The organism is Candidatus Cloacimonas sp. (genome assembly GCA_035403355.1).
GTDB lineage: Bacteria > Cloacimonadota > Cloacimonadia > Cloacimonadales > Cloacimonadaceae > Cloacimonas.
In genome coordinates this window covers 1-57,671 of the sequence record DAONFA010000003.1, presented here as the reverse complement: position 1 = coordinate 57,671, position 57,671 = coordinate 1, and the positions used below count along the sequence as shown (strand labels likewise).

The window sequence follows — 57,671 nt, the reverse complement described above, 5'->3', positions numbered from 1 at the left end:
TGAAAACTGTCAATGATTTTATAACAATAGGGGGTAATTATATACCTCAATAGAAGATAATATACAAATTCAGGGAAGAGGGATAAAAAAATAGTTGACGGTATTGCTGGTTACCCAAAAAGGGGTATAAGGAGAAATATGTTGCCAAAGCGAAAGATTATTGTTGCTATAGATGGACCTGCTGCTTCCGGAAAAAGCACAACAGCCAGAGAACTGGCTAAAAAATTGGGCTATGTGTATATTGATACAGGAGCAATGTATCGGGCTTGTGCATTACAGGCAAAAAGGGAAGGCATTTCTATGAAGGATAATTTTGCTCTGGCAGCAATGATGGAACGCATCAAAATACAAATAATATCTGCAGCGGAAGGCAACATTATTCTTCTAAATGAAGAAGATGTTAGCCAACAAATTCGCACTCCTGATATATCTGCTGCCGCTTCCGCTATTTCTGCAATTCCCTGTGTTAGATATAAAATGGTGGATTTGCAACGCAAGCTTGGTAAAGAGGGAGGAGTTGTTTTAGAAGGAAGAGATATAGGCACTTTTGTTTTTCCGCAAGCAGAAGCAAAATTTTATCTGATAGCAGCTGAGGAAATTAGAGCTGAACGCAGGTATAAAGAGCTCTTGGCAAAAGGCATAACAACTGATTTTAAGGCAGTGTTACAGGATTTACAAGCTCGCGATGCTGCAGATGCCAACAGGGCTCTTGCTCCCTTAAAACCTGCGGAAGATGCTATTTTAATAGATACAAGCAAGTTAACTATTGAAGAACAAGTGCAAAAACTTTATGAAATAACCTGCGGAATTATTGACAGGTTAGGAAATGATAATGCAGATAGTAAACCCGAGGATAATAAAGTAGAGATTCGTTTAGCTCCTTTTTCCGGTTTCTGTTTTGGCGTGCGAAGGGCAATTCAATTGGCGCAGAGCGCAAAAATATCCGATAAACCGGTTTATACTTTAGGCGAATTGATTCATAATCCCGGTATCATTAAAGACCTGGAAAAACAGGGTATTCACACAGTTTATAACGCTTCCGAGATAAAAAACAGCACGGTTATAATTCGTTCGCACGGAATAACGCAAGAAGAATATAAAGAACTGCAAGAAAACAATAACGAAATTATAGATGCTACCTGTCCTTATGTAAATAGAACCCACACAATAATGCAAAAAATGGCTGACGAGGGTTATCCGGTTTTGATTTTGGGGGATAAACAACATCCGGAAGTGAAAGGAATGATATCTTTTGGGAATACTAAATTATATATCATCAATGAAGATGAACCTCTTCCGGAAATAGAGCCAAAGCGTTTGGCGATAATGGCGCAGACCACGCAAAGGATAGAAAAGTTTAGGGAATTGGTATGTAAATTGCTCCCAAAGGTTGATGAGCTAAGAGTTTTTAATACTATCTGTTTAGCTACAACACAAAGGCAAAAAGCTACAGAAGAACTGTCTCAAGCCAGTGAAGTAATGTTTGTTATCGGGGGATTGAATAGTTCCAATACGCGTGCCTTGGCAAAGCTAAGTTCTTTGTATTGTCCTACCTATCATATTGAGGACGAAAAGCAGCTGGCGGAGATAGATATTTCGTCCTATAAAAAAATTGGTATAACTGCCGGAGCATCTACTCCGGAAGAGATGATAATTGAAGTTTATAATGTATTATTAAAAAAAAGCGGGGATTTTAACACTGTAAGTGCAATTGAAGAAATCCCTATGTTTAAGGAGGAATCATGTTAATACATGATCAAAACACAGTCCAGCCAGAAAGCAAAGAAACGGAAAATACGAACCCCGAAGTGGAAACTGTTTTGAGCGTTGGTGATGACCAAATGTCAAAATCTACAATTGAGGATGAGACCAAAGAAGAAGAGCCCTCAATTGCCATTCCCGAAGAAATGTTAAGTGAGAAGTCCGAGACGGAAGTTTCGGAACAAAAGGAACCTGCAGAACAAGCTCCGGAGGAAAAAACTACAAAGCCCGTGAAGGAACTTACTCAGGAAGAGAAAGAACACGAAGCAATGCTTTCTATGTATGAAGAATCGTTTTCCAGTTTTAAGAAAGGCGAAATTATTGAGGGCACGGTGGTGGACATTTCCGATAAAGATGTTCGCATAGACATCGGGTTTAAATCTGAAGGTGTGATACCAATTTCCGAATTTGCTTACACCGGAGTTCCGGAATTGAATTCTGTGATTAAGGTGTTTATCAATGAGATTGAAAATGGCGAAGGCAAATTGCTGCTTTCCAAAAAGAAAGCTGATTATCAGATTAATATTGAACGCATCAAAAAGGCATATACGGATAAAAGTTCATTAAGCGGAATTATCCGGAGGCGTGTGAAAGGTGGAATGATTGTAGATATTTTAGGAATAGAGGCATTTTTACCTGGTTCGCAGATGTCCTTAAAACCAATTCCCAATCTGGATCAATTTATCGGGAAGGAATTATTATTCAAAGTAGTGACTATTGATGAAGAACATCGCAATATAATTCTATCCCGCCGTTTGGTTTTGGAAGAAGAAGCAGAACAGAAAAGGCAGGAATTATTAAGAAAAATTCAGATAGATTCTGAATTGGACGGAGAAGTAAAAAATATTACTCAATATGGTGCTTTTATAGATTTAGGTGGGATTGACGGTCTCTTGCATCTAACGGATATGAGTTGGGGGAAACTAAATCATCCTTCTGAAATGCTCCAAATTGGCGATAAAGTAAAAGTGAAAGTGATAAATTTTGATCCTGAATCCAATAGAATTTCCCTCGGGATGAAACAATTGGTTCCTCATCCCTGGGAAAATATAGAAATCAAGTATCCGGAAGGCAGCAGAATAACCGGTAAAGTTGTAAATATAAAACCCTTTGGTGCTTTTGTAGAATTGGAACCCGGAGTGGAAGGTTTAGTGCATATTTCCGAAATGAGCTGGACGAAAAAGATTACCGATGCTCATAATTTCCTGAAAATCGGTGATACCATCAATGCCATTGTTCTGGATATAGATAAAGAAAATAAACGCATCTCCTTAGGTATGAAACAGATGGAACCCAATCCCTGGCTTACGATTGAAGACCGCTATCCGATTGGAACTGTTCTTAAACGCAGAATAAAAAGCTTAACTAACTTTGGTGCCTTTGTAGAAATTGAAGAAGGAATAGACGGTTTGATTCACATCTCTGATATGAGCTGGACAAAACGCATCTATCATCCGCGGGAAGTGTTTAAAAGAAATCAGGAAGTGGAAGCAATTGTTCTTGTTATAGATAGAGCACAGCATAGAGTTGCCTTAGGGGTAAAACAGCTGGTTCCGGATCCTTGGGAGACATTGGATCAATTTCTACCGGTAAATACTGAAGTAAAAGGGAAAGTAAGTAAATTGATACCCAAAGGTATATTAGTAGATATACCTGTAAATGATGAAATTGTTGAAGGTTTTGTGCCTGTATCTCATTTGGCGATTCCCAAGCTGGAACATAGCGAAGATGCTTTTCATAACGGTGAAGAATTACCCTTAAAAGTGATAGAACTGGATATGGAAAACCGGCGTTTAATCCTTTCCGTTAAAGCTTTCTTCTTTTCTCGCGATCCTAAACTGCAGGAAGAATATATCGCTCTGCATGAACAATATATACGGGAAAAAGTTACTCGTCAATTAAAGAAAAGACAGGAAAAAGAACCTCGCGAAAAGAAAATAAACGCTAAGAAAGAACAGGAGAAAACAGCTATTCCTGAAGAACAGGAAATAACTTCTGAAATTGTGGAATCTAAACCTGAAACCGATACCGAGACAATCACCATAACAGTTAACGAAGAATTTACTCCGGCACCGGAAAAGATGGAAACGGAAGAAAGGCAAATTAATCCTGAACCACAGCAAGAACCGGAAAATAGCGAAAATATTATTCCTGAAACAACAGTATCTGATGCCTCTGAAGCTCCTATGACAGAAGAAATTCAGCAAGAAGAACTTCCCGAAACAGAAGAAACAATTGTGATGCCTGAAGAAACCGTTGAACCGGAAAATACAGAGGAAGAAAAGCTGGACAAGGAAACACCGGAACAAACGGAAACATTGGAAATTCCTGTTGAGACAGCAGAAGAAACGGAAGAAACAGAAGTAACAATGCCTGTTACTGAAGAACCAACCCCTGAAACAAAAGAGACGGTTTCCCAAGCAGAAGAGATACAAACCGAAGCGGAAGAAACAACCCCTGAAAGTGAAGAAGAAGACAAAACCAAAGAATAAGTAAAAATAATATTACTTTAGCAGAAAAAGGGATACCGGATGAAGAAATTGGCAGCTTTGCTAATCTCTATGTTACTCATATCTGTTGTTTTGAGTGCAGAAGTGATAACTACCGGCAACGGAAAAAACTCCGTTACTATTGTTAATGATAATGCAGATGAAACTATCCTGCAATTCCAGATAGGTGAATTTGAGAAAAACAGGGTTTTTATTGAAGGTGAGGATTGGTTTCAAATCCTTTTACCTAAAGAAGGGATAACTCAAGAAAAGGGTTATCCCGAACTCCCTGTTTTTAACCGAAGTATCATCATTCCGGAACAGGCATTGATGGCGATGGAGGTCTTTGACATTGAGTATAAGGACTTCCAAATTAAAGTAGCTCCTTCCAAGGGAGTGATAACTCGTAATATAGAGCCAACTTCCGTTCCTTACATTTTTAAAGATATATATCGTGAAAATTCATTCTATCCTCAAACAATTGCGGATTTATCAGAACCATATATTTTAAGAGATTTTCGGGGAATAACTGTTTTAACTAATCCCTTTGCCTACAATCCGGTAACGGGAACTTTAAGAGTTTACACAGCATTTAAAGTGAGAATTTATCCTGAAGGCATTGATACCGTAAACACTTTAAACCGTTCGCGCGCCTCTCTTTCCCGCAGTTTTTATTCTCTGTATGAAAATCAGTTTTTGAACTGGAATTCCTATCGCTATACTCCTGTAGATGATTCCTACGGTAAATTACTGGTTATCTGCCATACGAATTTTCTTTCTCAGATAGCTCCTTATATTAATTGGAAAAGGCAGAAAGGGATAGATACAGAGTTAGTTGAATTCAGCACTATCGGCACAACTGCCAATCAGCTTAAAACCTATATTCAAAATCGCTACAATGCAGATAATTCACTTACTTTTGTGCAACTTGTAGGAGATGCTCCTCAAATTCCAACTCTATCTTATTCTGGAGGAGGAAGTGATCCCGGTTTTTCTCTTGTAGCCGGTAGCGATAATTATCCGGATATCTTTATTGGCAGGTTTTCAGCACAAACAGCTGCAGAAGTTACAGCTCAGGTAAATAAGACCATTCTCTATGAAAGAGATTTAAATACCTCTGCTACCTGGCTTTCCAAAGCAATGGGAATTGCCTCTGCTGAAGGAAGTGGAGGTCAGGGTGATAATCAAGAAAGCGATATCACTCATACGAATCTGATTCGGACTGATCTTCTAAATTATGGCTATACCAGTGTTGATCAAATTTATGATCCGGGTGCTTCAGCTTCCACAGTAACTACCAATGTAAATAACGGGCGTGGTTTTATCAATTATGTAGGTCACGGTGCTGATACTTATTGGGTAACTACTAATTTTAACAATACTAATGCTTTAGCCCTTACTAATGGCAATAAAGTTCCTTTCATAATGGATGTTGCCTGTGTTAACGGTAATTTTGTAAGCCAGACCTGTTTTGCAGAGGCATGGATGAGAAATGCCAATGGAGGTGCTGTTGGCATTTATGCCAGTTCCATAAATCAATCCTGGGCTTCTCCTATGCGAGCTCAAGATGAAGTTACCGACTTACTAATTGCTGAAACCCATACTACTTTAGGTGGTTTGTATTATAACGGTTCTTGCAAAATGATGGATGTTTATAGTTCTGATGGGGTAAATATGTTCAGGACATGGCATATTTTCGGAGACGCCTCTTTGCAAATTCGTTCTAAGACACCAATAGCTATGGCAGTTAGCTATCCTTCTACTATAGGAATTGGAACAAATAGTGTTTCTGTCTCTACAGGAGTGGCAGGTGCTTTGGTAGCATTAACTTATAATAATACTATTTACGGCAAAGCATTTACCAACAGCAATGGCATAGCAACGGTAAATATTACAAATCCCCCAACTGGAGAAATGGCTTATACATTAACGGTTACAGCTTTTAATAGAGTAACTTATACAGGAACATTGTCCCAAATAAATACTGCTACACCATCCCAACCTCGTTTTGTAGCAGAATGGGAACCTGCCAAAGGTTCAATAATTCGTTATCCTGTAGGTTTGCCTTATACAATGATAGCTGATTTATCTAATAATGGTCTTTTGTATGTGGTTGTATCCAGTTCCTCACAGGCAACTTGCAATTCAGCATTTTCTACTAATGGCATTAATATGGCTAATGTGCGTTATATAATTACGAATAATGATTCTTATTGGATTAGAGATTACGGTCCCTGGACAATTATGGACGGAGATAATAATCTTCAACTGATAGATTTTACCTATAATCGTCAGCGACCCAATGATGATCTTGTTCCTACAGCGGTAGCTAATTTTCTGGGTGTAACTTTGTATAAGATGAATATTACTCATACCGGTGGTAATATAATGACCGATGGACAGGGAAAGGCAATAAGTACTAATCTGGTTTTAACAGAAAATGCTTCTCTCAGTCAAGATGCTATAAATACAATGTTTAGTAACTATCTGGGAGTTTCTGATTATCAATTGTATCCTGATCCCAATAATAATTATATAAATCATATTGACTGCTGGGCAAAACTATTGGATGTAGATAAAGTTATTATTCGCAGTGTGCCGACAAACCATTCTCAATATAGTGCTATTGAAGCAGTTGTAGCTCAATGGCAAACAAAACTTTCCAGCTATGGCACTCCCTATAAAATTTACAGAGTTTCCACTCCTAATGATGAGCCCTATACGAATTCCTTTATTTTTAATAAACATATTTATGTCCCTCAAATGGGTGCAGCCAGCGATGCTGCAGCTCTTCTTGCTTATCAAAATGCAATGCCTGGTTATACTGTAACAGGTTATTCATACAGCGATTTTGAATCCACCGATGCCATTCACTGCAGAGTTAATACTATTTTTGACAATCAGATGATTTCCGTTAAGCACCTTCCTCCAGTTCCTTCTTCGGTTTTACAAACTCTTACTTTTAATGTGAATATCGCCCATACTAATGCTCTGAACCAAAGTGGAACATACATTTCCTGGAAAACAGGAAAAAACGGAATTTGGCAAAACAGCTCCCTGAGCTTACAAAGCAACGGAAATTGGTTAACTAACCTGACGGCTCCAGTTATTGGAGACACTCTTTTTTATTGGATATCGGCAACGGATGTTAGCAATCGCAATGTAACCTTACCTCTTTGTGCCTCGCAAGACCCTTTTATGCTTGTTGGAGCTTATGTTCCTTCTCTCAGTGAACCGCAAGTGCAATTACAAATTCAAGGTTCAGATGTTAGAATATCCTGGAATGTTGTTCCTTACGCCAATAACTATGTTATTTATGCTGCGGACACACCTCAAGGTTCTTTTCTGCCTGTTGGTTCAACTTCTGAAACTTATTGGGAGACCTCTTTAATTGCGGAGAAGAAGTTCTTTAAGATTATAGCTCAGCGCGTTGTAAGATAAAATCGTTTGTCTCAGAATTGTCTTAACCGAATGTTTGGAAAAACAGTGAGGGCAATTTCTATTTATTTTCCAGCAACTGCATTATTTTTTCCGCTACATTGTCTCCGAAGAGAGCGGGATGAGTTTCCGGTGGCTTAAAATCATTTATTGCCAAAGGAAAATGCCCGGAATTTACAGGTAGCAGAAGATTCCATCCGGTTTGCACTGTTTCCAGCCATTCTGTTTCGGGACGAAGAGTTACGCAGGGCTTTGCTAAAATATATGCTTCTTTCTGAATTCCCCCTGAATCGGTAAAAATCATTTGTGAGCGTTGCATTAAAAGTAAAAAATCAAGATATGCCTGCGGTTCAATAAAGCGGATGTTTTTAAATTGGTTATGCTGCATATTGTTTAGAATATTCAAAGTGCGGGGGTGCACAGGGAAAATTATTAAGCGTTGCAACGAATCCAATCCTGCAAGAATATAATATAAATTATCAGGATCATCAACATTATAAGGTCTGTGCAGAGTTAGCAGACAGTAGTTTTTATCCTCCAGCTGCAAATATGATAAGATATTGGATTCTGCTTTTGCTTTCCTGATTCCGAAGGAAAGGGAATCCACCATAATATCTCCTACCAGAAATGTTTTTTTTTTCAGACCTTCTTTATCGGCATTTTGTAAAGCTGTTTCTGTAGGAGCTAATAAAATATCGCTTAGATGATCAGCTACGATTCTATTTATTTCTTCGGGCATACTTTTATTGAAACTGCGTAATCCTGCTTCTATATGAGCAGTTTTTATTCCCAGTTTAGCAGCTGCCAAAGCTCCTGCCAGAGTTGTATTGGTATCACCATAAACAATAGCAAGCTCCGGTTTTTCTTTCCTTAAAACTGGCTCTAAAGCACTTAATATATTGGCGGTTTGGATGCCTTGACTGCCTGAACCGACATTCAGATTATAATCCGGAGCAGGAATCTCCAAATCCTGGAAAAAGACCTCATTCATTTGCTGGTCATAATGCTGTCCGCTGTGAATAATTATTTCCTGATGGCGTTTTCTAACTTCCCGGGATAGAGGAGCCAATTTTATAAACTGAGGTCTGGCTCCCACAATTTGCGCTATTTTCATTTTAAATATCCTTATCTATGCTTAGCTATTATAGCTTTAGGTCTGAAATGAAGTAATCAGTATAGATTCCTGCTTCTGGAATAACAGGTTATCTGTAAACACTAATCTTCTTCAGTGCCTTAATAATTCAAAGGTTATTACTGTCAAGCAGGAAAGGACTTTGCCTTAGCACAGCTAATACCGTTAAGTGCAATGAACAATAAAGTAAAATAATCCTTTGCCGAAAAAGAAAACTGCTTAACTTGTTAATAAGTTGCTAAAACTAAGTGGATTTATACTTGTTTAGGTAGGATAAAGGAATAAAATTTGCAAGCTATAATGTTATAATACAGAAAGAAACTACAAATAGAAGGAGCAATAAAAGTGAAGAAGTTATTAGTGATTGCAATGTTGTTATTCGTTGCCTGTTTAAGCCAAGGGCAAACACAGAACAGCAAACCTAAGGAAGAAAGCAGAAATACAGGTTTGGGTTTTCATTTCGGAACTATCTCCGGAAATGGCTTCAGTTATCGTAAATATTATGATAAGGGTGGCTTACAAGTTACTTTAGGGGGATTAACTTCCGGCTCTAAAGAAATTGATAACTCTGTTTATGGCAATTATAATGGTGCTTCTACTATCACTATTACTGAAAATGGACGAAAAACAAAGATAAATTCAGCAATCAATTATGTGCGGACTTTAGATACAAATCAGGTAGGCAGGTTCTATATTGTTGCCGGTGGCTCATTGCTCAGTTCTTTTATCAGGCAATATGAAATTGATTATCAAATGGTAAAGGGAGATCATTATACAATTATACAAGACCAACCGGAAAGAAAAAAATGGGATAGTGAATATACCTATTATGTTGGTTTCGGTTTAGGTTTTGATTTTGATATGGGGCAGAATTTTCATTGTACGGTGGAATTGCCTCTCACGATTGACGAGGATAGTGAAATTAGAATGTATATTCCTCAAGCAGGAATTTACTACTTTTTTAAATAATAGCATTTTCAGAGAGAAAATCCTTTTGTTATCCTGCGAAAGCAGGAAGCCAAAGATAAAATAACAGTAAAAAAAGAACATATCATAAATGAGGAAGCCCGAAAGTTACTTTCGGGCTTCTTCTAATTATTTGTAATCCTTATGTTTACCGTATCTTGTAAACACTTAGTCGGCTTTTTTTTATTCGCCGATAATTTTCACCAAAACGCGTTTATCACGCATACCGTCAAATTCACCATAGAATATCTGTTCCCAGGTTCCGAAATCCAATTCACCGTTGGTTACTGCAACAACAACCTCTCTACCCATAATTTGTCTTTTCAAATGAGCATCAGCATTATCTTCAAAACCGTTATGGCGATATTGCGAATAAGGTTTTTCGGGAGCCAGTTTTTCCAACCAGGTCTCAAAATCGCTATGGAGGCCTTTTTCATCATCATTAATAAACACGGAAGATGTTATGTGCATAGAATTTACCAGGCACAAGCCATCTTTTATTCCGCTTTCCCGCAAAACATTTCTCACTTGGGGAGTGATGTTTATAAAGTCCCTGCGTTTAGATGTTGTGAAATGCAGTTCCCGACGATAACTTTTCATGGACAAAGGGGCTGAGAATCAAAATAGGTGGTCATCTCGGTCGGGCTATCAAAAATCAAATCTGCTCCGGCATCCTGAAGGTCTTTTTTATTGCCATATCCCCAAGCAGCGCCAATTGCAATCATTCCAGCGTTTTTTGCGGTTTTAATATCCACAGGGCTATCTCCAACCAAGGCAACATATTGGGGCTTTACAATTAAGCGTTTGGCAAGTTCTAAAGCAACGGTTGGATCCGGTTTTTTGGGTTTATCAGCTTCTTCACCGCTATAAACGCCAAAGGGGTTTTTAGTATGGCGAATCATTGCACCCCGGAAGAAATGGCGAATCATTTTTTTCGTAAAATAATGCGGTTTGTTGGAGAGGATTGCCAGTTTCATTTTGCGGGCTACTGCCAGTTGAATTAAATAGAGAACACCGGGGAAAATATTGGTATTCAGATACCATTGCAGATCATAGTTATCCCAATATTTTTTAGCGACCTTATCAATGATTTCGGGAGTTCTTTTATCTTCCGGTAAAGCCCTTTTTACCAGTTCCGTTTGGCCATCGCCGATAAAGGATTTATATTCCTCTACAGGATGTTCAGGATAGCCAAAGCTTTTTAAGGCAGCATTCATCGCACCTGCGATATCAACTATGCTGTCAATCAATGTGCCATCAAGATCAAAGATGATGGCTTTAATTTGAGGTTTAGCAGTCATTTTACACTTCCTTTTCTTTTATTTTGTTCGTTTAACATTGGTTTTCACTTTTCAGTTCCCCGGCATTCGCAATAAAAATGTGCGGGTAGGGAATAGTGATATGTTCGTGTTCAAATTTATCCTTGAGATTAATCATCAAAGAGTTCTTCAAAGCTAAATAATCCTCTTTGTTTACCCAGACCCCATATAGAATTTTGATGCCCGATTCGTCAAACTTCTCAATAGAGAAAAGTGGAGCTGGTTCTTTCAATGCCAGGGGCTCATTGGCAATGATATCCATAAAGACAGTTTTCACTTTTTCCAGATTATCATTATAGCTTACCGATACATAAATATCCAGTCGTCTAATCGGATAGCGGGTAATATTGATAACTTCCGTCTTAATCATTGTTTCATTGGGAACTCTAATGTAACGGTTGTCGGGCGTTTTAAGCTTGATGGATAGCAGGTCTATGGATTCAATTGTTCCAATATTGGAACTTACCTGAACCACATCTCCTATCTGAAATGGCTTTTCAGAAATGAGAAAAATACCGCTGATTATATTGGAAAAACTGGTTTGGGAAGCAAAACCGATAGCTACGCCAAAAATTCCAGCTGCACCTAAAATTGCAGATAAACGAAAGCCGAATTCGTTTAGCAAAGTGATCAGTAGAATTAAGATAGCTACATAATAGACCGAACGGACAACCAACTGTTCACTTTGAGGCGATAAACGGTCTTTTACTATCCGTTTGGCTATAGACCTTATCAAACGAATAAGAGGAATTCCTATCACCAGAATAAGAATAACCCGAATTATCAAGCTTATCTTTTCCGGTGTTATGAAATCTCCCGTCAGCTTTTCCAAGCTAATAGTCAAGAGCATTTTTCTTCCTTCTCTTAATATAATCGGTGTCTCTAAACAAGATAATCATTTTTATGATTTATCCAAATATAATTTTTCTCTGAAACACATATCTTTAGTTAACTCTTTTGGGTTCAAGTTTCCTGAATAGGATAATCGGCTAATTACTTCCATCTATAATTAAATAACCACCTAATCTATATACCTGTAAAAATTCAGGACTAATAAACCGTTGAAGATTAGTTTTAGCAGATTACCTTCTGCAGCTTACGGTTAATTATTCAAACTGAACCTTAGGAGCTTTTGCAGCGCCTTCTTCTGCCTGGAAAAACTGGAATGGCTTTACGCTGATGATACCGGCAATGAGATTATTCGGGAAAGTAACAATCAGCTGATTGAATTTCTTGGCTTCCTCATTATAGCGCATTCTTTCAGTTCTGATTCTGTTTTCAATACCTTCCAGCTGGGCTTGAAAGGTAAGAAAATTTTGATTGGCTTTCAATTCCGGATAGCGTTCCACCACAACCATCAAACGCGAAAGGGCATCACTTAATCCTGCCTGACTTTGCTGAAATGCCTGAAATGCCTGGGGATTGGTTAATGCTTCAGGAGGCAGATTTAAACTTCCACCGGCTTTTGCACGAGCTTCAGTTACTTGGGTTAAAGTGGATTTTTCAAAATTTGCAGCTCCCTGAACCGTTTCTACCAAATTAGGAATAAGATCATAACGAGTTTGATATACATTTTGCACTTGTGCCCAAGCACTTTCTACATTCACTTTCTCTTTTTGAATGGTATTATAGCGTCCGATAAACCATCCGGCGCAAATTATAATCACCAGGATAATTGCGAGTAAGACAATCAGTCCTTTCTTCATTTTATCTCCAAATTTTATTTTAGTTCCTTTTTTAAGGAATGGTTTATTTTGTCCAGTAATTTTTTTCTCTCCTCCCGGAAGCATTTAAAACACAAAGCATAACGGCATCATTAGGGAAAAAGTAAAAGTGAGAATTCAGAACCGAAAGGAATAATTAATCTAAGGGCAAAATCGGTTTGCAGTAGGTCTTCGCATAGAATATGCATTATAGATGGCGGCTATAATACAGAAAAGATAATTGCACTTAGCTTGTTACAAGTTATATAATCGCAGTTAGTTATCTTGCATAACATAGATTTGCGGGAGTAAATGAATTTAAACTTTAGACCTCAATGTAAAGAAAACTTAACTTTCAGCTTATAAAATCTTAACTAAAGAAGAGTATAATTAAATTAGAGGCGAAAGCCGAAAAAAAGAAAAAAGGAGAACAAAATGAAAAAATCCCATTTTTGCCTGAGCATTGTTTGTTTGGGATTATTGCTTATCCCGTTAGGACTAAACAGCTTAGAAACCAAATTAAGCGGAGAATTTTGGGGTCGTTGGATTGCGGAAATTGCTAAAAGAAAGGATAGCAACGGAAATTACGATGACCAATTAGTTAGTAACTATCTTTCCTTGGAAAGAGGTTATCTGGGTTTGGAAACAAAATTTACGGAACAGATTAAAGGGCGTTTTACGGTTGATATTTTTACTACTGATAAGACCTACGAATATCAGGCATATTCTTTAAGTGACAGCACCCTTACTTCTTCTGCGAAAAGTGGAAGCATTGATGGAGCCGGGCTTAAAATTAAATATGCTTATGTAGATTTTGGCGGCCTTCTTCCTGTTAAAGATATGACCTTAACCGCAGGAATGCAAAAAGTTTATTTCGGTAGTATTTATGACTGGAGTTATACTTTAATTGGTAAAGCGCCGACTGACGAACATAAAGTAGTAAATTCTTCCGATTTAGGCATAACCTTGAATGGTTTTTTCCCTTCCGGTTATGGAGAATATCAGTTAGGAATTTATAATGGAGAGGGTTATAAGAAAGTGGGCGCAAATCTAAAGGAAAATACCGATTTTGCCTATTTGGGCAATTTACGCCTAACTCCAATTACCGGTGTAACAGTTGGTGGTTCATATATGCTTAATACAGTAGGACGCGATAAAAATCTTGATGGAGAAACAGTTAATACTGCTTATGAAAAACAGAAATTAACTGATATTTACACTCGTCTGGCTTATGGTCCCGTAGATTTGACGGGAGAATATATTATCAAAGATGTTGATTTTCCCAATGTAAATGATATTAACAAAACACAAACATATACAGCAACAGGAATTTCCATATTTCCTTGCCTAAATTTGAAAGCATATTTGCCTTATGACCTTCAATTAGTTGGTTATTATGATGTTTGGGATGAATCAGACCGTCTGGAAACGGATAAAGCCAGAAGTAAACTTACTGCTTCCACAATCGGTATAAATTATAATTTTCTTCCCGATGAAACAGACATTCCTGCTATGCAGTTACAGCTGAACTATACCGATAAGAAGTATGACGAAGATAAATCTCATAGTGATTATGCAGACGGGAAAAAGGACTCATCGCAAATCAATTTGCAGCTTAAATGGAAATTTGCTAATACGCTATAAAGAAAAGGAGATAAAAATGAAGACAAATAACTATCTGGTCACCTTAATAATAATGTTACTTGCCACATTTAGTTTAAATGCGACAAAGGGTAATCAAATAACCTGCACCGGTTCTACAACAGTTCTTCCAATTGCTCAAGCGACGGCTGAAGCATTTATGAATTCTCATCCGGATATCAATATTTCTGTGCGGGGAGGAGGTTCAGGAGTAGGAGTTGCTGCCTTACAAAATGGAACTACCGATATCTGTAATTCCAGCCGTCCCTTAAAATCCAAAGAAATTTCGGCAGCTAAAGCAAAGGGAATAAATCCCGTTGCTTACACTATTGCCAATGACGCTATCAGCATTATAGTTCATCAGAGCAATCCCCTTAAGGATATCAGCATTCAGCAGATAAAAGACATTTACACCGGTAAAATCAAGAATTGGAAGGTTTTAGGCGGTCCCAATTTACCGATTGTAGTTATTTCCCGCGATGTTTCTTCCGGAACTTATGAGGTCTTTAATGAAAAAGTTCTGGCAGGTGCAAAAGTAGAAGGCAGTGCTCAATTGCTTGCCTCCAATAATGCCGTTTTAAGTTCAGTTAGTAATACTCCCGGGGCTATCGGTTATGTGGGTTTGGGATATGTGAATGAGAGTGTGAAACTGATTAGCATAAATAAAATCATCCCTTCAGAAGCAACAGTAAAGAATGGCAGTTATATGCTTTCACGAAAACTCTATATGTACACTAACGGCAAAGCAAAAGGGGATGTAGCAAATTACCTTGGGTTCATTCAAAGTGAAAAAGGACAGCAAATAGTTCAAGAACAAGGATTTATCAACATCAAGTAATTGATTAAGAGAACAAGAGGTGAGGGTAGCTATTTTCCCTCACCTGTTGTTAGCAAGGAATAAGAGATGAGTAAATATAAAGAAAAGGCATTTACAACCATTACCTACACTGCAGCGTTATTTACTATTGTAGTTCTTTTTGCTTTAATCTATGGCTTATTCAGAGAAGGGTTACCGTTATTTAAGCAGGTCTCTTTAACCGAATTCATTTTTGGCAGTGGTTGGTATCCGACGAATGCAGAACCGGAATTTGGCGCCTGGACTTTTATTATCGGTTCTTTTTGTGTTACCATCGGAGCTTTGATAATAGGAATCCCCTTGGGTTTGGGCTCTGCCATTTTTATCTCTGAAATAGCGGGAAATCGGTTAAAGGAAATAGTTAAGCCCGTAATTGAACTTTTAGCAGGAATACCTTCTGTAGTTTACGGGCTTTTTGGAATGTCTGCAATAGCGCCTCTAATCAGAAATTGGCTGAATTTAGATACGGGACTGAATATATTTACTGCTTCCGTTATTTTAGGGCTGATGATTGTTCCTATAATTGCCAGTATGAGTGAAGATGCTCTTACAAATGTTCCCAAATCCATTAGGGAAGCGGCTTTAGCTTTGGGTTCCACGAAAATGGAATGTATTTTTCGGGTTATTATTCCCGCAGCGCAAAGAGGGATAGTTGGCAGCATTTTGCTTGGTTTGGGTAGAGCCATTGGAGAAACGATGGTGGTTTTAATGGTAGCTGGAGGCAGTGCTCAAATACCTAAAAGCATTTTTGCTTCAGTAAGACCTTTAACTTCTACAATTGCAGCTGAAATGGGGGAGACGGTTATGGGTAGTTTACATTATCAAGCACTCTATGCTTTGGCGATATTGCTTTTTGTAATCACTTTTGTAATTAACCTGATTACTGAACTTTTTATCGCTAAAAGGGATAAGCAATGAAGAACAGAAAGGTCTTGAATTTTTGCGGAAATGGTTTTCTTAGTATATTGGTAGTGATTACTATTTTGGCTTTATGTATCTTTTTAGTTAGGATATTTTCTTTAGGTGGCAAGGTTTTAAGTTGGGAATTTTTATTTACAGCTCCCCGAAACTGTATGCAGGAAGGAGGTATTTTTCCTGCATTAGCAGGAACTTTTTGGCTTACGGTAATTTCCATTTGCATTGTAATTCCTTTGGGGATTTTAACAGCTATATTTTTAACTAATTATGGTAAACCAAAGTGGCTGTTGAAAGTGGTTCAGATAGCTATTGATACTTTGGCTGGAACTCCTTCCATTATTTTTGGTCTTTTCGGAATGGCTGTTTTCGTAAACCTTCTGGCAATGAATGTTTCGCTAATTTCCGGAGCTTTAACTTTAGCCATTCTGGCATTGCCTTTATTTATCAATTCCTGTATTGAAGCCATTAAAAGTGTTCCTTTTGATTTTTATGAAGCATCTTTAGCTTTGGGAGCCACGAAAAGACAAACTATCACCAAAATTGTTATACCTACAGCATTGCCCAATATTTTAACCGGAATTATCGTTTGTATTGGCAGAGTAGCAGGAGAAACAGCTCCTATTATGTTTACTGCAGCTACTTTTTATACGCGGCGTTTACCTGAGGGCTTAAAAGATGAAGTTATGGCATTACCTTATCATATTTATGCTTTAATGACGGAAGGAACCCGTCCGGAAACACAAGTGCCTATTGCTTACGGGACAGCAGTTGTTTTATTATTGCTGGTTTTAGGTGTTAGCGCTGCGGCAGTAATTATTCGTTCATCCATCAGGAGAAAAAGAAAATGGTAAATAACATTCTATCAACTGAAAATTTAAACTTATGGTTTGGCAGGAACTATGTGCTTAAATATGTTAACCTTAATGTATCAGACAAAAATATTACTGCTGTGATAGGACCTTCCGGCTGCGGGAAATCTACTTTGCTGCGCTGTTTTAACCGGATGAATGATCTTATCCCGGAAACCCATATTGAAGGAAAAGTAAAGCTCTTAGATGATGATATCTATACTTCTAAGATGGATGTAACGGAAATTCGCTCCAGAATTGGAATGGTTTTTCAAAAGCCCAATCCCTTTCCTAAAAGCATTTACAAAAATGTTGCCTATGGATTACAGATTCAAGGTAAATACAATAAAGACGAAATAAATGAGAGAGTTGAACAGGCATTGAAAGCTGCCTGGCTTTGGGATGAAGTTAAAGACCGTTTGCATAGTCCGGCTATGGCTCTTTCCGGAGGGCAGCAACAGCGTTTATGTATTGCCAGAGCTTTGGCAAATAGACCTGAAGTCCTTTTACTGGATGAACCGACTTCCGCTTTAGACCCTCAGTCAACCTCTAAAATTGAAGAACTGTGTTTGGAATTGCAAAAAAGTGTTTGCATTTTAATTGTAACTCATAATATTGCTCAAGCGGGTAGAATTTCCAATTATACTGCCTTTATGTATTTGGGAGAATTAGTGGAATTCGGACCCACGGAAAAAGTTTTTACTGTGCCGCAAGATAAAAGAACCGAATCCTATTTAACAGGTATTTTCGGGTAAATACCCAAAAAGGAGAAAATATGCTTATAGAAAGAATCTCGGAGCTGAAACAATTGCTGATGGCAGAAGCGGGATTGGTGGAAAAAATGATTCTTTTGGCTATGGATGGACTTGCTAATTTTGGAACCGCTTTCAAAGAAGAAGTAAATACTTTTGAAACAAGAGTAAATCAAATTGAAATTGAATTGGACGAGAAATGCTTTACATTGATTGCGTTAAATCAACCGGAAGCAAAAGACCTGCGTCAAATTCTGATGATTTATAGAATAAATAACGATTTGGAACGCCTGGGCGATCAGGCAGTTAATATTGCCGAAAGCGCTGCTCAACTTACAGGAAATCCTGTCTTAAATTCAATTCCGGAACTCTTTTCTATGAAAGAAGCAGCATTAAAAATGCTGAAAGATGCTCTTTATGCTTTTACCAGAGAGGACTATGAACTTTCACGCCAGGTTTGCGATGCCGATAATATCGTTGATGAGTATAATCGTAATATTTACAAGCATCTGGTAAAACTAATCAGGGAAAATCCATTACCAATAGACCTCTATCTCCATATTTTGCGCATAGCTAAAAATCTGGAAAGAATTGGCGACCTCTCTACCAATATAGCAGAAAATACTATTTTTCTCGCGCAAGGAAAGGTTATTAAGCATAACATAGACAAAAAATCTGAATAATTACAGTTAAGCCAAGCTGTCAAAATTGGGTTGCCATATTCCGATTTGCTGACTAAACAAAGAAAAATGACTTATCTTGGTGATAAAATAAGAATTTAACACTTCCTTAATTACTGAAAAATCAGAAGTTGCCCGGTAATTTTCTCAACTGTTTTATTCTAATAGAGGGTTTCAATATTAACATTTCATCATTTAGTTATGTTATGATTTTTTTTAATTTTTATGCAGTAGAAACTTATACTATCCAAACTTCTGAATATTAGCCGTAAGCACAATTTTGTAAGCAATTCCGGTTTGTAACTGCATAAGTTAGATTAAGTCCGTTAGTAATCTTCAGTTTATTTGCTAAGAAAGGATTTTTTTAACTTATTTTCCCTGAACTGTATAATTTTAGGTTGATATTATGCCTTATCCTAATATGTTTATCTATCCTAAACTATTTGCTACTTTAATACAAATTGCATATTGGATGCAAACTCCGCTTTTCGCCCTTACTTCAAAGCGTCAATCAAGTGTTAATCTAACCTTAATCAAGCGTTAATAATTAACGCTTGATTAAGGTATGTTAAACGATAGATTAATGGCTTCAAGCAAGGAAGACATTAGACAAAAATATGGGAATTTTATTAGGAAAGTGATTGTTAAATTTGAAGAATGTAGCACTGCAAAAGTTATAGCGCGTCTCCTGAATTTTTATAAAATAATTAAAGGGCATTGTCCTCAGTTTTATATGCAATAATCTTATTACCTTTAAGAGTAATGTTTTTTTAGGCGGCGGAGGGCTTTTTTCTTGTGCTGATTAACGCGTTCCACACTGATATTTAAAATTTGGGCAATTTCTTTAAGGGTCTTTTTTTCGTTGAATGACAATTCCAAAATGGATTTTTCCAAAGGTGGCAGATCCTGCGTAAATTTTATGCTTAGATTACTTTCTTCCCTATCCGGTGGAGCAAACGGACTTTCTTTTGTGCTAAGATTTGCAGCTTCCGATGTGCCATTCGCTTTTGTAATATTCTCATTAAAGTCCTCTTCTATTGGGGAGGAAGTTTTTTTTAGTGCTTCTATTATTTGTTTTTTTATCCAATAAGTGGCGTAAGTGGTAAATTGAACATCTTTTTCCGGAAGGAAATGTTTACCTGCTTTCAGCAAACCCAAAAGCGATTCCTGTTTCAGGTCTTCCCAATCCAATCCTTTATTCCGATATAGTTTAGCGATGCTGTAGGCAAAATTGTCATAGCGTTCAATTAGTTCATCGGGAGTTAGGTCAATCATTATTATCCAGTTGGTTGGGTTGTGTTAAAGGTAATAAGATACTAAAAATAGTGCCTTTTCCGGGTTCACTTTGGACAGTTATTCTGCCTTTATGTAATTGAACGATGTGTTTTACAATTGCTAAACCCAGTCCAGTTCCGCTTTGGGTTTTATTTCTGGCAGGATCTGCTACATAGAATCGTTCAAAGATACGCGGTAAATGAATATTATCAATGCCCATACCGGTGTCCGAGACCTCAAAATTTGCTTCTTTATCAGCTAATTTACAGCGGATTGTAATTCCTCCTGTAGTAGTGTAACGCAAAGAATTTTGGACTAAATTGATGAATACCTGTTCCAATTTAAAGGGATCACAAACAAGGCGGGGTAAATTATCATCCAGTTCTATTTTGAGATAAAGTCCCTTTTCTTCTACCATCGGGCTGAGGATAAAGGCAATATTAGCAAAAAAGGTGGCTAAGTTAATTACTTGAAGTTCAATGGCATCGGTTCTTTCCAGGCGAATCAGCTGTTCCAAATCGCTAATTAGATGAATTAGGCGCTGAGTGTGATTTTGGATTATTTTTAAGTATCTTGCGTTTGTATCATTAATACTATCTTCCATAGCTTCCGCGAAACCGCTGATAGCAGTTAAGGGGGTTCTCAGTTCGTGAGCCAGATTAACAATAAAATCCTTCTTCATCTGCTCTGCTTGCTTAATTTCATCAATATTTTGAAGAATGAAAATACAGCGTTTTGCCTGGTCATTATGCGAACCGGAAAGCAAATAATTATGACCATCCATAACCACTTCTTTCATCAGCTTGTCTTTGCCACTTCCGCAATCCTTGATAATAGATAGCAAATAGGGGTCTCTGATTACTTCAGTATAGAATACACTATCCTTTTTTCCAATATTACCAAAAAGTTCTTGAAAGGGCTCATTTGCCCATTCCAGTTTGCCTTCTGAACTTTGAGACCACAAAACATCATCAATGGAACTAAGCACTAAACGCAATTCTTCACGGTGGATAGCTAAATGGTAAATTGTTTTGTCCAATATATCCAGCATAGAATTCAGGTCTTTGCTCAAAGCACAAAATTCTTTTGTCTTCAATGCGGGAATGCGTAAAGAGTGGTTTCCCGTCGCAATTTGCTCTGCGGTTTGCGATATTTGCTTAAATTGCTGATGCAGGATGCGAATCATAATCAGCGTAAGTAATGCGGCGAAAAGGAGAGATATTATTAATAAAAGCCAAATTGGGATATGAATTAACAGCAATATCAGCATCAATCCTATCAATATAACAAAGGAGAAAAAAAGCGAAAGAGCTATACTATTCTTCTTCCCTGTCATTTTCTTCCTCACAGAAAAATTGATAACCCACACCTCTGATGTTTCTAATCAAATAAGCATAATCACCCAGTTTTTCTCTTAAATTACGAATGTGAACATCTATGGTGCGCTCAATTACGATCTTATCATTCCCCCAAAGATAATCTAAAATCTGACTGCGGTTATAAACCCATCCGGGTCTTTTAGTAAGCAGCTGCAGGATTTTAAATTCCGTTAAAGTAAGGTCTATCCGCTTTCCTTTAATCCAAACCTCATAATGATTAAAATCTATAATGAAATCTTCGGTAATGGATAACACATTTTTGCCGTTTTCCCACTCACTCCGACGCAAAATTGCTTTAATTCTGGCAATAAGTTCTCTGCTCTCAAAAGGTTTGGTTACATAATCATCGGCTCCGTATTCCAAACCCTTAATTTTATCTTCCAGGTCTGTTCTTGCCGTTAACATCACAATAGGAATTGCGGAGGTTGTTTTATCTTTTTTTATTCGCAAACAAACTTCCATACCGTCTAAATCCGGCAACATCAAATCCAGAATAATAAGGTCAGGATGTTCAATTTTGAGCAAATTGAGCATCGGCAGGGCTGTTTTAAAACCTTTCGTAACAAATCCTGCGCCTTCCAATTTCATTCTGATGAGTTCCAGAATGTCTTTTTCATCCTCAACCACGAATATTTTTTTACCTTTTGCTTCCATATAAAACCTGTAAATAATATAACTGTTTTTGAGCAAGAAAAAACAGCCGGGTTTGGGTTAAATTTTCTTAACAAATCTCTTTAAGCACTGTTTATCCTTACGAGAAGATTTAACAAACCCAAGGAGTTAGGTTAAGATATTTGATACTTGCCAAATAAGCATAAGCAATTATCTTGTTCAATATAGTAAATAAATTGGAAAAAGGAGATTAGGATAATGTCCAAATATTTGATTGTCGGTGGTGTTGCCGGTGGAGCAACAACTGCAGCTCGTTTAAGGCGCTTGGATGAAAAAGCGGAAATTATTATGTTTGAGCGCTATAGCAATATATCCTATGCAAATTGTGGTTTGCCATACTATATTGGGGGCGTAATTAAAGAAAGGGATCGGCTGTTTGTTCAGACGCCTGAAAGCTTTAAAGCTCGACTAAATGTAGATGTTCGCATCAACCAAGAAGTTATTGCTATCAATAGAAAGGAAAAAACGGTTACGGTAAAAAGAGCAGATGGTAGCCAATATAATGAGAATTATGATAAACTGGTTCTATCACCTGGCGCTGAACCTTTAATTCCTCCCCTACCTGGAATATCAGATAGCGCTATTTTTACTCTGCGAAATGTTTCTGATACTGATAAAATTAAGGAATACATTGAAAGCCATAAAGTTCAGCATTGCGTTATTATTGGCGCAGGTTTTATAGGATTGGAAATGGCGGAAAATTTACATAATTTGGGGATGAAAGTAACTTTGGTAGAAATGGCGGAACAGGTTATGACCCCTTTGGATTATGAAATGGCGGCTATTGTCCATCAACACTTAAAAACGAAAGAAGTGGAATTTTACCTTCAAGACGGTGTCTCATCCTTTAGTAGAAATGATGGTAGTTTACAAGTCCATTTACAGAGCGGGCGAACACTAAATGCAGATATGGTATTATTGTCCATTGGAGTTCGTCCTGATAGTAAACTGGCAGAAGCAGCCGGTTTGGAATTAGGAATAAACAAAGGGATAAGAGTAAATTCCTATCTGCAAACCAGTGATCCTGATATTTATGCTTTGGGGGATGCAATAGCATATCCCAATCCGATTACTAAAATGGAGAGCTTAACCTATCTCGCGGGACCTGCCAATAAACAGGCACGCATTGTGGCTGATAATATCGTTAAAGGTAACAGCCGAAAATATAAAGGTAGTATTGGAACTGCCATTGCCAAAGTTTTTGATATTACTGTCGGTTCAACCGGTGTATCGGAAAAAGTTCTGAAAGATGCAGGAATAGATTATATCTCTTCCATTATACATACTTCTTCTCATGCAGGTTACTACCCTGATGCCCTGCCCATAACAATAAAGATTGTTTTTAACCCTAAAGATGGAAAACTGTTGGGTGCACAAATTGTAGGTTTTGACGGCGTAGATAAAAGGACAGATATGTTGGCTCATATATTGAAACATAACGAAACCATCTATGAAATTCAAGAAATTGAACATAGTTATGCTCCTCCTTTTTCCAGCGCCAAGGATGCTGTAAACATTGCCGGAATGGTTGCTGATAATATTATCAACGGATTAGTAAAGATTATTCACTGGGATGATTTGAGTTCCTTGGATAAAAATGATACCGTTATCATTGATGTGCGAACTCCTGATGAAACTGCTTTAGGAACAATAACAGGAAGTATAAACATCCCTTTGGATGATTTACGGCTAAGGTTGAAGGAAATACCTGAAAATAAACAAGTAGTAGTTTTCTGCGGAACCGGTCTGCGTTCTTATTTTGCCGCGCGCATTTTAATGCAAAACGGATTTGAGAATGTTTATAATCTCTCCGGAGGATATCTTACTTATGAATACGCTACTCAGAAACAAAGTAATGAGGATATCTTTGCGGATGATTATATTGGTAAAGACGATGATATCTATAAAGGCAAGGAAGAAAAAATGGATAGAGATATAAAGACAATAACTGCAGATGCTTGCGGTTTACAATGTCCAGGACCAATTATGCGTTTAAAAAACGAAATGGATAAATTGGCGGAAGGCGATATTTTGGAAATTTCTGCCAGCGACCCTGGATTTGCCAAAGATGTGCCTGCCTGGTGCAAAATGACTGGAAACACTCTTTTGGAAGTGAAAACGGAAGGTAAAATAATAATTGCAAGAATTCAAAAAGGGGGTGGCGAAAAAACATCCAAGGGTTTGGAAAATGGAAATAATAAAACCATAATTGTCTTCAGCGATGCTTTGGATAGAGCTTTAGCTGCTTTCGTAATTGCCAACGGAGCTGCTTCAACAGGAAAACAGGTTACGATGTTCTTCACTTTTTGGGGCTTAAATGTTATCAAAAAATCCAATCCCCCAAAACAGCAAAAAGATATGATGGCAAAAATGTTCGGTATTATGCTACCCCGATCTTCTCAAAAACTGAGTTTATCTAAAATCAACTTTGGAGGATTAGGTTCAGTTTTAATGCGAAAAAGAATGAAAGCTAAAAATGTGGACTCCCTGGAATCTATGATGATGCAAGCTAAAAAAGCAGGAGTAAAAATGATTGCTTGCCAAATGAGTATGGATATAATGGGGGTTGAACCAGGTGAATTGATTGAGGGTGTTGAGGTTGGAGGAGTTGCTTCCTACCTTGCGGAAGCGGAACAATCAAATGTAAATCTGTTTATTTGATGGTATAAGGTTTTGTGTTCTTGATATCTTGAGATTAAAGAAAAGATGGAAAAGTGAAATAGTTCCTCTTCTACCTATCAAATAATAGAAGAATTATATGTCCTTAAAAAAGCCCGTTACGCAATAATCGTAACGGGCTTTATGTATATCAGAGAGATTAGGGGTTTTTACACTATACCTTGGTCACACATTGCATTGGCAACTTTCAAGAAGCCGGCAATATTGGCACCTTTAACATAATTAACATAACCATCTGCTTCTTTACCGCTTTCCACACAGGCATTATGGATATTTTGCATAATTCCGTGAAGTTTTTGATCCACTTCTTCTCTGCTCCAATTAAGACGCATTGAATTTTGAGTCATTTCCAGTCCGCTGGTAGCTACTCCACCTGCATTTGCCGCTTTACCCGGGGCATACAAAATTTTCGCTTTCTGGAAAATTTCCACTGCTTCAGGGGTACAAGGCATATTGGCAGCTTCCGTAACACACATCACACCATTTGCTACTAATGTTTTAGCATCATTAGCATCAAGTTCGTTTTGGATTGCACAGGGGATAGCAACATCAACTTTTACTTCCCAAGGTCTTCTATTGGCAAAAAACTTGGCATTGGGATATACATCAACATAGTCCTTTACCCGATCGTTATTAGAAGCGCGCAGCTCAAGCATATAATCAATTTTATCATCGCTGATACCTTCTTCATCTAAAATATAACCATCCGGACCGGAAATAGTAACTACTTTTCCACCCAAGTGATTTACTTTTTGGGCAGCGCCCCAGGCAACATTGCCAAAACCGGAAAGGGCAACTCTCTTTCCTTTAATTGTTTCACCCTTGGTTTTTAGCATTTCTTCAGTGAAATAAACAACTCCATAACCCGTTGCTTCAGGACGGACTAAACTTCCACCCCAATTAAGACCTTTACCTGTGAGCACACCGGTAAATTCGTTCCGGAGTTTCTTATACATTCCAAAAAGATAACCAATTTCACGAGCTCCAACACCAATATCTCCAGCCGGAACATCTGTATTGGGACCGATGTGACGAAAGAGTTCTGTCATAAAGGACTGGCAGAAACGCATAATTTCGGCATCACTTTTTCCGCGGGCGTCAAAATCACTGCCACCTTTACCTCCACCCATAGGAAGCGTAGTTAAGCTATTTTTAAAGATTTGTTCAAAACCCAGAAATTTCATAATTGAAAGATTCACACTGGGGTGAAAACGCAATCCACCTTTATAGGGTCCGATTGCACTGTTAAATTGAACACGGAAACCACGATTTACTTGCACTTCGCCTTTGTCATCAACCCAAGGGACGCGGAAAATTATTGCGCGCTCGGGCTCTACAATACGCTCCAGGATATTTGCTTTTACGAAACGAGGGTTGTTGATATAAACATCCCAAACTGTTTCTACAACTTCTTTAACTGCCTGTAAGAATTCAGGTTCTCCTGAATTTCGGGCTTCCACTTTTGCCATAAAATCATTGATGGTCATGGGTACCTCCATATATATTATTGTTTTTTTTAACCTTAAAATAATTCTCTCAATTTATGTCAAGCAGGAAGATGGAAAAGGTTAACAGGTGAACGGGTTAACAGGTTAACGGGTTAACAGGTTAACGAGTGAAAGAGGGAGATACATATCGTTGCAAACCTTGAAATGGGTAATCGGAGATAGATAACGCTCTGATTCTTGCATTATTTTTTCTTGCGGAGGAACAGTGTCCTGCGACTACTCAAATCAAATCTCTCTTACCTCTAAAATTTTGGTCATCCAAGAGCTATTTATCTTCCAGAAGTCCTTGAAATGGGTAATCGGAGATAGCTGAAGCTATGATTCTTGCATTATTTTTTCTTGCGGAGGAACAGCTTCCTCGATGCTTAATATGATTCCGCTTAGCTCTAAAATTTTGGTCATCCCAGAGCTATTTATTTTCCAGAAGCTTAGGAACTTGAACAAGTAATTTTTAAAAGCGTCATCAGTGGAAGCATCCAAGAGCTATTTATCTTCCAGCAATTTAGGAACTTTGGGTGCGCGCAAACGATGAGCTACAGGAAAACCTGAACCAAGCAGCGGTCTAACATAATATTTAAAATCATCCGTAACCCCATTACCTGCTTCATTAATAAAGTCGTCCGGCATAATTCTGGTTTTTCCTGCAATATCTGAAAGATTTTCCAGCTGGTAATTCACAGAGTAAAAACCGGTTCTTTGAATGGAAATGGAACCATCCATATTATACCAGATAGCATAATGAGCGGCTCTTTCACCAACTTCGCGGGCTTCGCGTTGATCTACATCGCTAACGCAACCGATAAAAGACCTTTGTAAATAGCCAAAAGTATCGCTGCGCACTCTTTTGATTTTAAGTTTGGTGCGAACAAGCTCACATAGTAAATCGCCCAGAACTCCTGTTCCAGAGAGCTGAACATTGCCATGGGCATCTTTTTCCTGATTACCTGAAAGTTTGGTTACGATAGGCACTCCCTTTTCATCTGTAATACCTTCGGAAACAGCTATTACACATCTTCCGTAAAGATCATAAATGCGTTTCACATCGTTTAAGAAATCTTCCCGGTGAAAAGGTTTTTCAGGTAAATAAATTAGATGCGGTCCGTCATCAGGATATTTTTGTGCCATCACGGAAGCAGCCGTTAAAAAACCGGCATTACGACCCATAACCACACCAATATAAACACCGGGCAATGCACGATTATCCAAATTGACACCGGTAAAAGCACTGGCAACAAATCTTGCGGCAGAACCAAATCCTGGAGTATGGTCATTTAAAACCAAATCGTTATCAATGGTTTTAGGAATATGGATAGCCCGAAATTCATAGTCAGCTTTAGTTGCCTGCTCATTTACAATGTGAACGGTATCAGCGGAATCATTGCCTCCAATATAGAAAAAATATCTGGCATCATGCGCTTTGAGCACTTTAAAAATTTCCATACAATACTTTTCGTCAGGTTTATCCCTGGTAGAAAGTAATGCGGAAGAAGGTGTATCTGCCACCTGTTCCAAATTGTGAGTGGTTTCCTGAGTTAAATCTACAAAGTCCTCGTTAACAATTCCCTGCACACCATAAAGAGCTCCATAAACACGGGTAACCTGAGTAAACTTTCTGGCTTCCAGGGTAACTCCTACCAGCGATTGATTAATTACGGCAGTAGGACCTCCGCCTTGAGCTATAACAACTTTCCCTTCCAGCTTCATCTTAAATACCTCCATTACTAAATAACATAATAAATCAACTAAAATAGAGGGCTGTTAATCTGTCCAGCAGAAAATACTTGCTTAAAAAGGGAGCTTAGGAAAACTGGCAAAGGAATAGAATAGTATGAAATTTCGTGAGGATAGATGAGTTACATTGTTTTAGCAAGAAAATACCGACCCCAAAACTTTAAGGAAGTTTACGCTCAAGAGCATATAACCGAAATCCTGCAAAGTGCTATTGCTACAAATAGAATAGCGCATGCATATTTATTTACAGGACCCCGCGGCGTAGGGAAGACCTCTCTGGCAAGAATTTTAGCGAAAAGTTTGAACTGTGTGAACGGACCAACAACTACCCCTTGTAATGTATGTTCCAATTGTTTGGAAATAACTGCAGGGACTTCACCTGATGTGATAGAAATAGATGGTGCTTCCAATACGGGAGTAGATGACATTCGTGAATTACAACGAGAACTTCTTTATCCTGCAAGTGGCTCAAAATATAAGATATACATCATTGATGAAGTGCACATGCTTTCCAAAAGTGCCTTTAATGCGTTATTAAAGACCCTGGAAGAACCACCGGATAATGTTATCTTCATTTTTGCTACAACAGAGCCCCAAAAGGTTTTGCCAACTATTATTTCCCGCTGTCAGCGATATGATTTTAAACGCATTCCCATTAATTCCATAGTGCAGCGTTTGCAGGAAATAAGCACTTGGGAAGGAATAAAAATTGATTCTGAATCGCTGTATTTAATAGCCCGTAAAGCGGATGGCGGGATGCGGGATGCCCTTTCCCTGATGGATCAGGCAATCTCTTATTGTTTGGATAATATAACGATAGATAAAGTCCGCCAGATTTTTGGTCTTATACCTAATCAGATATATCAGCGTTTTCTCTCCTTAATTTACGAAAAAAACGCCCAGTCGCTGATCAATGAATTACACTTGATTTTTGAACAGGGAATTGACTTGCAGGAATTTATCTCAGGTATGCAGGATTTTGTCCGGATCATTATTTTACGCAAATTACAGGTGCAAATTAAAGATATTAATCCCGATGAACAAAAAATGTTTGATGAGCTATCAGAACTCTTCGGGCAAAATAAACTGATGTATATTCTATCCTATCTTATTGCCTGTAAAACAGATTTGCGAAGCAGTAACAATCCCTATTTAATTTTAGAAGCTCTGATGATTAAACTTTGTAAACTGGATGAAATGGAAAATATTACTGCTCTGCTGGGTAAGATTAATTTGAATACTTTTGCTCAACCTGGACCAAGCGCTCCTCCAACAACCGCCAAATCAATTCAAAGCAGTTATCCAACGGTTTCTTCGGAAGTTCCTTTGCACGAAGAAGCTACTGTTGCTAAAATGCAATTTAACCAGGAAAATCTGGAACAGCTTTGGCAGCGAATTATTACCCGGGCTAAAAAGATCAGTCAAATGTGCGCTCTGGCAATGGAAGCAACTAAAGCCAGAAAAGCAGAAGGCAGAAAGCTATATTTAACCTTGGAAAGTAATACTAATTATCGCTGTTTGAAAAACAACCAGGCAGCCCTGGAAAATTCAATTTCCGAATTATTTGAGGAACCGATTGTTCTTTCTTTGCAGCTGCAGGAAATAGAGCCCCCAACCAAAGTGAATATTCAGCATAAGACCCTGGAAGATATAAAACAGGAAAATCCCGATCTTGCCAAATTTATAGACCTCACCGATTCCGTGCTGGTTAGAAGTCAATGAAGAAATGCTTTCCTTTTCTTACAATGCTGTATTCGTTATTTCTGCTGTGGCTGAAACACGGTGTAAATAAAATTATTGCTGAAGACAGAGGAAAAGCAATTCCTGAGGACTTTCAAGAGATATCCATTATCATTGCCGCCAGAAATGAATTAAGAAATCTTCCCTCGCTGCTCAATTCACTTTCTCAATTGGATTACCCGGCTGAGAAATATGAAATTATCATCGTTAATGACCATAGCGATGATGGGAGTAACGACCTCTTAGCCAAGCAAAAGATTCTATCTAACCTGAAGGTGATAAATTTCTATAGTGAGACCCCACCCTTAAAAGGAAAAAAAGCTGCCCTGCAACAAGGTATAGAAGCCGCTGAGTATGATATCCTGGCATTTACCGATGCCGATTGTATTCTACCTGTTTCCTGGCTGCGCGAAATTAACCGTTCTTTTACTAAAGACACGGATTACCTGCTTTCCTATTCGGTCTTGAAAAAAGAATCGGACAGCAGCATTTTCCGTCCGGTAAATTTTGAGCGCAGCATTTATTATGCTCTGGCTGCCGCTGGTTTATATTATAAAATTCCTTTTACCAGCAGCGCCTGTAATATGGTTTACCGTAAGAAAACCTTTTTTGAGAGTGGTGGTTTTACGGGAATTGGGCATTTGCTTTCGGGAGATGATGATTTACTTTTAATGAAGATGATGCCCCGGATTAGAAAAGCTGCATACAATCCGGAAAAGGGAATGCAAGTTATATCCATAGAAGGAACGGACAGCAAAAAACATCACCAAACAAATATCCGCAGAGCTTCCAAATTCCAATATTACCCCTGGTGGCTGAAAGGGCTTTGCCTGTTTATCTTTTGCTATTTTTGCCTGTTTTATCTTGCTTTGGGGCAAGGAATAAGAAAAAAATCCTCGCCTGCCCTGAAGTTTTCTCTGCTGCTGAAAACAACAGCCGAATTTGCTTTTTCACAAAGTCATTTAAAACAAATTGGAAGAAGCAAACTCGGCTTTTTGTATCCTGTGCAAATTCTGCTTTTTCCCGCTCAGTTTATTTATTATGCTTTGCGGGGAACTACAGGAAACTACACTTGGAAATAGTTACATTTCAATTAACTTAGCTTGGACAAACTTCAGCGCATTCAGTTCGCCAAGCATATTATCCAAAATGTTCTGCTCGCCTTGAACTTCCAAAACAACTAAACCATCATTGGCACAGAACTCATTGGATACCTCGTGTAAGCCCAAACGGACGCGAATATTGCATCCATACTTTGTTAAAATCTCCTGAACTTTGGTAGCTTCAGTGCTACGCTGATCAACTTTTACAAGCACAACCTTGTAAACCATAATATCCTCCTGTTATTTTTTCTTGCTGAGCTTAGCCCAGCTGTCTCTTAAATCCACAATACGATTAAATACTAATGCTTCCGGCTTACTGTCATCATCGGTATTGAAATAGCCAATCCTTAAGAACTGATAGCGATCACCTGTCTTGGCATTCTGCAAGTTCTCTTCCGCTAAACAGTTTTGTTTCCTAATCAAAGAATTGGGATTCAAATAATCCTGATAGGTCTTTCCTGCTTCCATATCACTCATATCGGCTAAAGTAAACAGACGGTCATATAAACGCAATTCTACAGGTATAGCGCTCTCTGCACAAACCCAATGTAAAGTGCCTTTCACTTTGCGTCCATCTGCAGTCCAACCCCCGCGTGATTTTTCATCGTAAGTGCAAAGTAATTCTATAATTTCACCCTGTTCATTTTTGATTACTTCATTGCAGGTGATATAATAAGCATATTTTAAGCGAACTTCTTTGCCTAAAGCAAGACGAAACCAACCCTTAGCAGGATTTTCGCTGAAATCATCTTTTTCTATAAACAGATTGCGGGAAAACATTATTTTCCGTGTTCCGGAAGAAGGGTCTTCGGGATTATTTTCGGCATCAAAATCCTCAATTTTCCCTTCCGGGTAATTGGTAATGGTTAATTTAAGAGGATTTACTACAGCCATTCTGCGCGGCGCTTTTTTATTTAAATCTTCACGCACGCAAAACATCAGCAAGTCGTCATCAACTAAAGAATTAGCTTTGGAAACGCCAATCCGATCTGAAAAGTCCTTAATAGCTTCCGGAGTGAAACCTCTTCTGCGCATTCCGGCAATTGTAGGCATTCTGGGATCGTCCCAACCGCTTACTAAATTGTTAGTTACCAATTCCAGCAAAAGGCGCTTACTCATTATTGTATAGGCAAGATTAAGACGCGCAAATTCAATTTGTTGAGGGTGACAGGGCACAGGTAATTGATCTAAGAACCAGTCATATAATGGCCTGTGATCTTCAAATTCCAAAGTGCAAAGGGAATGGGTAATTCCTTCCAAGGCATCGGAAACGCAATGAGTATAATCATACATCGGATAAATTTGCCAGACATCACCTGTTCTATGATGACGGGTCTTCTTAATTCTATATATAACGGGATCACGCATATTCAAATTGGGCGAAGCCATATCTATTTTAGCTCTCAAGGTTTTGCTGCCTGCCGGATATTCACCTGCCTTCATTTTTCGGAACAGCTCAAGGTTTTCTTCAATGCTGCGATTTCTGTAGGGACTGTCTTTTCCGGGAATCGTTAATGTGCCTCTATATTCTTTCAGCTCTTCCAAAGAGAGATCGCAAACAAATGCTTTTCCGGCTTTAATTAAATACTCGGCATATTCATAGAGCTTATCAAAATAGTCCGAAGCATAATACAAATGCTCACCCCAATCAAAACCAAGCCAACGAACATCATTCATAATGGAATGGACATATTCCACATCTTCTTTCACTGGATTGCTGTCATCAAAACGCAAATTACAACGACCTTGATAATCCCTTGCCAAACCGAAATTCAAGCATATTGATTTAGCGTGTCCAATATGCAAATAACCATTTGGCTCAGGAGGAAAACGTGTTATAATACTTTTATGCTTTCCGTTTGCCAAATCCCTGTCTATTATAGAACGAATGAAATTGGAAGCTGTTATCTTCTCTTCATTATCTATCTTGCTATTTTCCTTTGTATCCATATTCAATCCTTTTCTTTATCTACATTTATTCAATTTCTGATAGCTTGTTTTCTTGTCAAGTTCAATGAAATATTCTATAGGATAACCTGGATTTCGCAGCTCGGACAATGATCCGGATTTTGCTAATTCAAACAGAGATGCATTGAGTTTGAACAGTTCTGGTATGAAAATAATAATCGGGATTTATGTATTGGAGTTTTGTAATAATCTTAAGCTAATGCTCTGTCCAATTCTTAATGGTGAAAGGGGCTATTATACTTGCCGGCTTGCTACGAAAATTATTCCCTTGTTTCACTTTTTTTTGCTTTAAGCTCTATTTCACAAGACCTTTTATCAACCATAGTTTAGCGGTTTTATTGATAACTTCCGTAAGGTCTAATGCGTTATCGGGGTTATCAGATAAAACGAGGAGACCATGTTTTTCCCAAATCAGCGCTTGTTTATCTTGTATAAATTTATAGCTGAGATCAGCAAGTTTGGAACTTCCGGCAGGAGCATAATCCGCTACGGCTATTCCTTTGGGCAGAAATAATTTAATTTCCGGTAAGATAGCAAACAGATATTGATTCAAACGCTGAGAATTTGTTTTACAATCCTGAAAAGAAGAAGTATCGGAAAAAGCGATAACCTCTGTTGGATGCGTATGCAGGATACAGGATAAATTATTGTTTTTGTTTATATTATGCAACTTAAGATGACAGAGCCATTCGGAAGTGGGCTTGGCATCTTCAGGAAAGTAATACTCTTTATTACCTTCACCGATTATCATTAAACAGTTTTCCGGCTCGTCAATCATATCCCGAAAACGACTTCCGGTTCTGGAAACCAGGAACCATTCCCTGCAGGGATACAAATTATCCATACCAATTTGATTGATAAATGGTTTCACCAGATCTGTGATACGAAGAGAAATATTACCCGCATTAGCTTCAGCCCAACCTTGTTGATGGATAACTTTAGCGACCTTGCTAATCCTTAGAATCAGGTCTCTAAAAGGGAACACATTGTTATAGACATCTCCGAAGAGAAATTCTGAATTATTGATTTCCATTGTTTGTCCTGTTATTTTTATTTATGTGCATTCCTGTTTTCGCTGGAATAACAATTACGAACGAAGTATCCATCTTGCCATCTCGCTATTTCGCCATCTTGCTATTTCGCCATCTCGCTATTTCGCCATCTCGCCATTTCGCTATCTCGCCATCTTGCCATCTCACCATCTCACTATCTCGCCATTTCGCCATCTCGCCATCTCGCCATCTCGCCATCTCGCCATCTCGCTATTTCGCCATCTTGCCATCTCGCCATCTCGCTATCTAATTATATGCAGCCAATCCTTCAGCAGAAATTCCAGCCGCCCAATCAGTAAAGAAATACGCGCCATAACCGTATAACCAAAAGAAGCTCCAAAACTAATCATTAAAAACCAAATTCCCAGTTTGGAAGGAACTGCTCTGATGCCTTCCTGCTTTTTGCTGAAATAAAAGAAATAGACACCACAGATGGTTCCAACAATTAAAAGTATATTACCTATTACCGTTATTACACTATCGGAGGCAAAAGGATTAATCATAGTAGCGCTGATTTGTCCTAAAAGGTCAGTTTTAGCATAGCGAACCATATTAATTCCCGCAGAAGTACCAATCATTATAGCAATCGGATATCTGCTAAGCCATTGAGCTTTTGGAATTAAGCGCAGCAGCATCATCAAACCCAAAGCTGTGGGAATAAGCAAAATCAGGTTTCCCCTGAAATCTGTAAAAAGTTTATTAAACAGATTGGGAACCATAACACTGTAATATATATAAACCAGCCAGTAAGCAGCGGAAAGACCAACGAAAATCTGTTCGGAAAGTTTATAAAAAGGATTATCTTTATAGAGGAAGCTAAAGATACTTAAAGTGAAAAATACCGAGAGCCAAAGTCCGAAAGTAGCCATAAATCCGCTCATTGTTCACTCCTTTTTTTGCTGTAGAAAGCTTTTATATTACCAATGATAATAAAAACCAGGATTAAAATATGAGCAATGGATTGAGCATCCATTTTGATGGTAGCACTGCCGATTTTATTGATTAGGGTTTCATATTCCGAGGCAGCTTTTAGTCCACCAAGCAAACCGTAGAGCTGTTTTTGGCTATTTACATAAGGTAATAAACCTGGGGCACTAACTGCCGTAGTTCCACCTGTAACAGGTATTTTTAAAGGATCGGAAGCTGCCATCACCCATTCTTTAATACCGGGTGTTCCACTGGAAAGGGAACAAATATAGCCAACATCTTTCAGGGTTTTCACCTTTTTCAGCATAGGAATATCTTTATATTTAATGCCTCTTTGATCGGAAGGAAAAACCTCCGGCATTGATTTTCCCATTGCCTGGATAGCAACAATGCCGGCAACTTTGTAGCCCAGATTAACATAATCTACACCATACTTTTTCTGAGGGTATTTTTTCAGGGCTACGGTAAATGCCTGATCTGCCATTTGGACACCTTGAGGCCAGAGAGCCATAGCGATAATTTTTTGATTGCGGGAAAAAGAATGTTCCAGCATCGCTTCTGCCATTGGCTGAATTTCCGTTATCGTAGAAGGATCGTAATCAAAAGAAAAGACCACAACGGAAGAATCAGGAGTGTTTTCTACCAAGTCCCAAGCCATTTTTGTATAGCTGGAGACCTCAGTTTTCCAGCCAATAGGAAAAATTAAAGGCAGGGCAACAGCGATTAACAAAACCAGATAGATAATTCTGCGTTCGGTCTGAGAGTTTTTGTTGGCGCTCATTTTTCACCTCCGAGATAAGACCTTTCAATGCCAAGAATAATTCTTAAGCTACTGCCGATAATTCCTAAAGCGGCACTAATTAAAATAGCTCTCTGAGCTGCAGAATTAGGGAATTGCATTATAAAATCGCTCAAATTGGGCAGGTGTAAAAATTTCAGTCCTTCCGGAAGCCAGGAAGTTAGCATTCCTCCAAAGCTTGTTCTTCCTAACATCACTATCACGGCTGTAATCATCAACAGGTTGGATTCAAAACTACGAATAATAAAAGCACGATAGGCAGCTGAAGCAATAAAAAATGCCAGCAGAGAAAACATTGTTGCCGATAGCGGCATAAAAGCATTTTCAAACAGGTAATCAAAGGGTTTCATTCCCATTTTTAATTGAATTGTTTCACCGTGACCTAAAATTCCGGTATATTCTTTTGTTCCCCAAAGCAATCCTACTATCAGCATAATTGTAAAACTAATTAAACCTGCCAGGTAAAAGGGCCAGTCGGGATTCTTATTCTTGATTTTTTTAATGTTTGACTGAAACAAACTAATCTGTCCCAAGAGAATGGCAAAACCGGAAATAATTATAAACCAATCCTGTAAAGTAGTGATTAGCATATTGAAAGGACGGTGGGGAATAAATTCTGAAATAACTACCAGAATTCCACAAACGAAGGCGAAAAATAGCGGAACTTTATACTTCATTGTGCCCCCTCAAAAAATGTTTTGAACCATTGCCAACCTGCCATTTCTGTTATCACCCCGGCAATAATAAGGATAATTACCAGAAGTTTTCCAAAATCATGTCCTTTTAGTGAACCCAATTGTTGTGGATCCCGCGAAAGATAAGCAGAAGCAGCAAAAAGTTCTTCACCAATCAAAGTGTAATCACAGGAAACGACAAAAAAGGGTAATTGGCTTGCCTGAGCGGTTCCAGCTGTCTGAATTGCACCCGTGCTAAAACCGGTTTCCGCTAAAATTAAGGACTCGGCATAAAAACTACCCAGGAAAAAATTAGCTGCAGGTTGTTCGCGAACCATAATTCCATCAATTCCGGCAACATAACCAAATTGGTCATCCGTTAAGTAAAATATTCTATCCTGATTGTAAGCATCAGGTTTTCCAGCTTTGATATATGCTTCTTTAACCACTTCTCTGGCAGCGGAAAAAACCATTGAAAATCGGCAGGGAACAATTATTTCAGTATCATATTCCGCTGCTTTTTGAGCCAGATGGCTTAGAATAGTTAAACTGGATATGGTTTGAATATCATCCAAATCACTAATTCCGGGAACAAAAAGAATGGGCTTTCCTTTTTCCGTTGCTCTGCCAATGGAATCCTCAATGCAATCCAAACCGCTAATTCGGCGAATATAATAGTCCTTGCCTTTACGGGCACTTTGCACATAATATATAATGGCAAAAGAAACAGCAAGCAGAATTAACAGGTAGGAAAGTTTATGCAAATAGAACCATTGTTCTTTGGGTTGGGCAACCGCCATAAAAAACATACTGTCCCCCAAAGCTGGACGGGGAATCAGTAAACGATATCTATAATTTTTATCGGGGTCAAGTTCGTTTTGCGGAAAGGAAAGTTTAATTCCGTTACCCGTATAGATAGTTTTCCAAGTTCCGTCATCAAGGGCTTTTTGCAGGTAAACAGTATCGGCAGCAACATTGGCTTTAATGGTAAGTGCAGTGCCATCATCCCAGGGAACATCTTCAATCCAAAAGTAATTTGACCTACCAAAAAGCATAACCGAAAATATCAGAATACCCGCTAAGAGCAATATTTTTTTCATAGTAGTCCTTTAGTAATATCTTTTTTAGCTGAATGGCTTCAGGTTATTCCTGCCTCAGCAGCAAGCCAAACAAAATTTACCATCATAACTGCTTATTCAAAATAGAACCTCTATCATTAAATAAAGGTCGGGAAAAGAAAGGTTTTCTTTTTCTTTCACCTGTTTTTGTCCCAACCTTTTGTCAGCAACACCTTTTAAGAGGTTACTTCTTAAAGGTCTCTTTTATTTGATTGGTAAGCGAAATTATCTGATCAAGCTGTTCGGGAGTATAGGTTTGATCTTTATCGGCATCAATAACAGCTTTCAATTGTTCCACCAAACCTAATGCCTCTTGAAATTCGGGTTGGCTGGTAATGCGTTCCGTTTTAATATTTTTTAAATTATTTACCAAGCTGTTGAAGGTGCCTTTCTGATATAATGCTTTGGTTTGTTCCGCAGAGTAATTTTGTTTAATTAACCAGGCAACGCGATTGGCAGCTTCAACCCAACCTCCAAACAACATCAAAGTATAGTTATCAAAACTTTCCATTTCCCAAAGCTTATCTTCCACTTTCTTTTTATGAGTATCCAAGGCGGTTTCCAAATCTGCCCACTGTTCTTTCTCAATCAATTTTTTCAGTTCAGCACTCATCTGATTTACTTCGTTTTCTAAACCCAAAAGAGAAGTTAAATCCATCATTTGAGAAGAAATTTTGCTAAGGCGCTTTTTATTGTGACCCTTGGCAGCTATTGTGGCATCAGCTGTAAGCAATCCCAAAGAAAAAGCATTGCGCATTTCTTCCTGCTTGGTTTTATATAAATCGGCAGGAACGGCAGCAGAAAAATCTTTTGCCTGCAATTTGTCTAAAACCCTAAAGACCTCCTTAAAAGATGGCAGGGGTGCATATTCAGTAATAGCGGCGGCAGTTGCCTGACTGGGCATTTTATTTTCTTTCTTTTTACAGCCAGTCAGACCCATCACTATGATGACGGCAAGAATTAACCAGACAGTTTTTTTCATTGTTTACTCCTTATATTTAACTCATCGCTGTTCAATAAGTTATATTTAGATACAAAGACAATAATTCACGCTTTTTCTTATGTTGGTAAGTATAAAGAACTGTCAAGCAAAAAAGCGACCCCTATTTTTTACCCTGTTTAATTTTTGTTTTTACTCTAAACCGAGCTTCAGCTTTTACAGTATCGGACAATAATTAAATTTCCTGTTGCTTCTGCATATAGTTGCAACCATAAAAAGAATCGGTTTAGAGTCAAAACAAAAAGCAAGCGGCGGGAGGTTTTGACTTACAATTTTCACCTGCCTTCAATGAAACCACATTTTCATATCTTTTGTTCACTTACAACCGCTCTACAACTGGTTACCAGCTTGTTTTGACTTACAATTTTCACCTGCCTTCAATGTAACCACATCCCACACTTTTAGTTCACTTACAACCGCTTTATAGCTGGTCTGAAATCTGAAAAATTGTGAGTTAAAACAAGAACCTGCACCCTTACAACCCAACCATCAATCCCCCTCTATTTACACGGTATAGAATATCAACGCCAAAAAGCGAAAAAAACTATCAACAACAATTATTTTTTCCCATCCCCAAAATAGTTGTTTAACAATTCCCGTTTTTTTGCGTTATGCGGCTAATGAGATTCCCGTATCGTTCCCATATCGTGATACGAGAACGATACGGGAGTCATATCGGAATGTTATAGGGAAAATTCCAGGTTCTCTTAGGGAATGATATTTAGCTTGCTATGTATTGAGATAGCAGATGACTTCGGTTGATATAAAACAATTAAGAAATATTAAGCTCTTCCCCCGGCTTCAATGCCGAGCCCTGATATCCGTTAGCAGCAATTTTATCAATAAATACCTGGGGATTGGCTTGAATTAAAGCAAAAGTATTATAGTGGATGGGAATAGTTAATTTTGGTTGAATCATACTAACCGCCCGAACAGCATCCTCAATATCCATTGTAAAATTACCCCCGATGGGAATTAAGAGAACATCAATGGGATCAATTTCTCCAATTAACTTCATATCTCCAAAAATACCTGTATCACCACAGTGATAAATAGTTTTATTATCAACTGTGAAAACAGCTCCAGCAGCAGGTCCTGCATAAGCTCCATCGGATGTGGAAGAACTATGCAATGCGGGAACTAATTTAACTTTGCCAAAATCAAAGCTAAAGCTACCGCCAATTTGCAAAGAATGCGTCTTGAAGCCCTTTCGGGAAATATAGGAAGCAAGTTCTGCGATACAGATAATAGTAGTTTTTCGCTTATCAGCAATAGTTAATGTATCGCCAAAATGATCTGAATGAGCATGCGTAAGAATGATGTAATCCGCTGTTAACTGATTAGCTTTAACCGATGTTAATGGGTTACCGGTTATAAATGGATCAACCAGGATAGTGCGATGTTGGCTATCCTGGAAGAAAAATCCGGAATGACCAAGATATTGCAATTTCATTTTTAACCTCCTATTTTGCTTAGGTATAAGATATAATAATTCATTTTTGCACCATTAGCAACAGCAAAATGCAGGTATCAGCTTTAGCTGAGTAGTAAAAATGAAAGAGGTAAATGGAGATATCAAAAATCTCCTTACCCTCCAAACCTCTCGACCTCTCTACTTCTCGACCTCTCGCCTTCTCGACCCCTCGCCCTCTTGACTTCTCGACCCCTTTTTACTTTTCCCTTGACTTAATTCCAATATCTATATTTAATGAAATAAAGAGAAAAAGATTAAGGAATAAATGAATGACCTTACAAGATATTGTTGAACTGCTGGAAGCGGAAGTTCTGTATGAAGGTGCTGATTTAAGCAAAGAAGTTCCCTGCGCCTTTTCATCAGATCTGATTTCCGATATATTGATGTGTACAAAAGAATCAACCTTACTTTTAACCGGGTTAACTAATAACCAGGTGATTCGTCTTGCCGATATGATAGATTTGATAGGAATTGTTTTTGTGCGAGGGAAAAAACCGATGCAAGATGTTATTGAAATGGGAAAGGAACGTGGCTTGCCAATGATTGCTACCAATATGACATTATATCGTTCCAGCGGGATTTTATATAATGCAGGACTCCGCAGCTGCAGAATTTGAAATGGCGGAATATTGGTATATCAAACCAGGTTTGGAAGAACAGGTTAAGGATTTTTTTGCTCAAAAAAAAGAGCCGGAAGTTGTTTTACAGCTTGATATACCGGAAAAAGATTTTAACATAGCAGGAAAGGGCTCTTCAGAACTGAAAAATTTGCTGAAGCGCTTAGGAGTAAATTCCGAAGTTTTAAGACGCATCGCCGTTGCCTCTTATGAAGCTGAAATCAATGTTGCCGCTCATTCCAGAGGCGGAAAAATGTGCAGTAATGTATATGATAATCTCATTTATATGCAATTCAGGGATAACGGACCCGGGATTGATGATATTGAACAGGCAATGATACCTGGTTTTTCTACAGCAGATGATTTAGTGCGGGAATTGGGTTTTGGTGCTGGTTTGGGATTGCCCAATATCCAGAAAAACAGTGATGCCTTGCATATAACTTCTGCGTTAGGTAATTCCACCTTGGTGGAAATAATAATATGTTTCACCTAATAGATTAGCTATGACTGAGACAACCTATTTTCATGCTCTAAGAATTTTGGAAGATAACTGTACCGGCTGCACTGCCTGTGTAAGAGTTTGTCCAACTGAAGCTATCAGGGTTAGAGATCATAAAGCCAATATTGATCCTTACCGTTGTATTGATTGCGGCAATTGTGTAAATGTTTGTCGCTTTCATGCTATAATCCCCGTTAGCGATCCCTTAGAAATAATCCATAAATTTAAGTATAAGCTGGCAATAATTTCCACTTCCTTTTTTGGACAATTTACTGAAGATATCAGCTATGAAGTTGCAAAACAGGCAGTTTTAGACCTGGGTTTTGATCAAGTAGCAGAAGAGGCAGCGGTTACTGATTTTATGATTAATATTATTCGTGATTATGTGAGGAAAAATCGCAATAAAAGGCCTATTTTAAGTAGTAATTGTCCTTCGGTAGTTCGTTTAATTCAATTAAAATATCCTTCATTGCTGCCCAATCTGTTTCATCAAGAAGCACCAATGAGTATTTTAACAAGGTATTTTCGGGAAAAAATCAGGCAAAAATACGGACTGGACGAAAAAGAAATTGGCATCTTTTTAATTGTTCCTTGCATTGCTCATGTAACTGCGGTTCATCAACCGGAAGGTGCTTATAAACATCTTCAGGACGGTGCTTTTTCAATCGGTATGATATATGGCAGAATTAGAGATTCCATCAAGCAGCTGCAAAATAACCCTCCAGTTATTGAAACCTACCCAAAGGGCTTAACCTGGGCTCTTTCCGGAGTGCAGGCAGATCTTGTTGATTGTGATGATATTCGTGCTCTTTCTGTAAACGGAGTGGAAAATGTGATGGAAATCCTTTCCCGGGTGGAAGATCACTACCTTGATCAGTATGACTATATTGTTTTAAGAACCTGCACTAATGGTTGTGTGGGTGGTTGCCTAAATGTGGAAAATCCTTTTGTGGCAATGAGCAGAATTAAAAAGATGATTAAAGAAGGAAAGGAAGGGGAATTTGATACTTATGATCTTTGCAAGCTATATCAAAAAGGTGAATTTGCTGTAGTTCCTCTTGCCCCCAGACCAATTATGGAACTGGATAAGGACATCAAAAAAGCAATTCAGAAGATGAAACAAATAAATGAAATTCTTACAATGCTTCCGGGGCTTGATTGCAGTGCCTGTGGCAGCCCCACCTGTTACGCTTTGGCAGAAGATATTGTTTTAGGGAAAGCATCTATTGATGATTGCGTAGTGCTGCTAAAACGCCACAGCAGAGATAGCGAAGAAGAAGAAAAAATCAGATAAGGATGACACTATGATAAAATTAGCTGATTATGTAACTGCCATAAATGGTATTAATTGCACTCCTGCTTTAACTTTGGAGGGAGTGGAAATAAACGGTGCCTATGTTTGCGATATGCTAAGTGATGTAATGGGTTCGGCAAAAGAAGGACAGGTTTGGATAACCATTATGAAACATCTGAATGTGATAGCTGTCGCTTCAATGACCGGTATTCCGGCAATTATTTTTGCTAAAGGCAACGAGCCCGAAAGCATTATTATTGAAAAGGCGGTTGAAGAAGGCATCTTGCTAATATCAAGCAAATTACCTACTTTTGAGCTTGCCGGTATTCTGTATAAACTGCTAAATCCTTAAGATTTTTCGGATGCTATCGCTCCGCGCAGATTTACATATCCATTCTGTTTTATCGCCTTGCGGAGGGCTGGAAATGTCCCCTGAGGCAATAAGCCGGAGGTTGAAACAATTTGGTATTCAATGGCTGGCAATTACGGATCATAACAGTATGGCAAATTGTGCTGCCTATCAGAAAGTTGCGGAAAAAGAAAAGCTGTTATTCACCTGGGGAGTAGAAATTCAAAGTGCGGAAGAAATTCATTTACTTGCCTATTTTGATGACCCCATAGCGGCTCAAAAATTTGATGTGGAGCTGTATAACAGCTTATTACCCATAGATAATGATCCCGATTTTTTCGGGGATCAAGTTGTTATTGACGAAAATGAGAACATTTTAAGAGTGGAAACACGCGCTCTGATAAATTCTTCTCAATGGGACTTAAATACCGTAGTGGAGAAGGTTGGAAACTATAACGGACTGGTTGTTCCAGCTCATATTGATGCCTATGTTAACAGCATTTTAAGTCAGCTTGGTTTTCTACCGGATAAGCCCCATTTCCCGATTTTGGCGATAAGCGCAGGTTTGGATGTGAACAGCTGGCTGAAGGAGCATCCCGAGCTTCAGGATAGAGCATTATTGCGTGCTTCCGATGCTCATTATTTAAGTGATCTGGGCAAGGGATTCAGCACTATAACTGTGGAAAAGCCATTAGCGCAGGAATTGCTATTGGCTGCTAAGGGGGTTGGCAGACGACATATTGAAATATAATTTAAATAAATGAAATATAAGGAGAAGTTATGACTCCCGCATCTAAGATGCCCAATGACCTTTACACGCGTCTAAAGGAAGTGATTGAGGAAAAGAAAAATATCCGCAATCCGTTAATTGAAATTCTGCGTTCTGCACAGGAAATTTTCGGTTACTTACCGATGGAAGTGCAGGAATTTATTGCTCAGGAACTAAATATTCCTGTCAATCAGATTTATGGTGTAGTAACTTTTTACAACTTTTTTACGATGACACCGCACGGCAAATATAACCTCAATGTTTGTTTGGGAACTGCCTGTTTTGTAAAAGGAGCTTCTCATTTGGTACAAATGCTTTCTGATGAATTAGGAATCCAAATGGGGGAGACCACAAAGGACGGTCTTTTTACGATGAGTGCAGTCCGCTGTGTAGGTGCTTGTTCTTTAGCTCCAGTTTTTGTTATTGGAGAAGATACCTACGGTAGGATAGACAGCAAGGATAAAATAGCTGAAATACTGAAACGCTATCAATAATCCGGATACTTGAATGCAAGATATCTCATTACACCTCTTGGATATTATAGAAAACTCCGTTCGCGCCGAAGCGAAGAACATCAAAATCCGCATTATTCGTAATGTGCAGGACAACATTTTGCGTTTTATTGTGGAAGATGATGGCACAGGAATGGATTCCCAAACCCTGAAAAAAGCAGAAGATCCTTTTTATACTTCCAAAATGGAACGCGAAAAGAAAGTAGGGCTGGGAATACCTTTAGTGAAACAGAATGCAGAAGCAGCTAACGGGAGCTTTACAATTACCAGCGAACCTGGTTTCGGAACTGTTTTAACCGTGGACTTTCAATTGAATCATATTGACCGAATGCCCCTTGGAAATTTGAAAGATACTCTGCTGGGAGCTATTATAGGACATCCGGAAGTTGATTTTACCATCAAGCTTATCAGTTACGAAAATGGCATAGAAAAAAGCTTTTATTTTGATACCACAGCTATAAAAGAAGAATTGGGTGATATACCCTTAACTTATCCTGATGTTATTGAATACATCAATCAATCATTATTAGAAGGAATACAAAATACAAATATGGAGGATGTCTGATGAAAACACTCGCAGACCTTAAAAAAATCCGTGAAAAAGCTCAGGAAGAGATGAAACTTCGCGGCGGAAACACACGCATCAAAATAGTGGTAGGGATGGGTACATCTGGAATCGCTATGGGTGCTCGTGAAGTAATGAAAACCTTCCTGGAAGAAATTACCAACCGCAATTTAACAGATGTGTTAGTTACTCAAACCGGTGAAAAAGGGCTTTCTTCCCTGGAACCGGTTGTGGATGTTATTGAAGAAGGCAAACCCAAAGTTACCTACGGAAATATGACTCCCGAAAAGGTAAAAAAAGTAGTAGTAGAGCACATAGTAAATGGCAGAATCGTCTCCGATTATGTTGTCGCTACCGGCAACTGATTGTGGAGGAAAAGAATGTCATTAAAACGAATTGACCTATTAATTTGCTGTGGGTCAGGATGTATAAGCTCCGGCGCTTTAAAAATTAAAGACCAGTTTCATAATGTGTTGCAAGCTAAGGGGCTGACCAACGAAATAAACATTATTGAAACCGGTTGTATGGGTCCTTGTGATTATGGTCCTGTGCTGGTAGTTTATCCTGAAGGAATCTTCTATAAAAAAGTTACCCCTGACGATGTAGAAGAAATTGTGAATGAACATTTCCTGAAAGGACGTCCCGTTAAGCGTTTAATGCTTCAAGATGAAGAAGAAAAAACCTTTATTACCCAAAAAGAAATCCCCTTTTATCAAAAACAAGTAAAAGTGGCTCTTGCCAATTGCGGATATATAGACCCGGAAAGCATTGAAGAATATATCGCTACCGGTGGTTATGAAGCATTGGGAACCGTTTTAACAACTCTTACCCCCCAGCAAACCATTGATATCATCAAAAAATCAGGATTGAGGGGAAGAGGCGGAGGCGGTTTTCCCACACACTTAAAATGGCAAATGGTGCACGATAATCCTGCAGAAGAAAAATACTTTATCTGTAACGGAGATGAAGGCGATCCCGGTGCTTTTATGGATAGAAGCTTACTGGAAGGTGATCCCCATCGCGTTTTGGAAGGAATGATGATTGCCGCTTATGCTATCGGAGCTAAAACCGGATATTTTTATATTCGGGCAGAATATCCTTTAGCCATTAAGCGCATCAAACTGGCTATTGCCAAAGCAAAAGAAGCCGGTTTAACAGGTAATAACATCTTTGGCAGTGATTTCAGCTTTGAAGCGGAAGTTAGAACTGGAGCAGGTGCCTTTGTTTGTGGTGAAGAAACAGCTTTAATGCAATCCATTGAAGGCCAGCGTGGTAATCCTACACCCAAACCTCCCTATCCTGCAGTTAGGGGCTTATACAAAAAACCTACTGTAGTTAACAATGTAGAAACCTTAGGCAATATACCCTCAATTATCCTTCAAGGGGCTGATTGGTTTGCCTCTATGGGAACTGAAAACAGTAAAGGAACCAAGGTTTTTGCCTTAACAGGAGATATTAGAAATACGGGTCTTGTGGAAGTTCCAATGGGAATTACCTTAAGAGAACTGATTTTTGATGTTGGTGGAGGTATGATTGGCGACCATAAATTCAAAGCAGTCCAATTGGGAGGTCCCAGCGGCGGCTGTTTAACAACTCAACATCTTGATGTGCCGATTGATTATGAAAGTTTAAAAGAACGTGGTGCGATGATGGGTTCCGGCGGTGTGATTGTAATGAACGAAGAAAAGTGTATGGTGAATGTTGCCAAGTTCTTTATGGATTTTTGCGTGGATGAATCTTGTGGAAAATGCTCTCCCTGCAAGATTGGCTTGAGACAGATGCAGGAAGTTTTGAAACGCATAGAAAGCGGATATGGAAAAGAAGGCGATATTGAAGAACTGCAACGCTTGGGAGAAACAATTGCCAAGCTTTCTCTTTGCGGTTTAGGACAAACGGCTCCCAATCCTGTTCTTTCCACAATTCGTTATTTTCGTGATGAATATGAAGCTCACATAAGAGATAAGAGTTGTGCTAATAAGGTCTGTGCCGATTTAATGCACTATGAGATAGATAAAAACAAATGTATCGGGTGTTCCTTATGCTCCCGTAAATGTCCTGTCAGCTGTATTTCAGGCAGCAGGGAAGAGAAATATACTATCAATCAGCTACCTTGCATAAAGTGCGGAACCTGTATGGATGTATGCCCCGTGAAAGCCATTTCCAAAATACCGGGAATGCATCCCGATGTTCAATTAAAGCGTGAAGCAGAGAAATTACAACAACAAAATCAAGAAGAATAAAGGATAAGAGCTATGATTAAAGAGATTTGTCAGAAATATGCTCCCCATAAGGATAATCTGATTCAGATTCTCCATGATATTCAGGATCAAGACCCTCAGCATTATATTTCTCCTGAGGCAGTTGATACTGTAGCCGAATATCTTAAGATACCTGCTAATCACATCTATGGCGTGCTTACTTTTTACACGATGTATAGCACAAAACCAAGAGGCAAAAACATTATCCGGCTTTGCGAATCACCGCCCTGTTATCTTAAGGGCTCGGATAATATATTGCGTAAGCTGAAAATTCTGCTTGGTATCAATGTTGGTGAAACAACGAAAGATGGTATATTCACTCTGGAATTTACTGCCTGTTTGGGTGTCTGTGGAAATGCACCTGTAATGATGATTAATGATGATGTTTACGGCGACCTAACAGAAGAGAAAGTGGAAGATATCATAGCTAAAATAAGGGGGAGGAAATAATGAAATTCTATCGCAGTCACATCCTTGTCTCTATTAATGAGGCATCCCTTGCAGCTGGCGTTCAGGATTTTATTTCTGCTCTCCGCAATGAATTAGCCAAAAATGATTTAGCGGAAGAAATAAACATTTTGGAAACCGGTCCTCTGGGCTTTTTTGGCAAAGGAATATGCTTAACTGTATATCCCGAGAACATTAATTATGCAGAAGTTAAGAGTGAAGATATTCCGGAGCTTGTGCAGGAACATTTTTTGAAAGGACGCCCTGTAAAACGCCTGATGCTGGAAGGGGCAGAAAAGTTCAGCCCTAAGTTCAATTACGAAAACCGCATTGTTTTACGCAATTCCGGCATTATAGACCCTGAAAATATTGACGATTATATTGGCGCAGGTGGTTATGAAGCTCTGGAAAAAGCATTAACGCAAATGCAACCCAACGATGTTATTGCCGAAGTGAAAAAAGCGGGTTTAAAAGGAAGAGGCGGAGCTGCCTTTCCTGCAGGTGTGAAATGGGGTTTTACTTCTGTTCTGAATGCTCCTCAAAAATATGTAGTTGTTAATGCCGATGAAGGCGAACCCGGAACATTTAAAGACCGGTTAATTATGGAAGGAGACCCGCACCAGTTGCTGGAAGGAATTATGCTTTGCGCTCGCGCGGTTGGTGCCAGTAAAGCATATATCTATATTAGAGGCGAATATAAACTTTGTATAGCGCGTCTGGAAAAGGCAATTAAACAGGATTATGAATATGGCATATTAGGCAAAAACATCTTTGACAGCGGTTTTAACTTGGATATTGAATTGAAAATAGGTGCCGGTGCTTATGTTTGCGGAGAAGAAACAGCTCTGATTGAATCCCTGGAAGGAAATAGAGGAAACCCGCGTTGGAAACCACCTTTTCCAGGAGTGGAAGGACTTTGGAAGGCACCTACAGTGGTAAACAATGTAGAGACCTTGGCAAATGTGCCTTTCATTATTGCCAAGGGTGCGGATGAATATCTTAAATATGGAACTAAAGAATGCCCTGGGACCAAGGTCTATACTATTCTTGGAGATGTTTCCTATCCTGGTCTTTGTGAAGTGGATATGGGAACAACTTTAAGAACTATCATCAATGACTATGCAGGCGGAATGAAAAAAGGTTTTAGGTTCAAAGCAGCTTTAGTTGGTGGAGCGGCAGGAGTTATTTTGCCCGATCGCCTTTTAGATGTAAAAATGGATTTTTCCAGCTTGAATCAATATGCTGCTGTTTTAGGCAGCGGAGCTATCTTAGTTCTCAACGAACACCAAAGTATTGTAGATTTGCTTTGGAGCATTCTGCGTTTCTTCCGGCATGAATCCTGTGGAAAATGTTCTCCCTGTAAAAATGGAACGGAACAGCTTTATCGGCTTATTTCCAAAATCCGCAAAGGAAACGGGACTATGGAAGATGTGAATTTAATGCTAAACATAGCTGAAACTATGCAGCAAACATCTTTCTGTGCGTTAGGTCAATCGCCAATTATGGCTATCCGCAGTGCGATTGAGAATTTTACCGATGAATTCATTGAAATAACTAAAAAGTAAGAAAATAAGAGGAATGATATTATGGCTAAAACTGTAAATGTCTTTATAGATGGTCAGCATCTGGAAGTTCCGGATACAATGACCATTATAGAAGCCGCGGATAAATTCGGAATTTATATTCCCCGTTTATGCTATCACCCCGATTTACCCCCAACTGGAAATTGCGGGGTCTGCGTTGTGGAAATTGCAGGAAATCCTACACCCAAACGTGCCTGTTGCACTCCAGTTGGAGAAGGAATGAAAATTGTAACCAATTCGCAAAAACTGCGTTCCTACCGAAAAACGGTAGTGGAAATGATTCTTTCCAATCACGATGTAACCTGCCCCAGCTGCGCTGCCAATAATAAATGCGAACTGCAGACCCTGGCAAATAACCTGGGAGTGGATTCCGATGCCTTACCTAATATCTTAGTGAAAAAACCGGCGGATGAATCTAGCTTATCCATTATCCGGGATACTAATAAATGTATCGGATGTGGCCGTTGCATAACTGTTTGTAACGAAGTGCAAACTGTTTATGCTTTAACTTTTGCTGAGCGGGGTATTGATGCACATATTGATACTGCTTTCAGTAACGGGATGGCAAATAGCCCTTGCGTAAATTGTGGTCAGTGCACTGTCTATTGTCCAACCGGTGCCTTGCACGAAAGAAATGAACTGGATGCCGTTTGGGAAGCTATTTTAGACCCTGCTAAGCATGTGATAGTTCAGGAAGCACCTTCCATTCGTGTTTCTTTAGGTGAAGAATTTGGAATGCCCTTTGGTAGCGTAACTCCTAAAAAGATGTATGCAGCCCTGCGAAAAATAGGTTTTGATTCGGTTATGGATACCAATTTTACTGCCGATTTAACTATTATGGAAGAAGGCACGGAATGCGTTACAAAATTGAAAGCAGGAGAAAAGAAACCGCTTATTACATCCTGTTCTCCCGGTTGGATTAAATTTATGGAGACCTACTATCCCGATTTAGCTGATTGTGTTTCTACCGCAAAATCTCCGATGAGTATGTTTGGAGTGCTTTCCAAAACCTATTATGCTCAGGAAAAAGGAATTGATCCTGCTAATATTGTTTCGGTTGCTATTATGCCTTGCACAGCCAAGAAATTTGAAGCCCGGCGTCCGGAATTAAGTGATAGCGGTTTTCAGGATACCGATTATGTTTTAACTACGCGGGAATTTATTCGGATGATTAAAGAAGCGGGAATTGATTTTGCCAACTTACCGGATGAAGAACCGGATGAAGGTATGAGTTTTTATACCGGTGCCGGAACCATTTTTGGAGCCACAGGTGGAGTTATGGAAGCTGCAATTCGTAGTGCTTATTTTCTGGTTACGCAAACTGATTTACAAAATGTGGATATTACAGCAGTGCGTGGACTGGAAGGAGTTAAAGAAGCTTCAGTTGATATTCCCGGTTTTGGTAAAGTTAATGTAGCAGTCGCTCACGGACTTTCCAATGCGCGTAAAGTTTTGGATAGAGTTAGAGAAGGTCTTGCTACCAAAGGTGAATCCCCCTGGCATTTTATTGAAATTATGGCTTGCCCGGGTGGTTGTGTTGGTGGCGGTGGTCAACCTTATGGCAATGATATTGCTTCCAGAGCCAGAAGAGGTTTAGCTTTATATGAAGAAGACCGCAATTTACCTGTCAGAATGTCACATCATAATCCTGAAGTTCTAAAGGTGTATGAGCAGTTCTTGGGTGAACCCAATTCCAAACTTGCCCTTAAACTATTACATACGCATTACTTTAAACGCTCTGTATTCAATGGGCAAGTTACTTCAGAGCTTACCCATAAACACGGATAAATCCTTACTACCATCACATACAAAAAGGCGGAGATTTTTTCTCCGCCTCATTTTATCTCCTATACAAATTGCAGGAGTAAAATTATTCCTTATAATGCAGTAGATAAAATTGAACCGTCTGTTTTGACTGCATTGTTTGGATTTACCTCTTTTTCTCTTTTCCTCTTTTTCTCTTTTTCTCTTTGTAAAAAAAATCCATCTCGCCATCTCGCCATCTCGCTAAATTCATTTTCCATTCTCCATTTAATCTCTTTTTTCTCTTTCTCTCTTTCTCTCTTTGTAAAAAAATCCATCTCGCCATCTCTCTCTTCCCATCTCGCCATCTCGCCATCTCGCTAAATTCATTCTCAATTCTCAATTTTCCATTCTCCATTTAATCTCTTTTTTCTCTTTTTCTCTTTTTCTCTTTGTAAACCCAACTCTTTCACTCTTTGTCAGGGAGATTACGCAGAGAGATAATTTCTGCCATAATGCTCACTGCTATTTCGTGAGGGGTATTTGATCCTATAGGTAAACCAACAGGTGAATGGCACTTAGAAAGTTCTTCTTCAGTAAAGCCCTTTTCTTTCAATTTAGCAAGAGTAGCGGATGCCTTTGTTTTGCTGCCTATCATACCCAGATAGCGAAAAGGTTTTCTCAGGCATTGTTCCAGCACCTCTTTATCATTCAAGTGACCTTGGGTCATAATTACAATCCAGCAGTCAGGATTAAAATCAATTATCTCATCCAGGTTTGCATAATTGTGTTGTAAAGCTCTATGAAAACAATCTGCGGGAAGGTTATCAATTATTTCCTGGCGATTATCTATCAAAGTAACATAAAAGCCGCAAAGGCAAGCTAATTTTCCTAATGCTTTACCGCAATGCCCTGCTCCAATCACATAGAGTTTATCGGTATAAAACAGGGGCTCAATAAATACCTGAACTTGTCCTCCGCAAAGCATAGAAGTGGCTATTCCGGCTTTAGAGCCATCGGCGGAGAGGTTGAAACTATAAACCGCAGCTTTTTTAGGTTTATCGTTCCGGATTAGATTTACAACTGTATGTTCCAGTTCTCCCCCTCCCAGGTTGCCAAAGGGTTCTTCATTTAAAGAAACAGCTAATTTCATTCCTGTCTTGGCTGGAGTAGAGCCATCACTTTCAATGATGCTTGCCTGCCACAGAGGACTATGGTTTTTTAGTGAGATAGCTAATTTATCATAAAAAGCAATATTATCCATTATGACCTCCCCAAAGAATTTGATAGAGTGTAATTCCTGCAGCCACACCTACATTTAGAGATGTTTTCCAGCCCAATTGAGGTAGAGTGATAAATTCATCACAGAGCTCTAAAAGAGAGGGTTCAATTCCCAATGCTTCATTTCCGATAACAATAGCAAGGGGGAATTGATAAACGGTTTCAAATACGCTTTTTGCCTTGTCCACCGTTTCCAGAGCGTAAATGAGCAGACCATCCTGATGGCAGGAAGCTATTGCCTCATCTGTTTTGGAAAAATAGTTCCAGGCAACAATTTTTTCTGTTCCCATAGCTGTTTTTGGCATATTACTATGTTCCGGAGTAGGAGTTATTCCACACAGAATTATTTTTCCTATCCCTAAGCATTCCGAAGTCCGAAACAAAGAGCCGACATTGAATACGGAGCGTAAATTATCACAGATAACGGTTATCTGCCTTGCTTTTTGACGAATTTCAAGATCAGCAGTAATTTTTCCCTCTTGCGTGGGGATAACCATTTGACTATCTTTCCGAAGAGCTCCCTGCCGGTAAAAATAGATTTTATTCAATAGCTGATGAGGATTTAAACGGGGATTTAATTCTTTAAGAAAGAACTGTAAGTCCTCCGGTATCGGCATCTCTATCAATTTACTTAATTTCAGGATATGTTCAATTATCTGGATGCGGGATTCCTGATTAGCCAAATTTTGCTCCAAAACTCCAATCAATTTATCCAGAGCTTTTATTTGCCGTTCCAAACTAAATGTCTGAAACTTGCTGTCAGTATAATAAGCAAGGTATTTCACAGCTTATAGTCCCTAATCAGTTTAGCAGCGGTTAATAAATTTTCGCAAACGAAATCCGGTCTCAAATCCTTATTTTCCAGAATATTCAGGAAGTCCTTCTCGCCATTGCCTGTAAGCAGTAGTATATTTTTCAGATGAGCATTTTTTCCAAAGCCAATATCACTGATGCGGTCTCCAATCATCCAGGAACCCTCTATCCGAAAAGGGAAATCGGTATATGCCTTTTTGAACATTCCAATGCCTGGTTTGCGGTCTTCGTGTTCAATATTATAAGGTGGCACGATACCGTTTTTATAATAGGGAGAATAGTAAACACCTGTAAGTTCAATTCCTCCATCGGAGAGCAAAGAACGCATCTTCGCCAGCACTTTTTCCAGGTCTTGAATAGTAAAATAGCCCCTGGCAACACCGGATTGATTGGTAACCACAAAAAGCAAAAAATCCATCTCTTTAAGTATTGTTAATGCCTCAATGGTATAGGGATATAGATGATATTCGGCAGGATTACTTAAATAGCCGAAATCGTCAGGACTGATAACGCCGTCCCGGTCTAAAAAAACAGCGCGCTTAATATTTTTTACTATCATGGGTCTGGAACTTTAATGCATCCGGTAACAAAGTATTAAACAGCGTAATTCTATAATCCCAATAGTCATTACGCAAAGTAATGTTCACATCCATTTTCCAGCAATGCAGGTTTCGGGACAGTGAGAATGTTTGGGAAAGCATATTGTTAGTCATCAAGTTATAATAATTTGTATAAGCCAAACTCCAGTTTTCCGTTATTCTGCAAGTTAAGCTGGTTCGTAGATTACTGCTTTCCGAGTGAAAAATATCTTTATCACTATAAACATTGTGGCTGATGGATAAACTCCAGTCGCTGGAGCTGGTATATTCTTCCTGGAGAGTTTCCATAGCGGTTTTTAAAGAATCCGAATTTCCAAAGGTCTCAAAATCACGATTTTTTGGAGGGGAGAAGTATTTGCTGTAAGGAGCTGAACCGCTAAGGGAAATTCCCTGGGCAAAATATTGATTTTTCAAGTTCATTTCCTTAAAGTGGATTTGATAGGGATTCTGAACAGCGCTATACTGTGATGAATATCCAAGTTTGATCTTGCTGAGGGTGTATTTGCCATCATTTAAAGAAAGATTCCCTAAGCTAAAACTACCCGGTTTGAAATAGAGCGTATGATTTATATTGGAAAAGGGTTTATCCTTTTTTTTCAGGTTGGCGTTAGTTCCTATGCGCCAGTATAAAATATCGTTTAGCTTTGTTTCGTTGCCCTTTTTGCCATATTTCATCTGCCAGGTGTTATCTAAACCGAAAGATAAATTTGAGGTTTCCTTTGAATTGCTTATACCGATACTCCCGAAACTGTATAAATCGGAATTTTTACCGGTATCCGGTTGATAAGAATAGCCAATATTGGGAGTAACAATATGCCGAATAGCGGTTATGGGAAAATCTTTGAAATTACGCAAACCGTAAAGATTAAATCGCGCATTGGCAGATGCAGACCAGGAATTTCCTCTGGCAAATTTATCATCGTTTCTGTTTCTATCCATAAATGCTTCGCTATAGTCAAAATTCTGCCCTAAGGTTAACCAACCGAATAGATTGGAACTATGAGAAATACCTGCGTTTTGTTTTATCCCGAAATGATGTTCATTCAAAAAAGTTTGCCCGGTTGTATCTGCCGGGTCCATAGTATTATTCCAAAAGAGATCAGTAAATGCATAATTCTTTTCCCGCAAAACTCCTGTGTGCTCTAAATAAACATTGTAGCGGTAATTAAAATTGCTGAGCCAGGAATCGGAAGAAACATTGAAAAGTTCTGAAACAGGCCTGCTGGACAAATAAAAAGAAGCACTCGGCAAAGATAAAGATGCGGTTTCATTAATTAAATCCTGAGTAAAATAACTTGCGGCATTTAAATAGGAAGAACCAACGGGTTTGGAATAGGAAATACTGGAAGTTAAACGCTGTGCCAAACTTTGATCTACATCGCTGCTGCTTTCCCAAATCCGTTTATTACTTACAAAATTGATGTTGGCATCCAGAGAGGATTTTTCCGGAAGGTCTTGATGGTGATTTCCCTGCAAAGACCAATCGTCAAAAGTGCCGTATTCATTTAAATTATGCTGAAAAGAGGCATTAAAGCCACCAGAAAAAGCATATCGTTTCAAATATTCAGAATCAAAATGCCCTTTCCAGCCGGTTTTTTCCATAATATCAAAACCCAGAACAAAATCGGCATAATCACGATAGGGATAATACAAAGCTAAATTCCGAATCACAAAACCATCAACATTATTATAATCGGGAGAAGGAATTAGAAATCCTGGATGTCTGCCTTGCCTGATTGGAATTGAGATAAAAGGGAAAAAGAATGCCGGGAAATGATTAACATAGCCAATAACCGGTTTACCGACAATTTTATCGCCCTTATAAATTCTTAATTGCTTAGCCCAAAACCAATAAGACGGGTCTGCCAAATCGCAATTGGTAAAAGTTCCACCGTCAATATCATAAATATCTTTATCTATTTTACGAAGTTCGCGTCCACTGTAATAAGCCCCTTCAATTAAACTGCGTCCTTCATCCAGAATACCGGTTTGGGTGTTAACATCAAAACGGACATTAGAACCCAAAAGTAACTGCTCTCCATCTTTCATTTTCGTGAAACCATAGCTGAAAGCACGCTCTTTTTTTACATCCACAGTAAGCGAATCAGCAATTATTTCCGTATCCTGATAGTTGATTTTGGGAGTGCCATAGAGCTTAATTATCTCCGTATTATAGTTAAAATTTATACTATCCGCTATATAAAACAGGGAATCCGTTTTTATCACTTCAATTTTTAAGCTGTCAGGAATTTCCAGAGCCAAAGTATCAGGCAAAGCGGAGCTAAATGCTTCGCGTTGTGCAAATAACGGAAGACCTGTTAAGAATAGAAAAGTTATCAACCAGAGACGCAGTTTAGTATTCTTCATTTAGTAATCTAAAAAAATAAAAGCCATCTCTATGTCAAGCAGGATAATACTTGCATTCAGGCAACTAACGGATTATAATATTTTATAAATGCTTTATCAAAGAGCTTACCAGGAGATATAGCAAGCAGAAAATGGAGGTTAATTTGCAAATTACAATTTGGTCCTGGAATGTGAATGGATTGCGCGCTGCTATCAATAAGGGCTTTATAGAGATAGTTAAAAAAGAACAACCGGATATTTTAGGAATACAGGAAACAAAACTGCAGGAACACCAAATTCCGGAAGAACTTAAAGCACTGAATGACTATCTCTTTTATTGGTCTCATGGCACGCGCAAAGGTTATTCCGGAACAGGTTTATTCACTAAATTATTGCCTTTGAGCTTAGATACCGAATTCGGTAATCCGGAATTTGACTGTGAAGGCAGAATCAATATTGCCGAATATACAAAATTTATCTATTTCAATATCTATTTCCCGAACGGACAAAAGGACGATGAACGGTTAAATTATAAACTCCGGTTTTATGATCGTTGCCTGGAAGTGATGGAGGCAAAAAGAGCTACCGGAAAAACTATCCTTATCGGGGGAGATTTTAATACTGCTCATCACCCTATAGACCTTGCCAATCCTAAAGAAAACGAAAAGACCAGCGGTTTCTTACCTATTGAACGTGCCTGGCTATCTAAAATTGAGGAAATGGGCTGGGTAGATACTTTTCGCCATTTTGATCAAAGCCCTGAACAATATACCTGGTGGAGCTATCGGACAAAAGCCAGACCCAGGAATGTGGGTTGGCGACTGGACTATTTTTGGGTGAATCGGGAATGCCTGAAACATATTAAAAAAGCAGGAATCAGACAGGATATTGAGGGTTCGGATCACTGCCCCGTTTATGTAGAGCTGGAAATATAATCTAAACAACATTTTTACCGACAAACCATAAAGAATGTCTTTATTTTCCTGGGATATAATATTCATTTCATATTGAAAAGACATAAAAGGAAAAATAGGTGGAGAAGGTTTAGAGGGTTGAGAAGGTTTAGAAGGTTGAGAAGGTTGAGAGAGTTTAGAAGGTTTAGAGGGTTGAGATGGTTTAGAGGGTTGATGTTTCTTATGAACGACGAGGACGTCGTTCTTCCGAAGAGAAGGGTTTTGCTGAAGCTGCCCAATCCTGTTGATGTTTCTTATGAACGACGAGGACGTCGTTCTTCCTGAATAAAAGCCTCTTAGGGCGACACGAGAATAGCGATGGGGTGTAAGCCCCTCGGGAAATTTCCGGAATAAACGACGTCCTCGTCGTTTCTTGCCATCAATGTAAGTTACAGGGAATTAAAATGTTTAGAAGGTTTAGAGGGTTGAGATGGTTTAGAAGGTTGATGTTTCTTATGAACGACGAGGACGTCGTTCTTCCTGAATAAAAGCTCCTTAGGGCGACACATTGATAGCGACGGCGGCGTAAGCCCCTCGGGAAAAGTAAGCTACGATAGTTTTTTTCACTTTCCCTGTTCCCTAAAGCCCTTTTTTATTCGGAAGGACGACGTCCTCGTCGTTCAAGCACAAAAAGAGGTTGACCAGGAGGTCACCATTACGATGTTGCCCTAAGGGGCTTTCAAGCATAGAGCAAAAGACGAAGCGTTTGTTTTCCCATTTTTTGCAAGTGTATCATTTTTAACTTGCCAATTCGTACCATTTTTTATTGCCATCCACATCCCAAAGACATCCCGGAATTTTCCCGATAACATTCCGATATGATTCTCGTATCGTTCCCGTATCGCGATATGGGAATGATACGGGAATCTCATTTGCCGCATATCGCAAAAAAGAAGGAACTGATAAACAACTAATTTGAAGTGGAAAAAGAGTAAATTTACCAGAAGGTGTTTTTTTCGCTTTATGGTGTTGTTAGTTTATACTGTGAAAATAGTGGGTGATTGATATTTGGGTTGGAAGGGTGTGTACTTTCTGTTTTAACTCACAATTTTCCGGCTTAGAAACCAGTTTTAGAGCGGTTGTAAGTGAACGAGAGATGTGGGGGTTTGGTTTCATTGAAGGCAGGTGAAAATTGTAAGTCAAAACCTCCCACCGCTTGCTTTCTGTTTTAACTCACAATTTTTCGGTTTAGAAACCAGTTTTAGAGCGGTTGTAAGTGAACAAGTGATGTGGAGGTTTGGTTTCATTGAAGGCAGGTGAAAATTGTAAGTCAAAACCTTCCTCCGCTTGCTTTCTGTTTTAACCCACAATTTTTTGGTTTAGAGACCTGTCATATAGCGGTTGTAAGTGAACAAGAGATGTGGGTGTGTGGTTTCATTGAAGGCAAGTGAAAATTGTAAGTCAAAACCTCCCTCCGCTTGCCTGGTTATTTCTATAATGA

Annotated in this window: 51 protein-coding genes; 26 read left to right on the top strand and 25 right to left on the bottom strand. The window is 38.7% G+C overall.

The window, feature by feature from the left end:
* Nucleotides 1-138 precede the first annotated feature (138 nt).
* From ispH to PLE33_01560, 3 genes are read left to right on the top strand one after another with little or no spacing between them, the layout of a single operon-like run.
* The gene (gene ispH, locus PLE33_01570) at nt 139-1,749 is read left to right on the top strand and encodes a 4-hydroxy-3-methylbut-2-enyl diphosphate reductase (GenBank protein HPS59937.1); all 1,611 of its coding nucleotides are present in this window, start codon (nt 139-141) and stop codon (nt 1,747-1,749) included.
* The gene (locus PLE33_01565) at nt 1,743-4,253 is read left to right on the top strand and encodes a 30S ribosomal protein S1 (protein HPS59936.1); all 2,511 of its coding nucleotides are present in this window, start codon (nt 1,743-1,745) and stop codon (nt 4,251-4,253) included. The genes ispH and PLE33_01565 overlap by 7 nt, the downstream gene beginning before the upstream one ends.
* A gap of 39 nt (nt 4,254-4,292) precedes the next feature.
* The gene (locus PLE33_01560) at nt 4,293-7,691 is read left to right on the top strand and encodes a C25 family cysteine peptidase (GenBank protein ID HPS59935.1); all 3,399 of its coding nucleotides are present in this window, start codon (nt 4,293-4,295) and stop codon (nt 7,689-7,691) included.
* Nucleotides 7,692-7,749: 58 nt separating this feature from the next.
* Here PLE33_01560 and wecB read toward each other — a convergent pair whose 3' ends face one another.
* Nucleotides 7,750-8,802, bottom strand: coding sequence for a UDP-N-acetylglucosamine 2-epimerase (non-hydrolyzing) (gene wecB / locus PLE33_01555; protein HPS59934.1), 1,053 nt, complete (start codon nt 8,800-8,802; stop codon nt 7,750-7,752).
* 363 nt (nt 8,803-9,165) lie between these two features.
* On the opposite strand from wecB, the gene PLE33_01550 reads away from it, so the two are divergent.
* Nucleotides 9,166-9,789 (top strand): hypothetical protein, encoded by a 624-nt coding sequence (locus PLE33_01550; GenBank protein HPS59933.1) that lies wholly within the window; start codon nt 9,166-9,168, stop codon nt 9,787-9,789.
* Between the two features lie 180 nt (nt 9,790-9,969).
* On the opposite strand, the gene PLE33_01545 is transcribed toward PLE33_01550, so the two are convergent.
* From PLE33_01545 to PLE33_01530, 4 genes are all read right to left on the bottom strand, one after another.
* On the bottom strand, nt 9,970-10,386 hold the full coding sequence (locus PLE33_01545; GenBank protein HPS59932.1) for a secondary thiamine-phosphate synthase enzyme YjbQ: 417 nt from the start codon (nt 10,384-10,386) through the stop codon (nt 9,970-9,972).
* Nucleotides 10,383-11,087 (bottom strand): HAD family hydrolase, encoded by a 705-nt coding sequence (locus PLE33_01540; GenBank protein HPS59931.1) that lies wholly within the window; start codon nt 11,085-11,087, stop codon nt 10,383-10,385. Before PLE33_01540 ends, PLE33_01545 begins: the two co-directional genes overlap by 4 nt.
* Before the next feature lie 31 nt (nt 11,088-11,118).
* Nucleotides 11,119-11,955: a mechanosensitive ion channel family protein gene (locus PLE33_01535; protein HPS59930.1), complete on the bottom strand. Its 837-nt coding sequence runs from the start codon at nt 11,953-11,955 to the stop codon at nt 11,119-11,121.
* Between the two features lie 256 nt (nt 11,956-12,211).
* Nucleotides 12,212-12,811, bottom strand: coding sequence for a LemA family protein (locus PLE33_01530; protein ID HPS59929.1), 600 nt, complete (start codon nt 12,809-12,811; stop codon nt 12,212-12,214).
* Nucleotides 12,812-13,243: 432 nt separating this feature from the next.
* Here PLE33_01530 and PLE33_01525 point away from each other — a divergent pair, with 432 nt between their 5' ends.
* The 6 genes from PLE33_01525 to phoU all read left to right on the top strand — a co-directional run bounded on the left by PLE33_01525 (nt 13,244) and on the right by phoU (nt 18,506).
* Nucleotides 13,244-14,452 carry a hypothetical protein gene (locus PLE33_01525; GenBank protein ID HPS59928.1) on the top strand — a complete coding sequence of 403 codons (1,209 nt, stop codon included), beginning with the start codon at nt 13,244-13,246 and terminating at the stop codon, nt 14,450-14,452.
* Nucleotides 14,453-14,468: 16 nt separating this feature from the next.
* Entirely contained in the window at nt 14,469-15,287 is an 819-nt protein-coding gene (locus PLE33_01520) for a phosphate ABC transporter substrate-binding protein (protein HPS59927.1), read from the top strand.
* 66 nt (nt 15,288-15,353) lie between these two features.
* Nucleotides 15,354-16,223, top strand: a complete 870-nt coding sequence (gene pstC, locus PLE33_01515) for a phosphate ABC transporter permease subunit PstC (protein ID HPS59926.1) — start codon at nt 15,354-15,356, stop codon at nt 16,221-16,223.
* The gene (gene pstA / locus PLE33_01510) at nt 16,220-17,074 is read left to right on the top strand and encodes a phosphate ABC transporter permease PstA (protein ID HPS59925.1); all 855 of its coding nucleotides are present in this window, start codon (nt 16,220-16,222) and stop codon (nt 17,072-17,074) included. The genes pstC and pstA overlap by 4 nt, the downstream gene beginning before the upstream one ends.
* Entirely contained in the window at nt 17,068-17,826 is a 759-nt protein-coding gene (gene pstB, locus PLE33_01505) for a phosphate ABC transporter ATP-binding protein PstB (protein ID HPS59924.1), read from the top strand. The genes pstA and pstB overlap by 7 nt, the downstream gene beginning before the upstream one ends.
* Before the next feature lie 20 nt (nt 17,827-17,846).
* Entirely contained in the window at nt 17,847-18,506 is a 660-nt protein-coding gene (phoU, locus tag PLE33_01500) for a phosphate signaling complex protein PhoU (protein HPS59923.1), read from the top strand.
* 750 nt (nt 18,507-19,256) lie between these two features.
* On the opposite strand, the gene PLE33_01495 is transcribed toward phoU, so the two are convergent.
* The 3 genes from PLE33_01495 to PLE33_01485 all read right to left on the bottom strand — a co-directional run bounded on the left by PLE33_01495 (nt 19,257) and on the right by PLE33_01485 (nt 21,811).
* On the bottom strand, nt 19,257-19,778 hold the full coding sequence (locus PLE33_01495; GenBank protein HPS59922.1) for a sigma-70 family RNA polymerase sigma factor: 522 nt from the start codon (nt 19,776-19,778) through the stop codon (nt 19,257-19,259).
* Nucleotides 19,771-20,964 (bottom strand): ATP-binding protein, encoded by a 1,194-nt coding sequence (locus tag PLE33_01490; GenBank protein HPS59921.1) that lies wholly within the window; start codon nt 20,962-20,964, stop codon nt 19,771-19,773. Before PLE33_01490 ends, PLE33_01495 begins: the two co-directional genes overlap by 8 nt.
* Before the next feature lie 130 nt (nt 20,965-21,094).
* On the bottom strand, nt 21,095-21,811 hold the full coding sequence (locus PLE33_01485) for a response regulator transcription factor (GenBank protein HPS59920.1): 717 nt from the start codon (nt 21,809-21,811) through the stop codon (nt 21,095-21,097).
* Nucleotides 21,812-22,027: 216 nt separating this feature from the next.
* Between PLE33_01485 and PLE33_01480 the strand changes: the two genes are divergently transcribed.
* Entirely contained in the window at nt 22,028-24,490 is a 2,463-nt protein-coding gene (locus PLE33_01480) for an FAD-dependent oxidoreductase (GenBank protein HPS59919.1), read from the top strand.
* 167 nt (nt 24,491-24,657) lie between these two features.
* On the opposite strand, the gene gdhA is transcribed toward PLE33_01480, so the two are convergent.
* The gene (gene gdhA / locus PLE33_01475; GenBank protein ID HPS59918.1) at nt 24,658-25,995 is read right to left on the bottom strand and encodes an NADP-specific glutamate dehydrogenase; all 1,338 of its coding nucleotides are present in this window, start codon (nt 25,993-25,995) and stop codon (nt 24,658-24,660) included.
* A gap of 504 nt (nt 25,996-26,499) precedes the next feature.
* Complete coding sequence (locus PLE33_01470) at nt 26,500-27,720, bottom strand: 6-phosphofructokinase (GenBank protein ID HPS59917.1); 1,221 nt, start codon at nt 27,718-27,720, stop codon at nt 26,500-26,502.
* A 144-nt stretch (nt 27,721-27,864) separates the two neighbouring features.
* Between PLE33_01470 and dnaX the strand changes: the two genes are divergently transcribed.
* Entirely contained in the window at nt 27,865-29,469 is a 1,605-nt protein-coding gene (dnaX, locus tag PLE33_01465; GenBank protein HPS59916.1) for a DNA polymerase III subunit gamma/tau, read from the top strand.
* A complete protein-coding gene (locus tag PLE33_01460) occupies nt 29,466-30,569 on the top strand; it encodes a glycosyltransferase (GenBank protein ID HPS59915.1) in 1,104 nt (367 codons plus the stop codon). Before dnaX ends, PLE33_01460 begins: the two co-directional genes overlap by 4 nt.
* On the opposite strand, the gene PLE33_01455 is transcribed toward PLE33_01460, so the two are convergent.
* From PLE33_01455 to PLE33_01410, 10 genes are all read right to left on the bottom strand, one after another.
* Entirely contained in the window at nt 30,570-30,818 is a 249-nt protein-coding gene (locus PLE33_01455; GenBank protein HPS59914.1) for a hypothetical protein, read from the bottom strand.
* A gap of 12 nt (nt 30,819-30,830) precedes the next feature.
* Nucleotides 30,831-32,540, bottom strand: a complete 1,710-nt coding sequence (locus PLE33_01450) for a glutamine--tRNA ligase/YqeY domain fusion protein (GenBank protein ID HPS59913.1) — start codon at nt 32,538-32,540, stop codon at nt 30,831-30,833.
* A 313-nt stretch (nt 32,541-32,853) separates the two neighbouring features.
* Complete coding sequence (locus PLE33_01445; protein ID HPS59912.1) at nt 32,854-33,591, bottom strand: class II aldolase/adducin family protein; 738 nt, start codon at nt 33,589-33,591, stop codon at nt 32,854-32,856.
* An 85-nt stretch (nt 33,592-33,676) separates the two neighbouring features.
* A complete protein-coding gene (locus PLE33_01440; protein HPS59911.1) occupies nt 33,677-33,808 on the bottom strand; it encodes a hypothetical protein in 132 nt (43 codons plus the stop codon).
* A gap of 44 nt (nt 33,809-33,852) precedes the next feature.
* Nucleotides 33,853-34,491, bottom strand: coding sequence for a hypothetical protein (locus PLE33_01435; GenBank protein HPS59910.1), 639 nt, complete (start codon nt 34,489-34,491; stop codon nt 33,853-33,855).
* Nucleotides 34,488-35,318, bottom strand: a complete 831-nt coding sequence (locus PLE33_01430; GenBank protein HPS59909.1) for a hypothetical protein — start codon at nt 35,316-35,318, stop codon at nt 34,488-34,490. Before PLE33_01430 ends, PLE33_01435 begins: the two co-directional genes overlap by 4 nt.
* Nucleotides 35,315-36,013: a hypothetical protein gene (locus PLE33_01425; protein HPS59908.1), complete on the bottom strand. Its 699-nt coding sequence runs from the start codon at nt 36,011-36,013 to the stop codon at nt 35,315-35,317. Before PLE33_01425 ends, PLE33_01430 begins: the two co-directional genes overlap by 4 nt.
* Nucleotides 36,010-37,110, bottom strand: coding sequence for a hypothetical protein (locus PLE33_01420; GenBank protein HPS59907.1), 1,101 nt, complete (start codon nt 37,108-37,110; stop codon nt 36,010-36,012). Before PLE33_01420 ends, PLE33_01425 begins: the two co-directional genes overlap by 4 nt.
* A gap of 202 nt (nt 37,111-37,312) precedes the next feature.
* Nucleotides 37,313-38,110, bottom strand: coding sequence for a hypothetical protein (locus PLE33_01415; GenBank protein HPS59906.1), 798 nt, complete (start codon nt 38,108-38,110; stop codon nt 37,313-37,315).
* 790 nt (nt 38,111-38,900) lie between these two features.
* Nucleotides 38,901-39,581 (bottom strand): metal-dependent hydrolase, encoded by a 681-nt coding sequence (locus tag PLE33_01410; GenBank protein ID HPS59905.1) that lies wholly within the window; start codon nt 39,579-39,581, stop codon nt 38,901-38,903.
* Between the two features lie 290 nt (nt 39,582-39,871).
* Here PLE33_01410 and PLE33_01405 point away from each other — a divergent pair, with 290 nt between their 5' ends.
* From PLE33_01405 to PLE33_01350, 12 genes are read left to right on the top strand one after another with little or no spacing between them, the layout of a single operon-like run.
* Nucleotides 39,872-40,219 carry a transcriptional regulator gene (locus PLE33_01405; GenBank protein ID HPS59904.1) on the top strand — a complete coding sequence of 116 codons (348 nt, stop codon included), beginning with the start codon at nt 39,872-39,874 and terminating at the stop codon, nt 40,217-40,219.
* On the top strand, nt 40,191-40,712 hold the full coding sequence (locus PLE33_01400) for an ATP-binding protein (GenBank protein HPS59903.1): 522 nt from the start codon (nt 40,191-40,193) through the stop codon (nt 40,710-40,712). The genes PLE33_01405 and PLE33_01400 overlap by 29 nt, the downstream gene beginning before the upstream one ends.
* A gap of 10 nt (nt 40,713-40,722) precedes the next feature.
* Nucleotides 40,723-42,012 carry a [Fe-Fe] hydrogenase large subunit C-terminal domain-containing protein gene (locus PLE33_01395; protein ID HPS59902.1) on the top strand — a complete coding sequence of 430 codons (1,290 nt, stop codon included), beginning with the start codon at nt 40,723-40,725 and terminating at the stop codon, nt 42,010-42,012.
* Between the two features lie 10 nt (nt 42,013-42,022).
* Entirely contained in the window at nt 42,023-42,364 is a 342-nt protein-coding gene (locus tag PLE33_01390; protein HPS59901.1) for a hypothetical protein, read from the top strand.
* A gap of 10 nt (nt 42,365-42,374) precedes the next feature.
* Nucleotides 42,375-43,112 carry a PHP domain-containing protein gene (locus PLE33_01385; GenBank protein HPS59900.1) on the top strand — a complete coding sequence of 246 codons (738 nt, stop codon included), beginning with the start codon at nt 42,375-42,377 and terminating at the stop codon, nt 43,110-43,112.
* 29 nt (nt 43,113-43,141) lie between these two features.
* Nucleotides 43,142-43,624 (top strand): NAD(P)H-dependent oxidoreductase subunit E, encoded by a 483-nt coding sequence (locus PLE33_01380; protein HPS59899.1) that lies wholly within the window; start codon nt 43,142-43,144, stop codon nt 43,622-43,624.
* 13 nt (nt 43,625-43,637) lie between these two features.
* A complete protein-coding gene (locus tag PLE33_01375; protein ID HPS59898.1) occupies nt 43,638-44,207 on the top strand; it encodes an ATP-binding protein in 570 nt (189 codons plus the stop codon).
* Nucleotides 44,207-44,572: a (2Fe-2S) ferredoxin domain-containing protein gene (locus PLE33_01370; GenBank protein ID HPS59897.1), complete on the top strand. Its 366-nt coding sequence runs from the start codon at nt 44,207-44,209 to the stop codon at nt 44,570-44,572. Before PLE33_01375 ends, PLE33_01370 begins: the two co-directional genes overlap by 1 nt.
* A 15-nt stretch (nt 44,573-44,587) precedes the next feature.
* Nucleotides 44,588-46,447, top strand: coding sequence for an NADH-quinone oxidoreductase subunit NuoF (locus PLE33_01365; GenBank protein HPS59896.1), 1,860 nt, complete (start codon nt 44,588-44,590; stop codon nt 46,445-46,447).
* A 12-nt stretch (nt 46,448-46,459) separates the two neighbouring features.
* Nucleotides 46,460-46,915 (top strand): NADH-quinone oxidoreductase subunit NuoE, encoded by a 456-nt coding sequence (gene nuoE / locus PLE33_01360; GenBank protein HPS59895.1) that lies wholly within the window; start codon nt 46,460-46,462, stop codon nt 46,913-46,915.
* Nucleotides 46,915-48,477, top strand: a complete 1,563-nt coding sequence (nuoF, locus tag PLE33_01355; GenBank protein HPS59894.1) for an NADH-quinone oxidoreductase subunit NuoF — start codon at nt 46,915-46,917, stop codon at nt 48,475-48,477. The genes nuoE and nuoF overlap by 1 nt, the downstream gene beginning before the upstream one ends.
* A 21-nt stretch (nt 48,478-48,498) precedes the next feature.
* Entirely contained in the window at nt 48,499-50,283 is a 1,785-nt protein-coding gene (locus PLE33_01350; GenBank protein HPS59893.1) for an NADH-dependent [FeFe] hydrogenase, group A6, read from the top strand.
* An 89-nt stretch (nt 50,284-50,372) separates the two neighbouring features.
* On the opposite strand, the gene PLE33_01345 is transcribed toward PLE33_01350, so the two are convergent.
* The 5 genes from PLE33_01345 to PLE33_01325 all read right to left on the bottom strand — a co-directional run bounded on the left by PLE33_01345 (nt 50,373) and on the right by PLE33_01325 (nt 55,298).
* Nucleotides 50,373-50,606, bottom strand: coding sequence for a hypothetical protein (locus PLE33_01345; protein ID HPS59892.1), 234 nt, complete (start codon nt 50,604-50,606; stop codon nt 50,373-50,375).
* 101 nt (nt 50,607-50,707) lie between these two features.
* Entirely contained in the window at nt 50,708-51,502 is a 795-nt protein-coding gene (locus PLE33_01340) for an XdhC/CoxI family protein (protein HPS59891.1), read from the bottom strand.
* Nucleotides 51,495-52,304 carry an RNA methyltransferase gene (locus tag PLE33_01335; protein ID HPS59890.1) on the bottom strand — a complete coding sequence of 270 codons (810 nt, stop codon included), beginning with the start codon at nt 52,302-52,304 and terminating at the stop codon, nt 51,495-51,497. Before PLE33_01335 ends, PLE33_01340 begins: the two co-directional genes overlap by 8 nt.
* Nucleotides 52,301-52,891 carry an HAD family hydrolase gene (locus PLE33_01330; GenBank protein HPS59889.1) on the bottom strand — a complete coding sequence of 197 codons (591 nt, stop codon included), beginning with the start codon at nt 52,889-52,891 and terminating at the stop codon, nt 52,301-52,303. Before PLE33_01330 ends, PLE33_01335 begins: the two co-directional genes overlap by 4 nt.
* On the bottom strand, nt 52,872-55,298 hold the full coding sequence (locus PLE33_01325; protein ID HPS59888.1) for a putative LPS assembly protein LptD: 2,427 nt from the start codon (nt 55,296-55,298) through the stop codon (nt 52,872-52,874). The genes PLE33_01330 and PLE33_01325 overlap by 20 nt, the downstream gene beginning before the upstream one ends.
* Nucleotides 55,299-55,441: 143 nt before the next feature.
* Here PLE33_01325 and PLE33_01320 point away from each other — a divergent pair, with 143 nt between their 5' ends.
* Complete coding sequence (locus PLE33_01320; protein HPS59887.1) at nt 55,442-56,212, top strand: exodeoxyribonuclease III; 771 nt, start codon at nt 55,442-55,444, stop codon at nt 56,210-56,212.
* The last annotated feature ends 1,459 nt before the right edge of the window (nt 56,213-57,671 follow it).

Excerpts from the sequence above, each read along its gene's own strand:
- ispH (HPS59937.1), top strand. The coding sequence starts at position 139 with ATGTTGCCAAAGCGAAAGATTATTGTTGCTATAGATGGACCTGCTGCT.
- PLE33_01565 (HPS59936.1), top strand. The coding sequence starts at position 1,743 with ATGTTAATACATGATCAAAACACAGTCCAGCCAGAAAGCAAAGAAACG.
- PLE33_01560 (HPS59935.1), top strand. The coding sequence starts at position 4,293 with ATGAAGAAATTGGCAGCTTTGCTAATCTCTATGTTACTCATATCTGTT.
- wecB (HPS59934.1), bottom strand. The coding sequence starts at position 8,802 with ATGAAAATAGCGCAAATTGTGGGAGCCAGACCTCAGTTTATAAAATTG.
- PLE33_01545 (HPS59932.1), bottom strand. The coding sequence starts at position 10,386 with ATGAAAAGTTATCGTCGGGAACTGCATTTCACAACATCTAAACGCAGG.
- PLE33_01540 (HPS59931.1), bottom strand. The coding sequence starts at position 11,087 with ATGACTGCTAAACCTCAAATTAAAGCCATCATCTTTGATCTTGATGGC.
- PLE33_01535 (HPS59930.1), bottom strand. The coding sequence starts at position 11,955 with ATGCTCTTGACTATTAGCTTGGAAAAGCTGACGGGAGATTTCATAACA.
- PLE33_01530 (HPS59929.1), bottom strand. The coding sequence starts at position 12,811 with ATGAAGAAAGGACTGATTGTCTTACTCGCAATTATCCTGGTGATTATA.
- PLE33_01525 (HPS59928.1), top strand. The coding sequence starts at position 13,244 with ATGAAAAAATCCCATTTTTGCCTGAGCATTGTTTGTTTGGGATTATTG.
- PLE33_01520 (HPS59927.1), top strand. The coding sequence starts at position 14,469 with ATGAAGACAAATAACTATCTGGTCACCTTAATAATAATGTTACTTGCC.
- pstC (HPS59926.1), top strand. The coding sequence starts at position 15,354 with ATGAGTAAATATAAAGAAAAGGCATTTACAACCATTACCTACACTGCA.
- pstA (HPS59925.1), top strand. The coding sequence starts at position 16,220 with ATGAAGAACAGAAAGGTCTTGAATTTTTGCGGAAATGGTTTTCTTAGT.
- pstB (HPS59924.1), top strand. The coding sequence starts at position 17,068 with ATGGTAAATAACATTCTATCAACTGAAAATTTAAACTTATGGTTTGGC.
- phoU (HPS59923.1), top strand. The coding sequence starts at position 17,847 with ATGCTTATAGAAAGAATCTCGGAGCTGAAACAATTGCTGATGGCAGAA.
- PLE33_01495 (HPS59922.1), bottom strand. The coding sequence starts at position 19,778 with ATGATTGACCTAACTCCCGATGAACTAATTGAACGCTATGACAATTTT.
- PLE33_01490 (HPS59921.1), bottom strand. The coding sequence starts at position 20,964 with ATGATTCGCATCCTGCATCAGCAATTTAAGCAAATATCGCAAACCGCA.
- PLE33_01485 (HPS59920.1), bottom strand. The coding sequence starts at position 21,811 with ATGGAAGCAAAAGGTAAAAAAATATTCGTGGTTGAGGATGAAAAAGAC.
- PLE33_01480 (HPS59919.1), top strand. The coding sequence starts at position 22,028 with ATGTCCAAATATTTGATTGTCGGTGGTGTTGCCGGTGGAGCAACAACT.
- gdhA (HPS59918.1), bottom strand. The coding sequence starts at position 25,995 with ATGACCATCAATGATTTTATGGCAAAAGTGGAAGCCCGAAATTCAGGA.
- PLE33_01470 (HPS59917.1), bottom strand. The coding sequence starts at position 27,720 with ATGAAGCTGGAAGGGAAAGTTGTTATAGCTCAAGGCGGAGGTCCTACT.
- dnaX (HPS59916.1), top strand. The coding sequence starts at position 27,865 with ATGAGTTACATTGTTTTAGCAAGAAAATACCGACCCCAAAACTTTAAG.
- PLE33_01460 (HPS59915.1), top strand. The coding sequence starts at position 29,466 with ATGAAGAAATGCTTTCCTTTTCTTACAATGCTGTATTCGTTATTTCTG.
- PLE33_01455 (HPS59914.1), bottom strand. The coding sequence starts at position 30,818 with ATGGTTTACAAGGTTGTGCTTGTAAAAGTTGATCAGCGTAGCACTGAA.
- PLE33_01450 (HPS59913.1), bottom strand. The coding sequence starts at position 32,540 with ATGGATACAAAGGAAAATAGCAAGATAGATAATGAAGAGAAGATAACA.
- PLE33_01445 (HPS59912.1), bottom strand. The coding sequence starts at position 33,591 with ATGGAAATCAATAATTCAGAATTTCTCTTCGGAGATGTCTATAACAAT.
- PLE33_01440 (HPS59911.1), bottom strand. The coding sequence starts at position 33,808 with ATGGCGAGATGGCGAGATGGCGAGATGGCGAAATGGCGAGATAGTGAG.
- PLE33_01435 (HPS59910.1), bottom strand. The coding sequence starts at position 34,491 with ATGAGCGGATTTATGGCTACTTTCGGACTTTGGCTCTCGGTATTTTTC.
- PLE33_01430 (HPS59909.1), bottom strand. The coding sequence starts at position 35,318 with ATGAGCGCCAACAAAAACTCTCAGACCGAACGCAGAATTATCTATCTG.
- PLE33_01425 (HPS59908.1), bottom strand. The coding sequence starts at position 36,013 with ATGAAGTATAAAGTTCCGCTATTTTTCGCCTTCGTTTGTGGAATTCTG.
- PLE33_01420 (HPS59907.1), bottom strand. The coding sequence starts at position 37,110 with ATGAAAAAAATATTGCTCTTAGCGGGTATTCTGATATTTTCGGTTATG.
- PLE33_01415 (HPS59906.1), bottom strand. The coding sequence starts at position 38,110 with ATGAAAAAAACTGTCTGGTTAATTCTTGCCGTCATCATAGTGATGGGT.
- PLE33_01410 (HPS59905.1), bottom strand. The coding sequence starts at position 39,581 with ATGAAATTGCAATATCTTGGTCATTCCGGATTTTTCTTCCAGGATAGC.
- PLE33_01405 (HPS59904.1), top strand. The coding sequence starts at position 39,872 with ATGACCTTACAAGATATTGTTGAACTGCTGGAAGCGGAAGTTCTGTAT.
- PLE33_01400 (HPS59903.1), top strand. The coding sequence starts at position 40,191 with ATGCAGGACTCCGCAGCTGCAGAATTTGAAATGGCGGAATATTGGTAT.
- PLE33_01395 (HPS59902.1), top strand. The coding sequence starts at position 40,723 with ATGACTGAGACAACCTATTTTCATGCTCTAAGAATTTTGGAAGATAAC.
- PLE33_01390 (HPS59901.1), top strand. The coding sequence starts at position 42,023 with ATGATAAAATTAGCTGATTATGTAACTGCCATAAATGGTATTAATTGC.
- PLE33_01385 (HPS59900.1), top strand. The coding sequence starts at position 42,375 with ATGCTATCGCTCCGCGCAGATTTACATATCCATTCTGTTTTATCGCCT.
- PLE33_01380 (HPS59899.1), top strand. The coding sequence starts at position 43,142 with ATGACTCCCGCATCTAAGATGCCCAATGACCTTTACACGCGTCTAAAG.
- PLE33_01375 (HPS59898.1), top strand. The coding sequence starts at position 43,638 with ATGCAAGATATCTCATTACACCTCTTGGATATTATAGAAAACTCCGTT.
- PLE33_01370 (HPS59897.1), top strand. The coding sequence starts at position 44,207 with ATGAAAACACTCGCAGACCTTAAAAAAATCCGTGAAAAAGCTCAGGAA.
- PLE33_01365 (HPS59896.1), top strand. The coding sequence starts at position 44,588 with ATGTCATTAAAACGAATTGACCTATTAATTTGCTGTGGGTCAGGATGT.
- nuoE (HPS59895.1), top strand. The coding sequence starts at position 46,460 with ATGATTAAAGAGATTTGTCAGAAATATGCTCCCCATAAGGATAATCTG.
- nuoF (HPS59894.1), top strand. The coding sequence starts at position 46,915 with ATGAAATTCTATCGCAGTCACATCCTTGTCTCTATTAATGAGGCATCC.
- PLE33_01350 (HPS59893.1), top strand. The coding sequence starts at position 48,499 with ATGGCTAAAACTGTAAATGTCTTTATAGATGGTCAGCATCTGGAAGTT.
- PLE33_01345 (HPS59892.1), bottom strand. The coding sequence starts at position 50,606 with ATGGCGAGATGGGAAGAGAGAGATGGCGAGATGGATTTTTTTACAAAG.
- PLE33_01340 (HPS59891.1), bottom strand. The coding sequence starts at position 51,502 with ATGGATAATATTGCTTTTTATGATAAATTAGCTATCTCACTAAAAAAC.
- PLE33_01330 (HPS59889.1), bottom strand. The coding sequence starts at position 52,891 with ATGATAGTAAAAAATATTAAGCGCGCTGTTTTTTTAGACCGGGACGGC.
- PLE33_01325 (HPS59888.1), bottom strand. The coding sequence starts at position 55,298 with ATGAAGAATACTAAACTGCGTCTCTGGTTGATAACTTTTCTATTCTTA.